We start from the raw sequence: 42,746 nt of genomic DNA, 5'->3' as shown, positions 1-42,746 counted from the left end.
GCGGACGCGGCTTGCCGGCGTGGGCGCAGGGGCAGCGGCGGCGCCGGCGTCGCGGCGCCAGTGGCCGCTCCGGCCGCCCTTCTTCTCGACGAGCTCCAGCCCCTCGATGCGCATGCCCTTCTCGTACCGCTTCAGCATGTCGTAGATGGTGAGGCACGCGGCGGCGACGGCCGCGAGCGCCTCCATCTCGACCCCGGTGCGGTCCACCGTGCGCACGGTCGCCGAGACGGCGACGCCGCGCGGCCCCGGCTCCGCCTCGACGTCCACGGCGGAGAGGGCGATCGGGTGGCAGAGCGGCACGAGCTCCGGCGTCTTCTTCGCGGCCATGACGCCGGCGAGCCGCGCCGCGGCGAGCACGTCGCCCTTCTCGACGTCGCCGCGCTCGACGCGCGCGACCGTCTCGGCGGACATCGCCACGAACCCGCGCGCGACCGCGACGCGCTCCGTCTTCGGCTTCGCGCCGACGTCGATCATCTTCATCGGTTCAGTCCCAGTTCTCCGTCGCGTGCTCGCCGAGGAACCGCTCCGCGTCGATGGCGGCCATGCAGCCCGACCCGGCCGCGCTGATCGCCTGGCGGTAGCTCGGATCGGCGACGTCGCCGGCCGCGAACACGCCCTTCACGCTCGTCGCCGTCGAGGGGCTCTTCACCTCGAGGTAGCCGACGTCGTTCATGGCGAGCTGGCCGCGGAAGATCTGGGTGTTCGGCTCGTGCCCGATCCCCATGAAGACGCCCTTCAGCGGCAGCTCGCGCGTCGAGCCGTCCTTCGTGGAGCGCAGGCGGACGCCCGTGACCGCCTTGGCGTCGCCCAGGATCTCGTCGATGACGGTGTCGAGCACGAGCTCGATCTTCGGGTTCTTCAGCGCGCGGTCCTGCATGATCTTGGAGGCGCGCAGCTCGCCGCGGCGGTGGATCACGTGGACCTTCGTCGCGTACTTCGTGAGGAAGATGGCCTCCTCCATGGCGGTGTCGCCGCCGCCGACGACCGCGACCTCCACGCCGCGGAAGAAGAAGCCGTCGCAGGTCGCGCACGCCGAGACGCCGCGGCCCTGGTACGCCTTCTCGGAGGGGATCTGCAGCCACTTCGCGGTCGCGCCGGTGGCGATCACCACCGCGTCCGCGGTGAAGAGCCGGTCGTCCTGCCAGAGCTGGAACGGGCGCCGCGAGAGATCCACGCGCGTCACCTCGCCCATCTCGAAGCGCGTGCCGAAGCGCTCCGCCTGCTTCTTCAGGAGCTCCATGAGCTCGGGCCCGAGGATGCCCTCGGGGAACCCGGGGAAGTTCTCGACCTCGCTCGTGATGGTGAGCTGCCCGCCAGGCTGCATCCCCTCGAAGAGGAGCGGGTTCAGGTTGGCGCGCGCGGCGTAGAGGGCGGCCGTGTAGCCGGCCGGTCCGCTGCCGATGATGACGAGCCTCTCGTGCTGAGCCATGGGTTCCCTCGCTTGGGCGGACGGTTGTTTATCCCCTGAGAGCCCGGGTGTCATGGGGAAGGTTCTGTGCGCGGGGCGGCCCGCGCCACGCGTCAGGGCGCGGCCGAGCGCCGCGCCCAGAGGAAGACGCGCCGGTACGTGTAGAGGAAGGGTCGCGCGTCGCCGAGCGCCTCGAGGAGGCGCGCCCGGTAGCGCTCGAGGAAGCGCGCGTACGCCTCGGGTGGGAGGCGCCGCTCGTAGTCGGTGAGCAGCGTCCCGCGCACCCAGTCGACCACCGCGCCCGGCTCGGGGAGCGGGTGGCCGTAGATCTCCACCCGCACGCGCCGGGCCTCGAGCCCGAGCCGCCAGAGGAGCTGCGCGTAGGCCTCGGGCGCGAGCACCGGGCTCTCGCGCACGAAGCCGCCGAGCGACGCGGCGAGGTCCGGCTCGCGCGCGACCGCGCGGGCGATCGCGTGCGACGGGTGCTCCTCGTTCGCGGGGATCTGCAGCGCGAGCTGCCCGCCGGGCGCGAGCAGCGCGGCGAGCCGGGGGAGGAGCGCCTCGTGGTCCGGGATCCAGTGGAGCGCCGCGTTCGAGAGGACGAGGTCGTACGGTCCGTCATCCACCGCCGCGAGATCTCCCTGCCGGAAGGCGAGGCCGCCGCCCGCGTGCGTCGCCGCGCGGGCGAGCATCGCGGCGGACGCGTCCACGCCCACCGTCTCGCGCGCGCGGAGCCGCTCGTGCGCGAGGCGCGTGAGCTCGCCCGTGCCGCAGCCGAGATCGACCACGCGCATGGCGGAGCGTGGCTCGACGAGCGCGAGCAGATCGAGGAACGGCGCGCGCCGCTCGTCGGCGAAGCGCGCGTAGCGATCGGGGTCCCAGACGTCTCGCTCGGCGGCGGGCAAATGCGTTGACCTCCTCGGCATTTTGACCGAATCTCCCCGGTTCAAGAGTACCCCCGAAAGCCTATCTCCTCCGGAGCTCCGCCCCATGAAGAGCCGTCACCTCGTCGTCGCCGCGCTCGCGCTCGCGCTCGCGGCGTGCCAGTCCCCCCGCCCGGCGCAGCAGGCGTCGAACGGTCAGGCGCAGAAGCAGGACCCGAGCGCGCCCGTCGCCAAGATCGGCAGCCAGACGATCACCGCCGGCGAGCTCGACGAGCTCGTGAAGCGTGACCTCTCCCAGCTCGAGCAGCAGTACCAGGAGCAGAAGTACCAGCTCCGCCGCCAGGCGCTCGAGGCGATGATCCGCAAGCGCATCGTCGAGGAGAAGGCGAAGGCCCAGAACGTCACGCCGGAGGAGATGGTCCAGAAGGAGATCGGCGCGAAGGTGGCCGAGCCCTCCGACGAGGAGGCCCGCGCGCTGTACGACCGCGCCAAGGCCGGCGGCCAGCAGCTCCCGCCGTTCGACCAGGTGAAGCCGGAGATCGTGCGCTTCATCAAGAACCAGAAGGCGCAGGGGCTCCTCGCCGACTACTACGAGCAGCTCAAGAAGGACGCGAAGGTGGAGGTGCTCCTGCCGGCCTACGAGCCGCCGAAGGTCCAGGTGGCGGCGACCGGCCCGGCGAAGGGGCCGCAGGCGGCGCCGGTCACGATCGTGGAGTTCTCCGACTTCGAGTGCCCGTTCTGCGTGCGCGCCGAGGGCACCGTGAAGCAGGTGCTCGACGCCTACCCGGACAAGATCCGGCTCGTGTACCGCGACTTCCCGCTCCCGATGCACGCGCGCGCGCCCAAGGCGGCCGAGGCGGCCCACTGCGCCGAGGACCAGGGGAAGTACTGGGACATGCACGAGAAGCTGTTCGGCTCGGGCAACAAGATCGACGTCCCCGACCTGAAGCGCTACGCGGGCGAGCTGAAGCTCGACCAGGCCAAGTTCGACAAGTGCCTCGACTCCGGCGAGAAGGCGAGCATCGTCGAGGGTCACAAGAAGGCGGGCGAGGAGGCGGGCGTCTCCGGCACGCCGGCGTTCTTCATCAACGGCCGCATGCTGAGCGGCGCCCAGCCGATGGACGCGTTCAAGAAGATCATCGACGAGGAGCTGGCGAGCGCGGGCAAGAAGTAGCCCCCCGTCGAGCCGACGGCTCGGTTTGCACCGCAGGCGGCCGTGCCCTAGATAGAGGGCCGGCCGCCTCGCCTTTTCGGGGCGGAGAGAGAGGACCTCCAGGCATGGGCGGATACGGGCAGGGTGCGGCGGCGACGCTCGGCGAGCGGCGGAGGACGCGGGGCATCCGGGTGGGCAACGTGGCCATCGGCGGCGGCGCCCCCATCGCCGTCCAGTCGATGACGACCACCCAGACCGCCGACGCCGCGGCGACGCTCGCCCAGATCCGCGCGCTCGCCGAGGCGGGCGCGGACGTGGTCCGCCTCGCCGTGCCGGACAAGGACGCGGCGGGGTCGCTCGCCGCGATCGTGCGCGCCTCGCCGGTGCCGCTCGTCGCCGACATCCACTTCGACTACCGCCTCGCCCTCGCCGCGATCGAGGCGGGCATGCACGGCATCCGCCTCAACCCCGGCAACATCGGCGCGCGCGAGCGCGTGCGCGAGGTCGTGAAGGCTGCGCGCGAGCGGCTCGTGCCCATCCGCATCGGCGTGAACGCGGGCTCGCTCGAGAAGGACATCGTCGAGAAGCACGGCTGGCCCACCGCGGAGGGCATGGTCGAGAGCGCCGAGCGCCACATCCGCTTCCTCGAGGACGAGGGCTACCGGGAGATCAAGGTCTCGCTGAAGGCGCACGACGTCGCCATGACGGTGCAGGCGAACCGGCTCTTCTCGCAGCGCTTCGAGTACCCGCTCCACCTCGGCGTGACCGAGGCGGGGACGCTCCTCGCCGGCACGGTGAAGAGCGCCGCCGGGCTCGGTATCCTGCTCGGCGAGGGGATCGGCGACACCATCCGCGTCTCGCTCACCGCCGATCCGGTCGAGGAGGTGCGCGTCGCGCGCCTGCTGCTCAAGTCGCTCGGCCTCAAGTTCGGCGGCGCGACGATGACCTCCTGCCCGACCTGCGGCCGCTGCTCGGTCGACATGATCCCCATCGCCGAGCGCGTCGAGAAGCGGCTCGGCACCTTGAAGGGCGAGGTGGCGGTCGCGGTGATGGGCTGCGAGGTGAACGGGCCGGGCGAGGCGGCCGCCGCCGACGTCGGCGTCGCCTACGGCCACAACGGCGTCGGGCTCCTCTTCCGCGAGGGCAAGATCGTGAAGCGGATGAAGGCGGAGGAGCTGGAGGACGCGGTGGTCGCCGAGGCGATCGCGATCGCCTCGAGCCGGACTCAGGGCTGACGGGGGCTGCGCCCCACGCCAAGCCGGCCGCGTGCGCCCCGTGATCATGGCGCCCGGTGAGGCCGCGAGGCGCTGCGAGGCCAGCGCCGGGCGGTGTATAACCCCCGGACCATGCCCGTCGTCAGACTCAGCCAGGCGTTCGTCCCCACCCTGAAGGAAGCGCCCGCCGACGCCCAGGTGGCGAGCCACAAGCTCCTCGTCCGCGCCGGCTTCATCCGCCAGCTCGGGGCCGGCATCTACGACTACCTCCCGCTCGCGAAGCGCACGCTCACCAAGATCCAGGCCATCGTCCGCGAGGAGATGGACGCGATCGGCGGCCAGGAGTTCTTCCTGCCGGCGCTCCACCCCGCCGAGATCTGGAAGGAGTCGGGCCGCTGGGAGGTCATGGGCGACAACATGTTCCGGCTCAAGGACCGGAAGGGCGGCGACTACTGCCTCGGCATGACGCACGAGGAGATCTTCACCGCCATCGCCCGCGACGAGCTGCGCTCGTACCGCCAGCTCCCGCAGGTCTGGTACCAGATCCAGACCAAGTTCCGTGACGAGCCGCGCCCGAAGTCCGGGCTGCTCCGCGTCCGCCAGTTCACCATGAAGGATGCCTACTCGTTCGACGTGGACCGCGCCGGGCTCGACAAGAGCTACGAGGACCAGCGGCGCGCGTACGAGCGGATCTTCACCCGCTGCGGCCTCGACTTCGTGGCGGTGCAGGCGCACTCCGGCGCGATGGGCGGCAGCGAGTCCTCCGAGTTCATGGTCCGCACCGAGGCCGGCGAGGACCTCGTCGCCGCCTGCCCCAAGTGCCGCTACGCGGCGAACACCGAGACCGCCACCTCGCGCCTCCCGGCCGAGCAGGACGGCGCCGGGCTCCCGAAGCCGGAGAAGTTCGCGACGCCGGGCGTGGTGACGATCGAGTCGCTCGCGGCGCCGCCGTACGGCGTGGCGGCGACCCGCCAGCTCAAGACGCTCGTGTACGTCGGCGACGAGAAGCTCGTCGTGGCGGTGGTGCGCGGCGACCAGGAGCTCAACGAGGCGAAGCTCCAGACCGCCACCGGCGCGCAGGTGCTCCGCCCGGCGCACGCCGAGGAGATCCCGCCGCTCATGGGCGCCCGCGCCGGCTCGCTCGGCGCGGTCGGCTTCTCGAAGGTCCACGTGTTCGTGGATCCCTCGCTCGCCGACCGCAGGGACATGGTCACCGGCGCGAACGAGGACGGCTTCCACCTGCGCGGCGTGGACGTGCGCCGCGACGTGCTGACCGGCCCGCACGCGAAGCTCGCGGAGCTCCGCACGGTGCGCGCGGGCGAGGGCTGTCCCCGCTGCGACGGCACGCTCGACGTGTTCAAGGCGCTCGAGATCGGCCACATCTTCAAGCTCGGCACCAAGTACTCCGAGTCGATGAAGGCGACCGTGCTCGACGCGGACGGCAAGGCGGTGCCCATCGTGATGGGCAGCTACGGCATCGGCGTGGAGCGGATCATGGCCGCGGCGATCGAGCTGCACCACGACGAGAACGGCATCCGCTGGCCGCTCTCCATCGCGCCCTTCCAGGCGACGGTGCTCACCCTCGGGCCGGAGCCGGAGCTGAAGCAGGCCGCGGACGAGATCGTGAAGGCGCTCTCGGACGCGGGCCTCGAGGTGCTCCACGACGACCGCGAGGAGCGCGCCGGCGTGAAGTTCAAGGACGCCGACCTCGTCGGCATCCCGCTCCGGATCGCGGTGGGCAAGAAGGGCCTCGCCGAGGGCAAGGTCGAGTGGAAGCTCCGCGGCGACAAGGCCGTGGAGCTCGTGCCCGTGGGCGAGGTGGCGCGCCGCGCCGTGGAGCGCGTGCGGGCCGGGGGCTAGGCCGGTCATGCGCGCGCGGCTCACGGTCGGGCGCGAAGGCGAGGTCCTCGTGCCTCCGCGCGAGGCGGAGGCGCTCGGGCTCGGCGGCGGCGGGGAGGTGGACCTCGTCTCCGCGCGCGGGGCGTTCGCGCTGCTCGTGCCGGCCCGCGCGGACGCGCCGCGCGCCTGGTTCGCGGGCTCGCTCGGCGCGCTCACCGTGCCCGAGGTGATCCAGTTCGTGTTCACCTCGCTCAAGACGGGCGTGCTCCTCCTCGCGTTCGGCGAGGACGCGTCGCGCGCCGCCCCCGACGCCCCCGACCGGCTGCGCCGCAAGAGCATCTACTTCCGCGACGGGCAGGTGGTGTTCGCGTCGTCGAGCGATCCCGCCGATCGCCTCGGCGCGGTGCTCAGGCGCGAAGGGCTCGTCCCGGACGAGGAGCTCGAGCGCTGCGCGCGGCTCGCGCGCGGCGGGCGCCCGCTCGGGCAGGTGCTCGTGGACGAGGGCGCGCTCGGCGCGGGGCAGCTCTACGAGGGCGTGACGCGCCAGGTCCGCGAGATCGTCCTCGGCGCGTTCGTGGAGACGACCGGCGAGTTCGCCTTCCTGGAGGGCCCGGTGGACGACGCCACCGCGGTGAAGCTCCCGGAGCGCACGCGCGAGCTCCTCCTCGCCGGCATGAAGCGGCTCGAGGAGGTCGAGGCGGCGCGCGCGGCCACGACGCCCGGGCCGGGCGAGCCGGAGGTCACGATCGAGATCGCGCCTCCCGAGCCCGCCGCGCCCGCGCGCGCGAGCGGTCCCTTCGAGACGTACCGGCGCATCTTCCTGCGCGTGCACGCCGCGCTCGTCGCGGCCACGCCCGACGCCACCGCCCGGCTCAACGGCTACCTCGAGCAGCTCCCCGAGAAGCGCCGCGCGCCGTTCGAGGGCGTGCGCGTCGCCGAGGACGGCGGCGTGGACGTCGGCCAGGTGCTCGGCAACGTGAGCGCCGCCGGCGCGTTCCGCGGCGCGGCGGCGCGGGCGCGCGCGCTCGAGGCGCTCGACGAGCTGCTCGCGTTCGCGCTGTTCGAGGCGAAGAGCCGGCTGCCGCGCGAGCGGGCCGAGGCGCTCTTGCGCGAGGTGGGGCGGATGCAGGTGGGGAAGGGGTAGCGCCGGTTCGGAGGGGTGGGCCCTCGCCGCTCGTCCCTCGGCGGGCGCTCGGCGAGCGGACTGCACGCCCATCGAGCCACGAGTGGGCACGGCTCGAGGAGCCGTCGAGAACGTTCGCACAGGGAGGAGCCAACAGCATGCAGCCGAAGGATCGCATCTGCGCCGCCGTCGACTTCCCGTCCTGGTCCGCCGCCGAGCCGTTCGCACGCGCGGTCGCGCCGGAGGTCGGCATGCTCAAGGTCGGCCTCGAGCTGTTCGTCGCCGAGGGCCCGCCGGTCGTGCGCGCCGCGGCGGCGCTCGGGAAGCCGGTGTTCCTCGACCTGAAGCTCCACGACATCCCGAACACCGTCGAGGGCGCCGCGCGCTCCGCGGCGGCGAGCGGCGCGTCGCTCCTCACCGTGCACGCCTCCGGCGGCGCCGAGATGGTGCGCGCCGCGGTGCGCGGCGCCGGCCCGGGCGTGCGCGTGCTCGCGGTGACCGTGCTCACGAGCCTCGACGCGGCGGCGCTCGCCGCGATCGGCCTCGCCGGCCCGCCCGAGGACGCGGTGGTGCGGCTCGCGAAGCTCGCGGTGGGCGCGGGGGCGGGCGGCCTCGTCTGCTCGCCGCACGAGGTGGCCGCGGTGCGCGCCGCCGTCGGGGCTGGCCCGCTCCTCGTCATCCCCGGCGTCCGTCCCGCGGGCGCGGCGAGGGGCGATCAGGCTCGCGTCGCGACGCCCGCGGAGGCCGTGCGCGCCGGCGCGGACGTGCTCGTCATCGGGCGCCCGCTGCGCGAGGGTGGCGATCCGGCCGCGGCGGCGCGGGCGATCGCGGGGACGCTCTAGCACGCGGTTCGAGCCGGGACCGACGCCGGCGCGGACCGATCTCCCAGGTCGACGTTCCGACGCCGCGGCGTAACTCGGGGCGGGACCGAGCTCAGCGGACTAGGTTTGACGACGTGACTCGTGCGCGGCCATGCCCGCGAGGCAGGCAACGGCTCGGCGTCCCGGCGTACGGCGATGCGCCCGCAACATCTGCGAACGCGTCCCCGCGCACGGGCGAGCGCACGAAGATGGGCAGAGGGAGGACGCCATGAGGCAGAGGATCGTCTCGGTACCGGACATGATCTTGATCGCTGGAACGCGCGTCGTGCTGGGCGCCGGGATCGGGCTTCTCCTGTCCAGGAGGCTCAGAGGAGGCGTGCGCGAGGGCGCGGGCTGGGCGCTCCTCGCGGTCGGAGCCCTGACGACCATCCCGCTGATGATGAAGCTCCGGACCGCGGCGCTCGATGGGGAGCGGGGCCGAACCGCCGGCGAGTGGGCGCCGGGCGAGACCTCCGCCGCGACCGCGGTGCACTCGCCGTCTTAGGGCTCCCTGACGCGACCGGCCGTTTCGGCTCGGGAAGCCGGCCCGTTGCTCAGGTGAGTCGGAAGCCATTGCTCGTGCGATGGCGGCGAAGGTCTCGACCCCCCGTCGGCATCGCCTGCGCCCGAGCCGCGTGTATGATTCGCGCATGCCCACCGCGCCCGAGCTGCTCACCGCCTCCAAGATCGCCGTCCAGCTGAAGGTCTCCGACGCGAAGGTCAAGAACGCCATCGTGGCGCTGAAGCTGAAGCCGGCCGCGAAGAAGGGGCCGTGCAACTACTACGCGGCGTCCGACGTCGCGAAGATCAAGAAGGCGCTCGGGTAGACGGCATCGCACGCGCCTGTCCGTGAGGACGTGCGCGCACGTGCTCGACCTCGCGCGGCGAGCCGGCAACCCAGGAGATCAGCGCGCCGACGAGGTCGTCGGCGCCGGTGCCGTGTCCGCCGATCGGCGGAACCCCACCGTCGTTGCGCGCGTCCGGTCGCCCCGTAAGGAATGCGGCATGCGCTTCGTTCGGGCCCGGCGCAGACTCCTCCTCCTCGCGCTCCTCGCGCTCGCCGCCTGTCGCTCGGCCCGGCCGTCGGCCGGGGCCGGCGCGAAGGCCACGGAGTCGGCCGCGCCGGGACGCGATCACGCGCTGGTCGTGCGCGGCCACGTCATCCTCCCCGACGGGACGGCGATCGACGACGGCGTCGTCGTGATCGAGGGGAACCGGATCGTGCGCGTCGGTTCGGCATCGGACGTGGCGGCGCCCCCGCACGCCGAGGTGGTCGGCGGGCCTGATCGGTGGGTCATCCCTGGCCTCATCGACGCGCACGTCCACTTCTTCCAGTCGGGCAGCATCTACACACGGCCCGACGGCGTCGACCTCACGGCCCGGATGCCGTACGCGCAGGAGCGGGCCGCGATCCGGGCGAAGATCGACGATGTGTTCCGCCGGTACCTGCGGAGCGGCGTGACGGCGGTCGTGGACATGGGGGGGCCGGAGTGGAACTTCGAGGTACGCGAGCGCGCCGCGAGGTCGCCGCTTGCCCCGCGCGTGGCGGTCGCCGGCCCGCTCCTGTCGAGCGTCGCACGCCCCCAGCTCGCGCTGGACGATCCGCCGATGGTCCAGGTGACGGATCCGGATGGCGCACGACGCGCGGTCCGGGCGCAGCTCCGACGTCAGCCGGACCTCGTGAAGCTGTGGTGGCTCGTGCCGAAGGGCGCCACGCCCGAAACGTGGCGCGCCGTCGCGCAGGCGGCCATCGACGAGGCCCACGCGGCGGGTGCGCGCGTCGCGGTCCACGCGACCGAGCTGGAGACGGCGCGCCTGGCGCTCCTCGCCGGCGCCGACGTCCTCGTGCACGGCGTACGCGACGCGCCGCTCGACGACGCGATCCTGGCGCTCGCGCGCGACCGACGCGTGCCGTGGGTGACGACCGCCGTCGTCGGCGAGGGATACTACGAGTTCCTCACGCGCGCGCCTCGCCTCTCACGCGCCGAGGTGGAGATCGCCGATCCGTTCATCGTCGCGACACTCCTCGACCCCGTCGAGCTTCCCCCCGACCTCGTGGCGCGCGCCCGTGAGCGCGGGCCGTTCGGGCCGTACCAGCTCGAGAACATCCGGCGCGAGCGCGACGCCGGTGTCCTGGTCGTCGCCGGCAGCGACGCCGGGAACCCCGGGACGTTCCACGGTCCGGCGATCCACCGGGAGCTCGAGCTGCTCGTCCAGGCAGGGCTCACGCCGGCGGAGGCGCTCGCGGCCTGCACGGGGAGCGCCGCGCGCGTCGTGAGCCGGTTCGCGGACCTCGGCGCCATCGAGCCCGGCAAGCTCGCCGACCTCGTCGTGCTCGAGGCGAGCCCGCTCGCCGACATCCGCAACACGAGCCGCATCGCGCTGGTCGTGAAGGACGGGCGTGCCCTCCGCCCCGACGAGATCCTCCCGCGCACGGCCGTGGAGGTCGTGCAGATGCAGCTCGACGCGTACAACGCCCAGGACCTCGAGGCGTTCCTCGCGACCTATGCGGACGACGCGGCCGTGGAGAGCGCCGCCGAAGGCAGGACGCTCTCGGCGGGCAAGGCGTCGCTGCGCGAGCGCTACCGCGACCTCTTCGCGAAGCACCCGCAGAACAGGGCTCGCGTCGTGGAGCGGAAGACCGAGGGAGACCGGATCGTCCTCGACCACGAGATCATCACGGGTCGCGCCCCCGACAAGCCCGATCCGTGGGACGTGGGGTGGGTGCGCTACGAGGTCGAGGGCGGGCTCATCCGCAAGGTCATGCTGCCCTGACCTCGCCCCGCAGGTGATCGCTGCGCCTCCGCCCGAGAGCGCCGCGCATCATTCGGCGGGAAGAACTCGAGATCGTCCCCGGAGCGGGCGACCCACGGCAGATGCGGGCGCGGAGCGGGGCGACCCCGTCATCTCGCTGCCGGATGAGCCTTCGACAAGTGGAAAGTGGAAGGTCTTGACCCCTCTCTTTATGACCTTTCGATGGCGCTGGTCGTCTTCCTTCGAGGGGTCAATGTCGGCGGCTACAGGACGTTCCGCCCGAGCCTCCTCGCGAGAGCGCTGAGCAAGTACGACGTCGTGAACGTGGGCGCGGCGGGCACGTTCGTCGTTCGCAAGCCCGGCTCCCGCGCCAGGTTCCGCGCCGACCTGCTCCGGAAGCTGCCCTTCGAGGCGGAGGTCGTCCTCTGCGACGGGCGCGAGCTCATCCGCTTCGAGACGGAGAATCCGTTCGAAGCCGAGCCGGCACGCGCCGACGTCGTACGATTCGTGAGCATCCTCTCGAAACCTCGCCGCGTCCGGGCCTCGATTCCGTTCGCTCTTCCGGCGGACGGCGAGTGGTCGTTGCGCGTGATCGCGTCGAGGAAACGCTTCGTCTTCGGGCTCTACCGCCGTCACATGAAGACGATCGGCTATCTCGGCCAGCTCGACAGGCTGCTCGGGGCGACGGTGACGACGCGGAACTGGAACACCATCACGGCCGTGGTGGGGATCCTGAAGGGCCAGGCGAGGAACTTCCGCTGACGAGCGGGCCCGTCGCCGATCACGCACAGGCGACCGCTTCGTCCTGCGCCGAACGAGCGTCGGACAAAGTGGAAGGTCTCGACCCCCCCGCCGACAGGAGGGCGGCGGCGTGCGAAGCGGCCGACATGATGACAAGCCGCGAGCGGTCTGCGATGAGTTTGAGAGCGGGGAACAGCGGCCGCCCGCCGGCGAGGTGCAAGCATGGACATTCCGACGCTCACGACGGAGCGCCTCATCCTGCGGCCGTTTCGCGAAGGCGACCTCGACGCGCACGCCGCGATGAACGCGGACGCCACGGTCATGCGGTACATCGGCGAGGTCCAGGATCGCGCCGCGGCGTTCCGCACACTGTGCGCCTTCATGGGCCACTGGTATCTCCGCGGCTACGGTCCGTGGGCCGTGGAGGAGCGCGCCACGGGCGCGTTCGTCGGTCGCGCCGGCCTCACGCGGTTCGAGCCCTGGACGGACGTCGAGGTGGGGTACGCGCTCGTCCCCTCCGCGTGGGGGAAGGGCTACGCCAGCGAAGTGGCCGCGCGGTCGCTGCGCTACGCGCACGAGGTCGTCGGCGCTCGAGGCGTCACGAGCCATATCCTCGCCGGGAACGCGGCCGCGGTGCGCGTGGCCGAGCGGCTCGGGGCGAAGTACGCGTACGACGCCGACCAGCGGGTGAAGGACACGCTCGTACGGGTGTACGTCTATCCAGACGCGCGGTGATGCATCCCACCCCTTTCGCGCGCGCCCAGCCGGCCAGCGAATTCTCGCGCATGTCCTCCCGCCGCGCGGCGGTTATGGGTACCCCCTCTGCGGAGGAGGCTCGTGATGATCGGCCCGAAGATGCAGGAAGCCTTGAACCGGCACGTCCACGCGGAAATGTACTCGGCGTACCTCTACCTCGCGATGTCCGCCTGGTGCGAAGCGAACACGTGGAAGGGGTTCGCGAGATGGCTCCGCGTCCAGCACGACGAGGAGCTGTCGCACGCGCGCAGGAGCCTCGACTTCCTCCTGCTGCGCGGGGGCGAGGCACGGCTGGCCGCCCTCGACGCCCCCCCTCCTGCGTGGACGACCGTGAACGACGTGTTCGAGAAGGTCCTCGAGCACGAGCGGAAGATCTCGGCGTTGGTGCACGAGCTCCACGCCACCGCGAGCCAGGAGCGGGACACCTCCGCGCAGGTCTTCCTGCAGTGGTTCGTCTCGGAGCAGGTCGAGGAGGAGGCGCGAGCCGAGGAGATCGTCGAGAAGCTCCGCATGGTCGGCGACCGGCCCGGCGCTGCGCTCTATCTGGACAAGGAGTACGGCAAGCGCGGCAGGACCCCATGAACGGCCGCGGGACATGAGGGCGCACTGGAGGTGAGCCCGCCTCCGTCGCAGTCGACGCGCCCGGCGGCGTTCTCGAACCAGGTCGTGGGGCCTCCGCCGTCGAGGTGCTCACGCCTGCCCGCCGCGGCAGCGGGCGCCCGATCGCTTCCCTCGCGGAGCGGCTGTAACCAGAGCGAGCCCGGTCCGTAACGCGCGTAGCGAGGACCGAATGCAAGTCTTCATGGACCAGGCCGACCCCAGGGTGGAGATCACGGACGCGAACGACGCCATCGTGGGGCGGAGCCCCGCGCTCAGGCGCGCGCTGCAGAGCGTGGCGCAGGTCGCGGCCACCGACGCGACGGTGCTCCTCCTGGGCGAGACCGGCACCGGGAAGGAGCTCTTCGCGCGGGCGATCCACGATCGGAGTCGCCGCCGGGATCGGCCGCTCGTCAAGGTGAACTGCGCGGCGATGCCGGCCACGCTCATCGAGAGTGAGCTCTTCGGGCACGAGCGCGGCGCGTTCACCGGGGCGACGCAGCGGCGCGAAGGCCGGTTTGCCCTGGCCGACGGGGGGACGATCTTCCTCGACGAGATCGGCGAGCTGCCGCTCGAGCTCCAGGGGAAGCTCCTGCGCGTCCTGCAGGAGGGTGAGTTCGAGCCCGTCGGTGGATCTCGAACGCGGAAGGTCGACGTGCGCGTGATCGCCGCGACGAACCGTGACGTGCAGCAGGGGGTGCGCCGCGGCGAGTTCCGCGAGGACCTGTTCTACCGCCTGAGCGTGTTCCCGCTCAGGCTCCCGCCGCTGCGCGAGCGCGGCGATGACGTCGTGCTGCTCGCCACGGCCATGGCGGAGAGCCTCGCCCACCGCCTCGGCAGGGAGGTTGCGCCCCCCGGTCCCGCCGACGCTGCGGCGCTGCGGGGATACTCGTGGCCCGGGAACGTCCGCGAGCTGCGGAACGCGGTCGAGCGCGCGATCATCACCTCATCGGACGGGTTGCTGCACCTCGACCGCGTGCTCCCCACGCCCGCCCTCCCGTTCGCGACGGTGTCCGTGGGACCGCTCGCGGCCCGGCGCGTCGACGGTGAGATCCTCACGGCGCGGCGTCTGCGCCAGCTCGAGCGGGAGAACATGATCGCGGCGCTGGAGCGGGCCGGATGGCGGGTGGGCGGGGTGGGTGGCGCCGCCGCGCTCCTCGACGTGAGCCCGTCGACGTTCAAGTCGCGGATGAAGGCGCTCGAGATCAGCCGCCCGGTCCTGGGTGAAGCCGCGTGAACGGAAGGCAACACGGCGACGAGGTACACGCCGGGCCATAGTCGAGCGCCCGGCGCCACGGGCGGGACCTGCTGATTTCAGCCGGTCGGCCGCCGGTTCGATTCCGCTGATGGCGCCCGTTCGCACGGCGGGGTCGCCCGCGTCCCCGGCCGTGCCGTCTACTGCTGCTACCGCAGCCCGAACGGATGGCGGGTGCCCCTCCGCCTCGCGTCACGCCTGTAACCGGGGGAGCCTGTGTGCGTATTGCGTGCGACGAGGCGTCCATGCAGGCAGTGATGGGACAGGTCGCGCTCATGATGGACGGTAGAAGCGACGTCGGCGCCGCGGGCGCGTCGCGCGCCGACCGCGCCATGGAGCGGTATGCCTGTGGTGAGGACGCGGCGTTCGGCGACGTCTACGACGAGCTGGCGCCACGCCTTCACCGCTTCGCCCTGCGATGGACCCGCAGCCGCAGCGCGGCGGAGGACGCGGTGCAGCAGACGCTCCTCCAGATCCACGCTGCCCGCCATCGCTTCGCTCGCGGCGCCGCGGTCGTTCCCTGGGCCTACGCCATCGCGCGCCGCCTGCTCATCGACCTCGGCCGCCGCGGGGTGCGTGAGGTGCTGCGGGCTGACGACGTCCGCGATCCCGAGGAGCCGTCGGCGGCCCCGTCACCGGAGGAGGCTCTCCACCACAGGCGCGTCGCGGCCGAGGCGCGGCGCAACCTCGCCTCCCTGCCGTCAGGCTGGCGCGAGGCCTTCGAGCTCGTGAAGTTCGAGGGGCTCTCGGTGGCAGAGACGGCCGAGGTGCTCGGGATCACCCGCGGAATGGTGAAGATCCGCGCGCACCGCGCCACCGCGGCGCTCCGCGAGGAGGCCCGGCGGCTCCATGGCTCCTCGGAGTCGACGACTCGCCCGGCTCTCCGGTCGCCGCGCGACATCGAGGGAGGAACGCCGACATGATGCCCCCCGAGTCCCTGAAGATGCGCGTCCTGGAGGCGGTCCGGCAGCACCCCGTGCCGCGCCGGACGGATCCGCTCCCGTTCACCATCGGGCTCGCCGCCTTCGCCGCCGTGGCCATGTCCGGCGTGTTGCTGTGGGTCCCGCCCCTCTTCGGCGAGGTCGCGGGGCTGGCGCACGCCGCTGGACGGCCGGCTTCGAGCGGAGCCTGGATCCTGGCCGGCACCGTCGCCCTGGCCCTCGCCTCCACGTGGCTCGTCCTCCCTTCGCGGCGCTCGATGCTCTCGCCGCCGCGCGGACTGCTGCTGGCCGTCGCCATCGGCGTGCCGCTGCTGGTCGGGGCGTGGCTGGTGCTCTGGCACGGCACCTATGCCGATCCGTTCACCCGCGTCGGTTGGCGCTGCTTCGCGCTCACCGCCCTGACCGCTCCCTGGCCCTTCGCGACCCTGGCCTACGCCAGCCGGCGCGTGGAGCCGCGGCACCCCGGGACGGCCGGCGCCGCCCTCGGGTCCGTGGCCGGCGCCTGGGCGGCGGTGATGGTCGAGCTCTGGTGCCCGCTGGCGACGGGGTCGCACGTCCTCCTGGGACACGTCCTGCCCCTCCTGGTTCTCGCGCTGGCGGGCTCGGCCTTCGGAGTGCGGCTGTTCCGCCTGCCCAGGGTGTAGGCAACGAGACCGACGGGCGCGCCGAGCAGGATCCCCGCGGGGACGTGGCGAGCTCCTGCTAGGCGCCCAGCGCCGACCCGAGGCGCTCGAGGACCGCGGGCCAGCCGCCCTTCATTCCTTCCCACGCTGCGCGGCCCATGGGCGAGTCGAGATCGAACCCCTCGTGCGTGAGGGAGAGGCGCGTGCCCCCCGCCTCGGCGGAGAGCCGCCACGTGATGGTCGTGTCGAGTGAGCCCGTCGCGAACCGGTAGCTGAAGAGCCGCTCGGGCTCGACCGCGATCACCTCGCACGGCTGCTTCCCGAACTGCCCCATGTCGAGCGTGAAGCGGTGTCCGACCACCGGGCGGACGTCGCCGGCGGCCCACCACCGCGCGTGGAGCTCGGGGTCGGTGAGCGCGCGCCAGACCGCAGACGGCGGATGCGGGTAGCGCTGCTCGAGGTGGATGATTCCAGGGGTGCTCATCTCGTCTTCTCCTTGTCGAGGACTTCGCCGAGGGCCGCCAGCCGCCGATCCCAGTAGCGCGTGAACGCCTCGAGCCAGGCGTCGACCTCGGAGAGGGGACGCGGATCGAGGTGGTAGTACCGCTCGCGGCCGCGCGGCTCCTCGCGGACGAGCCGGGCCTTGCGGAGCACCTGGAGGTGCTCCGAGATGGCCGGCCGGCCCACGTCGAAGCCGCGCGCGAGCTCCTTCACGGCGCGGGGGCCCTTCCGGAGCTGCATCAGGATGTTCCGGCGGACGGGGTTCGCGAGCGCCGAGAAGACGTCGGTCTGCGGCATGGACGCAACATAGGTCGGAATATCCCGACGCGTCAACGACTCCCGACGCATCACGTCGCGGCGGCCGGAAGCGTCTCCCCGCTCACGCGTGCGCCTGCACGGGGTGACCCACGGCGTGGGTCTCCCGCGCCGTGCCGTAGACGCCGCCGAGGACCGCGCCGTAGACGAGGTGGCCCATGAGGCTGCCGAATCCGGCACCGAACGAGCCGCCGAACAGCCCCGCGCCCATCATCGGCATCACCACGAGCTGCGCCACGATCCAGGGGACGAGCCCGTACACGCGCCGCGGATCCACGCGGGGCCCGGCAGGCGGTGCACGAAGCCGGCGGCGTAGATCACGGCGAGCACCGTCCCGATCACGAAGTGCGCGAGCCAGCCCAGGACGAGGCTCCCGCCCAGGAACGATCCGAGCATCGCGCCGATGTTCATCGGCGGCAGCCCCATGGCCGGGGCCATCAGAATGAGGGCGGTCATCGCGGCGGTGGCGCCGAGGCCGCCGACGATGGCGCGCGTCCAGTTCAGTCGAGTCATGGAAACCTCCCCGAGGCGACCGTGCGGGAGAATCCCGCGATCGGCGTCCCTGACGATCCGTCCTCGAGCGCGGCTCGAGATTACGGCGCTGCGTCGCCGAGCGGGGCCCGCCAGGTTTCGCGGTGGTGCCGTAATGTTCGAGCGTCTCGCGGGACCCTCCTGCATGAGCGGCGCGGAGCGGGGGACTCACGATGGTTCGGGGTCGTTTCCCGTGGCGGTCCCTCGCGAAAGCCGACAACATCGAGCGCCTCCGATGCGGAGCGCGACCACCACGGGCGATGATGCTGCCGAAGGGCGTGCAGCGGAGCTCGACGATTCCGAGCTGGTACGGCGCATCCGAGCCGGAGACCGGGGCGCGTTCGCCGCGCTCGTGCGGCGGCACGGTGGAGGGCTGCTCCGCCTCGCCCGCCTCTTCACCCGCGAGAGCTCGATGGCGGAGGAGGTCGTCCAGGAGACCTGGATGGCCGTCCTCGAGGGCCTCGACGGGTTCGAGGAGCGCGCGTCGTTCAAGACCTGGCTCTACCGGATCCTCGCGAACCGCGCCCGGAGCCGGGCGGTCCGGGAAGGCCGGAGCGTCCCGTTCTCGGCGCTCGCCGACGCGGGTCCCGAGGAGCGCGTGGACCCCGAGCGCTTCGACGCCGCCGGGCGCTGGCGCGACCCCCCGGTCGGCTGGACCGACCAGACCCCGGAGCGGCTGGCGCTCGAGGCCGAGACCCGCCGCGTGATGGAGGTCGCAGTGGCGGCGCTGCCGGCCACGCAGCGCGCCGTGCTCGTCCTCCGCGACGAGGAGGGTCTCGAGACGGAGGAGATCTGTAATCTCCTCGGGCTCACCGTGACGAACCAGCGAGTGCTCCTCCACCGCGCGCGGACGCGCGTGAGGCAAGCGCTCGAGGCGTACATGCGAGGCGGACGCCCATGCTGACCTGCAAGGAGCTCACGGAGCTCGTCACCGACTACGCGGAGGGGAACCTCTCGTTCGTGGATCGCCTCCGGTTCCGCGTGCACATCGGCATGTGCCGCGACTGCCGCCGGTACGTCCGGCAGGTGAAGGCGACCGCGGCCGCGCTCGGCGCGCTGCCCGTGCCCGAGCTGTCGCCCGACCTGGAGCAGGAGCTGCTCCGGCGCTTCGACGACTGGAAGCAGACGAGGAGGTCGTGATGGCAATCACCATCCAGGTCCAGATGAGCCCCGGCTGCGGTCACGGCGAGCAGACGATCGCGCTGCTGCAGGACGTGGTCGCCGCCCTCGCGCTGGAGGCGTCGATCGAGATCGTCCACGTGCGGACCCTCGAGGACGCGGAGCGCCTCGGGTTCCGCGGCTCACCCACGGTGCTCGTGGACGGCGTGGACGTCGATCTCCAAACACCCCCGGGCGCCGGCGTCGGTTGACGCCTCTACGGCCTCGCGGGCGTGCCCCCGCGATCTCTCCTCGAGGTTGCCCTGCGGTCCGCGGCGTCGCGCGACCGTGCGGGCTAGCTTCCAACCTTCTTCCGCATGTGATCGATCACGTGCGTGTGCTCGCGCTGCGGGCTGAACATGATGAGCTCGGCGTCGGCCGTGACCTTCACGTTGTGTCCTGCGGGCCAGTAGAACAGGTCGTTCTCGCGCACCGTCTCCTGCTTTCCAGCCGCGTCGGTGGTGGTCAGCTCGCCGCGCAGCACGTACCCCCAGTGCGGGCACTGGCAGAGGTTGCCCTCGAGCCCCTGGAAGAGGGCCGTCGTGTCCACCCCCGCCGCGAGCGAGAAGTACTCCCCGCTGATCCTGCCCAGCCCCGTCGCGTCGCCCATGTCCGTCCTCTGGCGGAGAACGGCACCGGGGACCTGCAGCTTCACCTCCACGTCATCCTTGGCCACGCGCATGGTTTCGAGACCTCCGAGAAAGAAGTGCGGCTCGGCAGGTAGGGAACGTGCGCGCGAGGAGTCCACGCGGCCATTCAATCGCGTCGGAAAGCGTTCGCTCACCGGCTGCCGCGCACCGGCATGACTCTGGACTGGCCCTGACCGGGGTCGCCCTCACGGACGGGCTCCCCCGCGAGCCGAGCGCCTTCAGTGCGGCGGCGCTGCCGCGCGATCGTTCTGGGGGCCGCGCGACCTGCCATAGACGAGGCGGTACGCCCCGTAGCTCCCGAGGACACGCTTCACGTAGTCGCGCGTCTCCGAGATGGGAATCCGCTCGACCCACGCGTCGAGCTCCTCGTCGGGGCTCGCCCGCACCCACCGCCACACCGCGACCGGGCCGGCGTTGTACGCCGCCACCGCCCGCGCGGTCGAGCCCTCGAACTCCGCGAGCAGCTCCGCGAGGTACGCGGCCCCGAGCCGGATGTTGAGTCCAGGACGGTGGAGCATGCGCGGGTTCACGCGGCCGAGCTTCAGCCCCCGCGCGACGTCCCGGGCGGTTCGCGGCATGAGCTGCGTGAGGCCGAGCGCCCCCGTCGTCGAGCGAGCCGAGGGATTGAAGCGGCTCTCCTCGCGCATCAAGGCCTGCAGCAGGTCCGGATCGAGGCTCGAGGCCTTCGCCCACTGCTCGACCATGTCCCGGAACGGCAGCGGATACGTCGCGCGCCAGACGTCCGCGGTGCGGTCGTCCACCCCGCCTTTCAGCGCGGGCCCGAGCGTGGTGCGAGCCACGAGGGCTGCGGCGTTCGCGCTCCCGCTTCGCTGCAAGGCCTCCACGAGGAGGCGCGCCGCGTCCTCGGGCAGGTTGCGTCGATCGAGGGCGAGCAGCTCGGCCGTGGCCTCCGGCAGCTGCATCCGCAGGAGCTCGACGCCGGCGAGGAACCTCGGGTCGTCGCCGAGAGGACCGGCCTCCAGCGGCCAGAGGGGAGCCGCCCCGCCGGACGAGGCGGCGGAGAAGGAGGCCGTCTGCACCACGTCCTGGGGGAGTCGCCCGCGGGCGAGCAGCCCGTACCACTCCGTCGGATGATCCGAGGCGAGCGCGGCGAAGGCTCGCGCGGCCGAGGCGTCGCCCTTCTCCGCGAGCGTCCGGGCCCGCCAGTAGCGAGAGCGGAGCCGCTGGTCGCGTCCGAGGCCGGGCAGGCGATCCAGCCGGTCGAGCGCGGCCAGCGCCTCGGCGTGGGCGCCGGCGGTGCGGTGTTGCCACGCGAGCTGGAAGAGCGCCTCGGCGGCGAAGTTGCCGGTGGGGTACCGAACGGCGACCTGCTCGAGCCGCGCCAGGGCGGCAGCGCGCCTCCCGCCGCGCAGCTCGAGCTCGGCGGCGAAGAACAGCGCGTCGTCGGCGAACGGGTGATCGGGGTACTCGCGCGCCAGCGCCTCGTAGGTGCGCACCGCGTCCTGCCCGCACACCGACTGCGAGTAGCCCAGCACGTACATCGCCTGGGGGCGGAGCTCGGAGCCCTTGCACGCCTCGACCATCGGTGCGAGCGCGGCGGCGGCCTTGCGGTGCTGCCGCTCCTTCCGGAGCGCGTTGCCGATCACGAACGACGCGCTGCAGGCGTCCTCGTCCGGCAGCGGGGCCTTCACCTGCCGCGCCAGCCGCAGGGCCTCGACGTTGTCGTGGAACGCGAGGAACGACTCGGCGCGCCGCAGCCGCCACCGGTTCGGGACGGGGAGCTCCTTCAGGCGCTCCCAGACGACCTTCGCCTCGGGCGAGAGGGGGCTCGTCGCCCAGAGCTCGAGCATGGCGCGGTGCTCGCAGCGGTAGTCGCCCTTCTTCTGGCACAACCGCGCCGAGGCGAGCAGCGCCTTCCGCCGGACGCCGTCGTGGCGAGGGATGGCCGGCAGCTCGCGCAGCGGGAGCAGCGCCTCGAGCGCTCCGTCGAGCTCCAGCCCACGCTCGAGCACGCGCGACCGGCCCAGCCGCGCCTCGGCGAAGAGCGTCGAGCCGGGGCTCACCTGCGCGTAGACGTCGGCCGCGGCGCGGCGCTTCCGCAGCCGCTCCAGGGCGCGCGCCGCGTGGAAGAGGCAGTGGTCCCGCATCCGCGGGTAGTCGTCGGCGAGCGCGCGAAGCTCCGCCGCCGCCGCGGCGGGATCGTCGGCCAGCGCGGCCAGCGCGCGCAGGTAGCGCACCGGCGGCTGCTCTCCGCGCAGCATCGCCCGCGCTCGCGCGTAGCGGCCCCGGTCGAAGAGCGCCTTGGCCTCGGCGAGCTCGCCTGAGCCGAAGTAGGGCGCCAGATCCGCGTCCGTGTAACGGTGCGTCGGCGACGGCTGCGACCGCGAGGTGCTCTCCAGCAAATCCTCGAGCTGGCTCTCCGCGACGGGAGCATCCCCTTCGGCCTCCTGCGCGGACGCCGCCGCCGCCCACATCGCGGCGCCGAGCAAGGCCAGCCAGCGACGCCCGGATCGCAGGGTGAGCCGATGCGAGCCGGTATGCCTCGTCACTCCTTGCACGGATGAGGATCAGTGTACCGATCGATCCGCGCGCGTCACTCCCACAGCCCGCGCGCAGGGCCGCGAGGTGCTTACATCGGCGACCGTTCGGCGCGGGCGGTGCGGCGTCGAGCCGCCACCGCCCGCGAGTCACGAACGGTCACGGAGATGGATACGCGGCGCCGAGCGTCCGGGCCGCCGGGGTCGCTCCGTCCGCCGCGCGCTCGCGCCCGCCCTGGGCGCGAAGCGCGGCCGCGGCATCGACGACCGTGCGGCCGATGGCGCCGAGCAGCACGCCTGGAATCATCAGGATGCCCGCGATGGGCACGATGATCGCGAGGGCGACGAGGATGCCGATCGTCGCGAAGACCTGACCCGAAGAGTACGACCCCTGCCCGACCGTGTTCGGCTGATGCACCGTGTCCTCCCTGCGTTGGGGAGGAATCGTGCGCCCGAACGGCCGGCGAGCGGGACACGCAAGAACGGATGCTTCATCAGCGGAGGTTATGACTCGGGACCACGGAAGCAACCGAACGTGATCACCTCCGGGGGGACCGCGTCGCAGCAGTTCACCCGGAGCGAGGCTCTCCTGGCCCGGCCGCCGAGCGCTACGGAGGCGTCGGCAGCGTCTGGAAGCGCACCTCGCCCGGCGTGAAGTAGCCTCCGAGGCCGACGAGCGTCACGAGCCGTGTCCCGTCGGCGGAGGCCGCGAGCCCCCGGCCGAGCAGTGCGCGATAGCTCGTCTTCGACGACGAGCTCCGCCTCGCCAGCTCCCTGCCGGTCGGCCCGTCGTAGATCCAGACGTCCGTCGCGTCGTAGTAGGAGTCCGTGCCTCCGATGACCATGCCGTTCCAGAGGCAGATGACCGAGTTCGGGTAGGCAGTGCCCGGGAGCACCTGGGTCTGCGTGTGCGTCACCACGCTCACGCCGGGGAACTGGTAGATGCCGCCGCTCGCGAAGTAGGCCATCTGGCCGTCTCCGCTGATGCAGGCCTGGCCGTCGGCGCCGGAGACCGGGCCGTTGAACGCGTCGCTCACGACGAGGCCGCCCCCGGCGAGCGCGGTGCGCTTCACCTTGTCGACGCTCCCGAAGTCGGCCGCGACGTAGGCGCTGTCGGGGGAGGTCGCGAGGCTCTGGGCCCAGATCGCCGCGCTGAACCGGGCCGTGTGCTCGACGCCCGTCGCGAGGTCGTACATGCGGGAGGACGGCGTGACGAGCGTGGGCGAGCCGCCCGGCTGGAACCACGCAACTCCACCGCCGTACGGCGTGGTCCCGGACAGGGGCGTGGACACGTACTGCTTCAGGATGGAGCCGGTGACGGAGTCCACCGCGGTGACCCTGAAGTTCGTCTTGTCGTACACGAAGAGCGTCTTGCCGTCACCGCTCACCGTCATCGCGCCGGCCGCTGCGACGACGCCGGTGAACGTCCGCACCGCCGTCGCAGCGTAGACGTCATAGCCCGTGACGTCCGCGCCGCCGTTGTTGAGGAACACGATCGGCTCGACGGGGCTCGCCGCGGCGTGAACCGCCGCGATGGAGAGGCTCGTGTCCACCGGTGACGCGCTCAGGACGGTCAGGCCGACCCGGATCGTCTGCGTGTTCTCGACGGACGGATCCGACGAGACGACCGTGACCGTGGCGAAGTGCGTCCCGGCGGCGAGGCCCGTCGGATCGGCCGAGAGCGTGACGGCCTGCCCCGTGACGCCCGACGAGGTCACGGTGAGCCACGCCTGGTCGGAGGTCGCGTCCCACGGGACGTCGGTACGGCCGGTCGGGCTCACCACCGGGACGGCGCGCGAGAGCACCGAGCGCGAGGGCGAGGAGGACAGCCCCACGCCGGCCGCGCCGACGACGAGGAGGTTCGCCTCCCGGTTGAACGTGACCGGCAGCGTCTTCGTGAGCACGAGCTCGCCCACGGTGACGGTGACCTTGACCTGGCCGGTGTAGGTCCCGCCGATCATCCCCGCGTCGTTCGCGGTGAGCTGGAGCGTGACCCCGGCCGCGTCGACCGTGCCGCTCGTGGAGCTCGACACGAGCCAGGACCCGCCGGAGGCCGTCGTCGGCTCCACCGTGAACGGGTGGCCGGCCGAGCCGGCGCCGAGCGTGAACGTGAGGGGCTGCGGCGCGCTCGACAGGCCATCGGCGCCGCCGAGGACGATCGCGGTCTGCGTGACGGAGAGGACGGGAGCGGTCACCTCGACCGAGAACGCGAGGCTCGCCGTGTCCTGGGCGTTCGCCGTGCTCGTGACGGAGACGCGGCCCTGGTACTTGCCCGGCGCGAGGCCGGACACGTCCACGCTCACGGCGAGCGTCGCGTCCGCGCTCTGCACGCCGGTCGGCACGCGGAGCCAGCTCGCGTCGGTGGACACCGTCCAGTCGCGCCCGGGAGCGCGCACGGCGAGCGAGACGGAGTCCTGCGTCCGGGTCCCGCCGTAGGTGAACGTGGACGCGTAGGCGGTCCCGGTGATGGCGATCCGGGGCGCCACCGTCAAGGTGACGGTCACGTCCTGCGACGCGAGCACGTTTCCGTTCGCGTCGGCGGTGCCGACCGCGAACGTGCTCGAGTACTGCCCGGGCGCGATGGACGTGGTCAGGATCGAGACGACGACGCTGCACGACCGGCCCTGGCACGGGATGGTGATGCCGAGCCAGCTCGGCTGGGTCTGGCCGTTGCGGTAGCCAGCGCCGACGTAGGTCACCCCGTCACCGGTGACCTGCAGGCTCAAGCTGACGCTCGAGGGCGGGGTCGTTCCCTGGAGCACGGAGAAGGACGCCGAGTTCGCGCTCAGCGTGAAGGCGCCCGGCGCTCCGGGACGCGGACCCGAGCCGGACGACGAGCCGCTGCTGCATCCCGCCGCCACGACCGCCAGCACGACGCACGACCACTTTGCCGCAATGCGCATGGATCCCCCTCGACGATGGGGTACGCCGCGGAGGCGCGACCCGCAGGGTCGGAGGACTGGTAGCAGATGGCGCGCTGCTTCGCCAACACCGTGCGTGCAGCGACCGGGGGTGAAGCGGAGCCATCGTGTCCGCGCGTGCGATGCGCTGCGGAGATGTGGGAGATCCGGCGAAGACGCCGGCCGCCCCCCTGCCCGCAATTGAAGGCCTGCGCCCAAGGGCAGACGTGCCAGGACGGCGCCTGCAGGACCTGATCGCGGCGCACCGCCCGAAGCGGCGAAGGCGAGCTACTACGTGGGCGCCCCCGCCCTCCGCACGATCGGCGGCTTCGCCTTCACGACGCGCTCCGCCTTCGCCGGCTCGGCGGTCGCCTGCGCGAGCTTCACGTGGGGGAGCGGCTTGCCCTTCGCGAAGGCGGCGTTCTCGCCGTAGCGCGCGACGATCTTCTTCTTCGTGTCGAGCCCGGTCGCCTCGATGACGAAGGTCGGGACGCGCCGGGCGCGGTGATCCGCGACCCAGCGCGTGATCGCGCCGGCTCGCGGGACCGCGACCGCGACGTTCCGGCGAGCGGCGCGCCTCGGGGCGGCGGGAGCCTGGGTGTGCGCGCGCGCCGCCACGGCGGCGTCGATGGCCCGCCGGAGGGATGGGAGCGCGCGGGTGATCGCTGCCTCCACCGCCGCCTCGATCGCCTCGTCGATGGTCCGCCTCGTCGTTCTCGCCGCCATGTCGCTCCTTCGCGCAGCCGAAGAGGCGTGCGGTCATCGAGCAATATGCCGATCGATGCGGGATGACAACGGACTTGCGGCGAAGGCGGCGCAGCGCGGTCAGCGCCCGGCGCGGCGGAGGAGCACGTAGATGGCCCCCGCCCCGCCGTCCACGGGGCGGGCGCTCGCGAACGCGAGCACGTGGCGCGCGAAGCGGCCGGTGGCGAGCCAGGTCTTGAGCGCGTCCTTGAGGACGGGGAGCTGGTCCTTCGAGTGGAGGCCGCGGCCGTGCACGATGAGCACGCAGCGCTTCCCCGCCTGGCGCGAGCGGCGGAGGAAGTCCTCGACCGTGCCCTTCGCCTCGTCCCGCGTCATGCCGTGGAGGTCGACGTGCCCCTGGACGGCGAACTCGCCGCGGCGGAGCTTGCGCGCGAGGTTCGCGTCCAGGCCGGACATCCGGCCCTCGATGAACTCGTCGGTGTCGGCGAGATCGAACGGCGCGTCGCCCGAGACGAGCGCGCGCAGCTCGTCGATGGCCTCGAGGTCGGGGTGCCAGAACGTGCCGGCCGCGGGCGGCGGGGGCGGGGGGGCCGCGACGCCGTGCCCGGGGTCGAGCGGGCGCACGCCCGAGAGCGCGACCTCCCACAGCTCCTCCTCGGTCGGCTCGGGCGCGAGGCGCGGCGGCGGAGGTGGGGGCGGCGGCGCACGCGGCGCGGGGGGCGCCGCCTTCGCGAGGTCCTTCAGCTTGCCGAAAGGATTGTTGAACGGCTTCTTCCCCACCGTCCGACTATAACTGCGCGTAGCGTGGACATCGAGGTTCAGTGCCCCTATTGCGGCGAGTGGGTCGTCGTGTTCGTCGATCCCGGCGGCGGCGAGGAGCAGACGTACGTGGAGGATTGCCCGGTCTGCTGCCGGCCGTGGACCGTGCACGCGCGCGAGGAGGAGCCCGGCGGGTTCGCGGTCGGCCTCGCGCGGGTGGACGACTGACCCCCGACGTGGCATGGAAGCGCGGGAAGTTCACACTCGCGCAACACGCACCTGCCACAATGGCGGGCCGCGCGGCTCCCGCCCCGCCGAATCGGAAGGCGCCATCATGTCCATCGTCTCCGTCGAGCACGTCTCCAAGGACTACATGCTGGGGAAGACCGTCGTGCCGGCGCTGCGCGACGTGTCGCTCGCGGTCGGCAAGGGCGAGTTCCTCTCCATCGCCGGCCCGTCCGGCAGCGGCAAGACGACGCTCCTCAACCTCGTCGGCTGCGTGGACACGCCGAGCGCGGGGCGCGTCATCGTCGCCGGGCAGGACACGGCCCGGCTCTCCGAGCGCGCCCTCACCGAGCTCCGGCTCCGCACCATCGGCTTCATCTTCCAGAGCTTCAACCTCGTCTCGGTCCTCTCGGTCTTCCAGAACGTCGAGTTCCCGCTGCTCCTGCAGGGCGGCCAGACGCGCAAGGAGCGGGCGGAGCGGGTGCTGGCCCTGCTCGACGCGGTCGGGATCGCGGAGCACGCGCGCCACCGCCCGAGCGAGCTCTCCGGCGGCCAGCGGCAGCGCGTCGCCATCGCGCGCGCGCTCGTGACGCGCCCCGCGCTCGTGCTCGCCGACGAGCCGACCGCGAACCTCGACTCCGAGACCGGCGGCAACATCATCGACCTCATGAAGGAGATGAACCGCCGCGACGGCACCACGTTCATCTTCTCGACGCACGATCCCAAGGTGATGGCGCACGCGAGCGCGCTCGTCAGGATCGAGGACGGGCGCATCTCGAGCCGCGAGGACCTCGACGCCGCCCGGCGCGCGGGAGGGCGCTGATGGCCCCCCGGCGCGACGCGGCGCGGGTGCTCCTGCGCATCGCCTTCCGGAACCTCCTCGCGAGCCCGGTGCGCACCGGGATCCTGGGCGCGATCGTGCTCGTCGGCGCGCTCATCGTGGTGGTGGGCTCGTCGGTGCTCGACTCGATCGACCGCGGGATGCGCACCTCCATCCAGGGGAGCCTGGGCGGCCACCTGCAGGTGTACGACGCGCGCTCGGAGGGCGCGCTCGAGCTGTACGGCGGGCTGCGCGGCGAGTCGCTGCTCGAGCCCATCGAGGACTTCTCGCGGGTGAAGGCGGTGCTCGGCCAGGTGCCGAACGTGAAGCAGGTCGTGCCCATGGGCATCGACCAGGCGTTGGTCGCGACCGGCAACGCGTTCGACCTCGCCCTCGAGCGGCTGCGGGGCGACGTGCGGCGGCTGGAGGGGGGCGAGGACGGGCCGGAGCTCCGTCGCGACTACGCCGCCCACGCGGCGCACGTGCGCCGCATGGTCCAGCTCCTGCGCGACGAGATCGCGCAGGCGCGCGAGATCTCGGATCCGGAGGGGCGCGAGGCGGCCGAGCGGAAGAGCGAGTGGGAGGCGCTGCAGCGCGCCGCCACCGACGCGTTCTGGCGCGACCTCGACCGCGATCGCTACGGCAGCCTGGAGTTCCTCGAGAACCGCGTGGCGCCGCTCGCGATGGACACCGCGTTCACGTTCCTGCGCTACGTGGGGACCGACGTGGACGCGTTCTTCCGCGCCTTCCCGCTCGCGGAGGTGGTGAAGGGGGAGCGGATCCCCACCGGCCAGCGCGGCGTGCTCGTCGGCAAGCAGTACGCCGAGGAGTGGCTGAAGCTCAAGAACGCGCGGCGGCTCGACCAGATCAAGGACGCGCGCGACCTGCGCGGGCGGCGGATCGCCGGCGACGAGGAGCTGCAGCGCTGGGTGCGCGAGAACCGGAGCGGCATCCGGGAGATCCTGCTGCAGCTCGATCCCCTCCGCGCGGACGCGCTCGCGCAGGAGCTCCGCCCGGCGCTCGGCGCGCCCGCGGCCGAGCCGCTCGACGCGCTCCTCGGGCGGCTGTTCGCGGCCACCGACGAGAGCTTCGACCGGCAGTACCGGATCTTCTACGACGTCGTGGCGCCGAAGCTGCGCCTCTACCAGATCGACGTCGGCGACACGATCACCATCAAGGCGCCCTCGAAGAGCGGCTACTTCAGCTCGGTGAACGTGAAGGTCTACGGGTTCCTGCAGTTCAAGGGGATCGAGCGCTCGGGCATCGCCGGCATGATGAGCGTCCTCGACCTCATGAGCTTCCGCGACCTGTACGGCTACCTCACCGCCGAGAAGGCGGCGGAGATCCGGGCGCTGCAGAAGTCGATGGGGACGCGCGAGATCGACCGCGAGCGGGCGGAGGCGGAGCTGTTCGGCGCCGCCGACGGCGGGCTCGTCGGCGAGGCGCACGTCGCCGAGATCGACGAGGGCGCGCTCGTGAAGCGGCGCGAGGAGGAGCGGGCGAGCGCGGCGAACCTCGCGGCGCACGTGTACTCGCAGGAGGAGCTCGAGCACGGGGTGGCGCTCAACGCGGCGCTGATCCTCGACGACCCGCGCCTGCTCCGCCGCACCGAGAAGGACGTGCGCAAGGCGATCGCGGACGCCGGGCTGGGGCTCAAGGTCGTGGACTGGCAGGAGGCGGCCGGCCTCGTGGGGCAGTTCGTGACGCTCCTGCGGGTCGTGCTCTTCACCGCGGTCGTCATCTTCTTCGCCATCGCGCTCGTCATCATCAACAACGCGATGGTCATGGCGACGCTGCAGCGGGTGAAGGAGATCGGGACGATGCGGGCGATCGGGACGCAGCGCCGCTTCGTCGTGACGATGCTCCTCGTGGAGATCGCGACGGTCGGGCTCGTCTTCGGGCTCGCCGGCGCGGCGCTGGGCGGCGCGGTGGTGTGGGGCATCCGCGCGGCGGGCGGGATCCCCGCGGTGACCGACCTCCTCTACTTCGTCTTCTCGGGGCCCGCGCTGTTCCCGCGCCTCGGGGCGCTCGCGGTCGGGGGCTCGCTCGCGGTGGTGCTCCTCGTGGCGATCCTCTCCGCGCTCTACCCGGCGCTCATCGCGATGCGCGTCACGCCCGTCGAGGCGATGGCCACGGAGGACTAGCGTGCTCGGCGTCGACCTCATGATCGCGGGCCGGAACCTCGCCCGCCACACCCGGCGGAACCTGTTCCTCGGCGGCGCGCTCGCGGCCGTCACGGCGCTGCTCGTCCTCCTCGGCGCGCTCACCGCCGGCATGGAGTCGGCGATGATGCAGTCCGCCACGACCCTCATGACCGGCCACGTGAACGTGGGCGGGTTCTTCAAGATCACGAGCGGCAGCGCGGCGCCGCTCGTGTCGCAGTACCCGCGCGTCCTCGAGGCGGTGCGCGCGAAGGTGCCGGAGCTGGACTACGCCACCGTGCGCGGCCGCGGCTGGGCGAAGGCGGTCTCGGAGCACGTCTCCATGGACCTCGTGCTCGCCGGCGTGGACGTCGCGCACGAGCCGACGTTCCGCAAGGTGCTGCACGTCGTGGACGGGGACCTCGAGGCGCTCGCGCAGCCGGGGACGGTGCTCCTCTTCGAGGGCCAGGCCGAGCGGCTCAAGTTGAAGGTGAACGACGTCCTGACGCTCTCGGCGCCCACGGCGCGCGGGGTGAACAACACCGCCGACGTGCGCGTCGCCGCGATCGCGCGGAACGTGGGGCTCCTCTCCGCGTTCTCGGCGTTCATCCAGGCCGACACCCTCCGCGAGCTGTACGGGCTCTCGCCCGCGACGACCGGCGCGATCCACCTGTACCTGCGCGATCCCAGGGACGCGGCGCGCGTCGCCGCGCGGCTCAGGACGGCGCTCGCCGAGGCGGGCTACCGCGTGATGGAGCCGGAGGCGCAGCCCTACTGGATGAAGCTCATGCAGACGGTGCCGAGCGAGGACTGGACCGGCCAGAAGCTCGACGTCACCACCGCGGACGACGAGATGGGCCAGTTCAAGCAGTTCATCCTGGCGCTGCGCGTCGTCACCGGGCTCCTCGTCGTGATCCTCATGGTGGTGGTCGTGATCGGCATCCTCAACACGCTCGCCATCGCCATCCGCGAGCGGACCCGCGAGATCGGGGCGCTCCGCGCCATCGGCATGCAGCGGCGGAAGGTGCTCTGGCTCTTCGTCCTCGAGACCGCGCTCCTCGGCCTGCTCGGCACGGCCGCCGGCGTCGCGGTCGCCCTCGCCGTCGCGGGCGCCGTGAACGCCGCCGGCATCGCGCTCCCCGAGGCGGTGCAGGTGTTCCTCGCGCAGGAGCGGCTCCGCTTCCTGCTCGATCCGGGCGCCATCGCGGCGGACGCCCTCGTCCTCGCCGCGATCGCCGTCGCCGCCTCCGTGTTCCCTGCGCGCCGCGCCGCGCGCCTGAAGCCCGTCACCGCCATGCACCACGTCGGGTGAGCCCTCCCATGCACCGTGCCCTCGCGTTCCTGGCGCTCGCCGCCGCCCTCGCCGCCGGCCCCGCCGCGGCGCTCACCCCGCAGGAGCTCGCCAAGGTCGTCGCGACCATCGACGAGCGGCAGCGCAACTCCGGCGACTGGAAGGCCCTCTGCTACATGGAGGCCAAGGAGAAGGGGAAGACCGACGTCGTCTACGAGCTCGTCGTCTACCGGCGCGACGAGGACGACAAGCAGATGTTCCTCTTCACGAAGCCGCGGGCGGAGGCGGGGAAGGGCTACCTCCGCATCGACAAGAACCTCTGGCTCTACGACCCCGCGGTGGGGCGCTGGGAGCGGCGCACCGAGCGCGAGCGGATCGGCGGCACCGACACGCGCCGCGGCGACCTCGACGAGTCGCGGCTCGTCGAGGAGTACGACGCGAAGTTCGAGGCGGACGAGAAGCTCGGCGTGTACGGCGTCCACCGGATCCTGCTCGTCGCGAAGCCCGGGGTGGACGTGGCCTTCCCCCAGGTGCGGCTGTGGGTGGACCAGGCGACCCTCAGCGTGCTGAAACGCCAGGAGCTCGCGCTCTCCGGCCGGCTGATGCGCACGGCCTACTACCCGCGCTGGAAGAAGGTGTTCTCGCCGTCGAAGGGCGCGGACGTCTGGTACCCCGAGGAGATGCGGCTCTTCGACGAGATCGAGAAGGGCAACTCGACGCTCATCCTCATCAAGGAGATCGACCTCCGCCCGCTCGCCGCGAACCTGTTCACGAAGGCGTGGCTGGAGTCGAAGAGCCGGTGAGGGCCGCCACCCGACCGCCGGCCGCCGGCGGCGGGGGCGGGGGCGGGGGCGGGCTGGCGCGGTCGAGACGAACCCGCGTCGCCGGCGTCGCGATGGAATGGAGAGGCCGATGAGGATCGCAGCTGCGCTCGTCGCGCTCGCCGCCGCCACCGCGGCGCTCGGGCAGGATCGACCCACGGAGGACGAGCTCTTCGGGAAGCCGCCCGCGGAGTCGCCGCCGGCGGCCGCGCAGCAGGAGCCGAAGGAGCCCGCGCCGCGCCCCGGGGAGCCCGCCGCGCCCGCGCGGCCCGAGGAGGCCGAGCTGTTCGGCGGGACCGGCTCCCCGAACGCGGCGCCGCCGCCGGCGGGCCGGCTCGTGGACCGCGCCGAGGCGGAGACGCTGCGCATCGGCGGCCAGCTCTACCTGCGCGCGCAGGCGCTCTGGCAGGAGGACGTTCCGCCCGCGGACTGGGCGCTCTCCTCGCCGAACCTGCTCGACCTGTGGCTCGACGCGCGGCCGAACGACCGGGTCCGGGCGTTCGTGCTCGGGCGCATGCGCTACGATCCGACGGCGCCCGTGACCTCCGGGGCGCCCTCCCTCTCCGCGGCGGAGCAGGGGATCCTCGGCTACGGCACCTCCACGGGCGGGATCGCCGCGGGCGTGCGCGGCCCGCGCGCGGTCCTCGATCAGCTGTGGGTGAACTTCGACGTCGCCCGGCGCGTCTTCGTGACGGCCGGCCGGCAGCACGTGAAGTGGGGCGTCGGGAAGTTCTGGAACCCGACCGACTACCTCCACCCGGTCCGCCGCGATCCCCTCGCCGTGTTCGACGAGCGGACCGGCACGACGATGGTGAAGGTCCACGTCCCCTGGGAGCGGCGCGGCTGGAACGCCTACGGCGTGGCGCTGCTCGACGACGCCGCGGGGGTGGACACGCCCACGAACAGGCTCGGCCGGGTGGGGGTGGGCGGCCGCACGGAGGTGGTGCTCGGCACCGTCGAGCTCGGCGCGGACGCGCTCACGCAGGACGGGCACCGGCCGCGCTTCGGGATCGACGCCTCCGCCGGCGTGTGGGACCTCGACGTCTACGCCGAGGCGGCGCTCCGCACGAGCCGCGACGCGCCCCGCTGGCGCGAGGTGAGCCCCGGCGCGCCGCTCGTCACCCGCTTCGGGCGCGTCGATCCGCAGGGCTTCACGCCCGCCGCGGTCGTCGGCGGGAGCTGGTCCGCGAAGTACAGCGACGAGGACACGGTCACGCTCGGCGCGGAGTACTCCTTCGACGACGCCGGCTACGACTCGAAGGACGTCTACCCGTTCCTGCTCGCCGGGGCGCCCGAGCTCACCGGCGATCCCTCCGCCCCGCTCCGCCAGCGCGACCCCACCGCGTTCCGCCCCTTCTACCTGGGCCGCCACTACGCGGGCGCGTTCGTGCTGCTGCCCTCGCCCGGCACCTGGAACGACACGACCTTCACGGTCTCCGTCCTGGGGAACCTGTCCGACCGGAGCTTCGTCGCCCGGCTCGACCACGCGCTGCTCGCGCTCACCTACCTGCGCGTCGAGTCCTTCGTCGCCGCGTCCTTCGGGGCGCGCGGGGGTGAGTTCCGGCTCGGCGTGGACGTGCCGCTCTCCGACGTGGCGCCGGGCCTTCCGCCGGACGTCACCATCTCGGTCCCGCCGCCCGTCGTCCAGCTCGGCGTCGCGCTGCGCGTGAGCCTCTGACGCCGTGACGGGGCCGCAGCCCCGCGCGGCGCGCCGGGCTCACACGAGGCGCGGCACGCGCCCGCGCTTCTGCGCCTTGAAGTACGCGGCCCAGCGCTTCTTCGCCCAGTGGCCCACGACCGGCAGCGGCACGAGCCGCTCCTTCGCGTCGTCGCGGTAGACGAACGCGCCGCCGTCGCCCGTGTCCATGAGGCACACGATCGCCATGTGCGCGAGGTACGAGGCGCGCGCCGGCCGTCCGCCGTCCACCGCCGCAGCGTTCGCGGCGGCGGTGCGCGCCATGACCTCGGCGAGGTGGCCCTGCTTGGCCCGCCACGCGGGCCCTTCGAGCGCCGCGACGTCTCCCACGGCCCAGACGCCGGGCAGCCCGGGCACGGCGCAGCCCGCGTCGACGGTGACGAAGCCCGCCTCGTTGCGCGGCAGGGCGGAGGCCTTCGCGACGGGGTGCCCGTCTCCGGCGGGGATGAAGGCGACGAGGTCGGCGTCGATGCGCGCCCCGTCCTCGAGCGACACGCCCTCGGCCGTGAACGCCGCGATCTTCTTCCCGTAGCGGCTCTCGATGCCGCGCCTCGCGAACATGCGCGCCACGGCCTCGACCGCCCGCGCGCCCATCCGCTCCCCGGGCCGCGGCATCGGCGCGAAGAACGTGAGCGCGAAGCGGTCGCGGAGGCCGCGCCGGCGGAGCAGCGTGTCCACGTTGAAGATCATCTCGAAGGCCGGGCCGCCGCGGACCGCCGAGCCGTCCTTGGGGTTCCCGCCGAAGCCGATGGCGATGCGGCCGGCGCCGCGCGCGACGAGCGCCTGCAGCGCGTCCTTGAACCGGCGCGTGCCCTCCGGATCCCCGCCGAGCGTCTGCGTGTGCTCGATGCCGGGAGGACGCAGCCGGGAGGCCCCGAGCGCGAGCACGAGGTGGTCGGCGGTGTACGTCTGCGTCCCGACCGTCGCGCGCTTCGCCGCGCCGTCGACGGCGTCCACGCGTCCGACGACGAGCCGGAACCCGCGCTCGCGGGCGACGGTCTCGAGGTCGAGACACGCGTCCTCGAACCGTGATTCGCCGGTGGGGATCCAGATCGACGTGGGGTAGATGAAGAGGTACGGACGCTCCGTCACGAGCGTGACGTCGTAGCCGCGGCGCCGGAACTGGATGGCGCTCTCCAGGCCGGCGAAGCCGCCGCCCAGCACGAGGACGCTCCTGGACATCGCGAGGACTCCTTCCGGGGGCGGCGACGCGCCGCTGACGCGTGGGAGCCACGGGGCGCAAGTTCGTTTCGGCGAGGAACCGTTCCGAGCGCGGGTGGCTCGGACCACGCCTGAACGGGAGGGGCCATGGCGAGCATCGGAATGGAGAAGGTGAGCAGCTGGGGGTTCGATCAGGCGCTCGAGCGCGTCCCCGAGCTGCTGAAGGGCGAGGGATTCGGGGTGCTGACGCAGATCGACGTCCAGGCGACGCTGAAGGAGAAGCTGGGCGTCGACTGGCGCAGGTACCGCATCCTGGGCGCCTGCAACCCGTCGCTGGCGCACCGGGCGCTCTCGGCGGTCCCCGAGGTCGGGGTCCTGCTGCCGTGCAACGTGGCGGTCTACGAGCGCGACGACGGCAAGGTCGTGGTGCGCGCGGTCGATCCCATGCAGACCATCGCCGCGGCGGAGCCCGCGCTGGGCGAGATCGCGGGCGAGGTCCGGGCGCGTCTCGAGCGGGTGCTCGAGAAGATCGGATAGGCGTGAAGTGAACGATCTCCTGCTGTTCGTCCTGTTCTTCGCCGGCTGGATCCTCCTGCAGCGGGTGCTGTTCCCGCGGCTCGGCGTACCCACTTGAGGAATGCCCCCTCGCCCCCGTGACGGGGCGAACGAGAACGGCAACGACGCCGACGGCTGCTAGAAGCCTGCGGCTTCACCGTGGGTGAGCGAGAGCGGTTCGTTCGGCCCCAAGGGCCCATCCGCCGCGGGAGGGCCCCGCGCGAAGCGCGGGAGGGGCGAAGCCCCTCCGGCGGGGAACCTGCGCGCACCCGCGAACGCGGGCGCGCAGGTTCACGGGCCCCGCCGAGCGGGGGTGGGGCCCCGCCGACGGCGGTCAGCCGTCGGCGGGGCGGGGACGCAGTCCCCGTTAGATCAGCTCAAAACAGGAACTTCTCGCCCTGCGCCCGGAGCGCCGTGATCGCCGCGAGGTTCACGATCGACTGCACCGAGCAGCCCATCTGCAGCACGTTCACCGGCTTCTGCATGCCGATGAGCACCGGGCCGATCACCTCGGCGCCCGCGACGTTCGCGAGCATCTGGTAGCAGATGTTCGCGGCGTCGAGGTTCGGGAACACGAACACGTTCGCGTTGTCCTTGAGCGTCGAGAAGGGGAACTCCGGGACGCGGACCTCGGTGTTCGTCGCGATGTCGACCTGGATCTCGCCGTCGACCTCGAGGTCGGGGCTGTGCTGCCGCACGAGGTCCGTGGCGATCGCCATCTTGCGCGGGCTGTCGCCCGCGGCGGAGCCGAAGCTCGAGTACGAGAGCATCGCCACGCGCGGCACGACGTCGAAGTAGCGGGCGAGGTCGCTCGTGGTGAGCGCGATCTCCGCGAGCTCGGCGGCGGACGGGTCCACGTTCACGGTGCAGTCGGCGAAGAACTTGAAGTCGTTCTTCGTGACCACGATGTAGACGCCGGCGGCGCGCTGCCCCGGCCGCGTGCGGACCACCTCGAGCGCCGGCCGCACCGCGGCCGCGTAGCCGGAGGTGAGGCCGGTGACGAGCCCGTCCGCCGCGCCCTGCTCGACCATCACGGCCGCGTAGTAATTCCGCATGCGGACCCGCCGCTGCGCCTCCTCGAAGGTCACGCCCCGGCGGCGGCGGATCTCCCAGTAGCGGGCGACGTAGCGGCTGAACTGGTCGCTCGTCATCGGGTCGATGACGGTGACGCCGTCGAGGTCGTCGAGCCGCTGGTCGGCGATGGAGCGCTGGATGGCGTCCACCGGGCCGAGGAGCACGGGCTCGCAGATCGCCTCCTCGCGCAGGATCTCCGCCGCCTGCTGGATCTTCGGGTGGTGGCCCTCCGGGAAGACGATGCGCGTGAGCTTCTTCTTCGCCTTGGAGGTGATGGAGCCCATCACCTGGTTCGCGCGGCTCTGCATCTTGCGCAGGCGGTCGCGGTACTCGCCGAGGTCGATCTTCTGCCTGGCGACGCCGGTGTCCATCGCGGCCTTCGCCACCGCCGGGGCGACCCAGAGCAGCACGCGCGGGTCGAGCGGCTTCGGGATGATGTAGTCGCGGCCGAAGCGGAACTTCTCACCGCCGTAGGCGCGCGAGACGGAGTCGGGCACGTCCTCCTTGGCGAGGGCGGCGAGCGCGCGGGCCGCCGCCATCTTCATGTCCTCCGTGATCCCCTTCGCGCGGACGTCGAGCGCGCCGCGGAAGATGTAGGGGAAGCCGAGGACGTTGTTCACCTGGTTCGGGTAGTCGGAGCGCCCGGTGGCCATGATGACGTCGAGGCGCGCCTCCTTCGCCTCGGGGTAGCTGATCTCCGGGTCGGGGTTCGCGAGGGCGAACACGATGGCGTCCTTCGCCATCGAGCGGACCATGTCCTGGTCCACCATGCCCTTGGCGGAGCAGCCGAGCAGGACGTCCGCGCCCTTCATCGCGTCGGCGAGGGTGCGCGCCTTGGTCTCGGCGGCGAACTCCGCCTTCCACTCGTTCATCCCCTCGGTGCGGCCGCGGTAGATGACGCCCTTCGTGTCCACCATCACCACGTTCTCGCGGCGCACGCCCAGCGAGAGATAGAACTTGGTGCAGGCGATGGCGGACGCGCCGGCGCCGGACACGACCACCTTCACCTTGGCGATGTCCTTGCCGGCGAGCTCGAGCGCGTTGAGGAGCGCGGCGCCCGAGATGATGGCGGTCCCGTGCTGGTCGTCGTGGAAGACCGGGATCTGCATCTCCCGCTTGAGCCGCTCCTCGATGATGAAGCACTCCGGCGCCTTGATGTCCTCGAGGTTCACGCCGCCGAAGGTGGGCTCGAGCGCCTTCACCACCTTGCAGAAGGCGTCGACGTCCTTCTGGTCGACCTCGATGTCGAAGACGTCGATGTCGGCGAAGCGCTTGAAGAGGACGCCCTTGCCCTCCATGACGGGCTTGCCCGCCGCGGCGCCGATGTCGCCGAGGCCGAGGACGGCGGTGCCGTTGGAGATGACGCCGACGAGGTTGCCGCGCGCCGTGTACAGGTAGGAGAGATCCTGGTCCTTCTCGATCTCGAGGCACGGCTCGGCGACGCCGGGGCTGTAGGCGAGCGCGAGATCGCGCGCGGTCGCCATGGGCTTCGTGGCGACGACCTCGATCTTCCCCTTGCGGCCGGACGAGTGGTACGCGAGCGCGTCCTCCCGCCGGATCTTCTTCTTCGGGATGGGTGCGGACGGCGGGTTTTTCGGCGGGGTGAAGTCCGTGGCCATGGTCCTTCCTTCGCGCTTTGCGTAAGGGTGGTGCGCGAACACAACGCACATGGCCCGGTAGTGTCAAGGCGACGACCCCGGCACCGGACCGCAACCGCACCTGAGCGCTCCACATTTGACGCGACGTGGCGCAGCGACGCGCTGCGGCTTTCGGGGGGCACGAGAGGACGAGCGGGCGTGCCGGAGACGCCCGGCACGCCCGCGTTCACTCACCGTGAGTGTGCCTCCTCGCGCGCGCTCAGCGCGCCCGCCGGCGGCGGAAGCGCAGCGTGCCGACCAGCCCGACGAGGGCGAGGAGCCCGGAGCTGCCGCCGGCGGCGCAGCCGCCGCGGACGAGGGTGCCCGCGGCACCGGCCTGGAGCGGCGGCGAGGAGGGCGGCGAGGGGGGCAGCGGCGCCGGATCGCCCGGCGGCGTGGGGGCCGTCGCGCCGAGCGAGATGATCCGCCTGGCGAGCTGCTCGCGCGCGGTCATGAGCGCCGCGGGCGAGACCTCCGTGGAGTACGCGTTCGGGAAGAGCGAGTCTGCGATCTGCCGCGCGAACGCGTCGTCGCCGGCGTCGGAGAGGAGCTTCAGGTACTCGTAGTCCTCCATCCCCTCGCGGATCATCTTGAGCCGGATCGAGGCGATCGGGATGTGCGTCGCGCCGCCGATCTTCGCCGGCGTGCCCGGGTAGAAGAGCGTCCCGTCGCCGTTCCCGTTGAAGTCCCACTGGTTCGTCCAGGCGTCGTGGGTGAACGCGTACGCCGTCTCCCAGTAGAGCTCGCCGGAGAGCCGGTAGCGGAACGAGAGCCACTCCATCGCCCGGTTCCGGACCGCGGAGGCGTCGATCATGTAGCTCGGCCAGCCAGTGAAGTAGCGGTCGGACGAGGACGGCGAGCCGAAGTTCACCGTGCCGCCGCAGCCGTGGCTCATGCAGCTCTGGTAGCCCCAGATCTCGCGCCGCGGCGAGGCGGCGAGGAAGGCGTCGTACTTCGAGCGCTGGTTGCCCGCGAACGTCCCCTCCCGATCGTCGAGGTAGTTGATCACCGGCACGATCACGTCGATGGCGCTCGTGACGCCGTTCGCGTCGGCCTCCTGGATCGACGTCGTCACGAGCGTGCGGACGTTCGCCGCGTGCGCGGCGGCGGCGCGTCGGGGGATGTCCGACCAGGCGCAGGTGAGGGGCGGCTCGTCACAGGTGTACTGGAAGAGCCGGTCGAGCCAGCCCTTCCCGTCGAAGAAGGAGGACCAGCTCTTCGGGTCGTAGAGGAGCTCGTAGGCGGTCATGCGCGCGCCGCGCAGCGACGTCGGCGCCGTCCCGTCGAGCGTGGGGCCGTAGAGCGCGTCGGCGTGGTCGAGGGCGGAGCTGCCGTCGTCGACGTGGGACAGGGTGATGCGGTGATCGAGCGCGAGCTGCCCGTAGCGCGCTCGGATCGCCGCGAACGCGTCGGCGGCGGAGACGCCGTGGCCGCTCGGGATGGCGCCGTAGGTGAAGCCGAAGGCGGTCTTGAGCGACGCGGTGGAGGGCAGGGTGAACGGCCAGACCGTGAGCGTCACCGGCACCGTCGCGGAGCCGCCGTCCCAGGACACGGTCACGCTGCCGGTGTAGTCGCCGGCGGGCGCCTCGGGCGGGACGAAGACCTCCACCCAGATCGCCCGGCTCTCGCTCGCCGGCACGCTGAACGGGAAGGCGTTCCGCCGCTCGTTGGCGACCTCGTCGACGTCGGGCACGAGCGCGTCCGGCCAGGGTCCGGTCGCGCCGTCGAGCGCCGAGGCGGTCTGCACCTGGATGATCGCCTCCCGGTACAGACGGACGCCGCCGATCGTGCCGGGGCCCGTCAGCTCGCTCGCCGTGGCGCGCACGTTCGTGGCCGCGCCGGTGACGACCACCTGGAAGGCCTCGAACTCGTTCCGCGCGGCGGAGATCCGCGCGCTCGAGTCGGACCTCGCGGTCGAGCCGGGGCGGATCTTCTCCGCGGCGAGCGCGGTCCAGACCTGCGCGGCGGCTGCAGGGAGCGGTGCGGCGACGGCTGCGGCGAGGAGGAGAAGGGCGGTTCGGCGGATGGGGCGCTGCGTCGGCTCGGGCACGTGCTCGCCTCGTCGTTGCGGCAGGCCCTTGGGGGCACCCGCCTCGGTGTGCGTGCCTGGAGGCACCTTGGAGCCGCTTGCACACCAGGCGAGGCAGCGAGCGGCCCAACGCGAACCGAACGTGAGGGGGGCCGATCGTTATTCCCAGGAGGGGGCACGATCGACGAGGCGGGCGAAAAAGAGGCTGCAGAGGAGCCGTGAGCGCGCCGTCCAGCACGCAGATCCTACCAGCGAGCTAGCACTCCGGAGGCAGCAGGACGGGCGGGCGCTCGGTAGAACGTTGGAGCACCGATGAGTCGGGGACTGTTGCGCGGTAGGGGGGCCCGTCGTGGCCGGGCGGCCCGACAGATCGAGATCGCGGTGATGGCCGCCCGAGTCGGCGAGTGCTGTGGAGCGGCGCGCTGCGGGCGGGGGCCGCGGCCGGGCGGTCAGGTCGGGGTCGGGGTCGCGGTCGAGTTCAGACGCGCTCTCGCCGCCGCACTCCGCCCCTCCCTCTCCTCAGCGCTTCTTCCCTCTCCGCGCCGCCACGGGCGGCGGGCGCGTGGCGCCGAGCGCGGGGTTCCGCTCGAGCTCCTCGATCGTGCGAGGCCAGTCCTCCTTGAGGAGCCGCGCGAGCGATCGGTCCGACAGGATCTGCCCGCCGGTCTGGCACCGCGGACAGTAGTTCACCTCGTTCTCCGCCCGCACGATGCGCTGCACCGCGGTCCCGCACACCGGGCACGGCTGGCGGTGCCGGCCGTGGACGGCCATCTCCGGACGGAACGCGGTCACGCCCTCCGGGAAGCCGCCGGCCGCCTCGCGGCGCAGGCGCTCGGTCCACTCGGAGAGCACCGCCTGCGTCGACGCGTGCAGCCGCGCGATCTCCTCGTCGCCGAGCCGAGAGGTGAGGGTCACCGGCGAGAGCCGGGCGCGGTGCAGGATCTCGTCCGAGTAGGCGTTGCCGATCCCCGAGAAGAGCCGGGGGTCGGTGAGGGCGCGCTTCAGGGTGTGGTTCTCGCGCGTGAGCGCCGCGCGGAACGCGCCGGGATCCACGCCCAGGGGCTCGAGGCCCCCGCGGTCGAGCGCCGCGAGCGCCTCCGCCCCGCGCACGAGGTGGATCGAGGCGCGGCGCTTCGTGCCCGCCTCGGTGAGCACGAGCGAGCCGCCGGGGAAGTCGAGCGCCGCGAGCCCCACGCGGCCGGGGAGCTTCGCCCCCTCGTCGCGCCAGTGGAGCCGGCCCGCGATCATGAGGTGGATCGCGAGGAACAGCTCGCCCTCGAGCGCGAGCACGACGCGCTTGCCCACGCGCCGCACCGCCTCGACGCGCTTGCCGCGGGCCTCCTCCAGCGGCGGGTCCACGGAGCGCAGCACGAACGGGCTCCCGAGCCGGACGCCGAGGAGCGGCTTCCCCTGCACGCGCGCAGCGACGGCCTCGACGTACACCTCGATGTCCGGGAGCTCGGGCACGGGAGAATCCTGCCCGAGCGGCGCGCCGCCGTCAGCGCTCGCCCGGGTCGGCGATGCCGAGCCGGCGCATCCGCTTCCAGAGCGTGACCCGCGAGACGCCGAGCAGCTCCGCCGCCTGCGTGCGGTTCCAGCCCGTCCGCTCGAGCGCCTCGACGAGCGCGCGCCGCGCCTCGGCCTCCGGGTCGGGCGCGGCGCCCGGCGCGGACCGGCGCTCCGCGCGGAACCCCAGCACGTCCCGCGGGAGGTGCTCCGGCCGGAGCTCGCCCGGCCCGGCGCGCAGCGCGGCGTACTCGAGCGCGTTCCGGAGCTCGCGGACGTTGCCGGGCCAGGGGTACGCGCGCAGGAGGCGCAGCGCGTCCTTCGAGAGGCCGCGCCCCGAGCCGAGCTCCGAGAGGAAGCGCTCCGCGAGCAGCGGCACGTCCTCGGCGTGCTCCCGCAAGGGCGGGACGCGGAGCGGGAACGCGGCCAGCCGGAAGTAGAGGTCGGCGCGGAGGCGCCCGTCCTTCACGAAGGGGCGCAGGTCCCGGTGCGTCGTGCAGAGGAGGCGCACGTCCACCGCGAGGGGGCGCTCCTCGCCAGCACGGCCGAACGCGCGCTCCTCGACGACGCGCAGGAGCTTCGCCTGCACCGCGGGGGGCGCGTCGCCGACCTCGTCGAGGACGAGCGTTCCGCCGTCCGCCTCCGCGATCTTGCCGCGGCGCCGGCCGTCGGCGTCGCCGAACAGCTCGACGTCGAGCGCGGCCGGGCCGAGCGCAGCGCACGACACGCGCACGAGCGGCCGCTGGGCGCGATCTCCCAGGCGGTGGATCGCCTCGGCGACGCGATCCTTTCCGGTGCCGCTCTCGCCCGTGATCATCACGGTCGTGCGGGTGCGGGCGACGAGCGCGATCATCCTGAAGAGCTCGCGCATCACCTCGTGACCACCGACGAGCCCGCACAGCTCCCCGGCGGGTGCTCCGTCGTCCCGGAGCGCAGCGGGCTCGGCGGGTCCGGCGGGCGGCGCGGTGGCGATCGGTGCGCTCGCCACGTCCGTGAACGTCTCGAGCGTCCCCGCCGGCAGGCCGTCCGCCGCGAAGAGCGGGACCGCGTTCTTCACGATGAGCTGCGGTGCTCCGTCTCGCTTGCGGATCGTGCAGCAGAGCGAGGAGCGGGATCGCTCGGCGACCCCGCACTTCAGGAGCCCGGCGCCGCAGGGGCAGCCGTTCACCGAGTCTCCGGCCAGGATCGAGCAGCGCTGGCCGATCGCCTCGCTCCGGGGCCAGCCGGTGATCCGCTCCGCGGCGCGGTTCCAGAACGTGACCGTCCCCTCGCGATCCGTGAGGAACAGCCCGTCCGGGAGCGCGTCCGCCATCCGGCGGAGGGTCTCCACCGAGTCGAGGCCGAGGAAGGGCAGGGGGATCGGCGCGAGCTCGGGCACGCAGGCGAGATGTTAGCACCTGTCCCGGCGGAGGCGGCGGCGGGCGGCGCCCCGCTGTGCTAGGAACGCGGCATGGACGACAGCCAACCGGCCGTGACCGCGACACCTCGCCGCGACTTCCTGCGGATCATGGCGCTCGCCCCCGCGCTCGCCGCGGGCTGCGCGGGCGTGCACGCCGCCGCGCCCGGCGCCCCGAGCCAGGGAGCGGACCCCTCCGGCGCGCCGCCCGCCCCGGCGCCCGCCCGCG

41 protein-coding genes and 2 pseudogenes are annotated in these 42,746 nt (G+C 72.7%); 24 read left to right on the top strand and 19 right to left on the bottom strand.

Annotated features, from left to right (window positions below; translation table 11 throughout):
* From moaC to MNZ29_RS13065, 3 genes are all read right to left on the bottom strand, one after another.
* Positions 1–480 (bottom strand): cyclic pyranopterin monophosphate synthase MoaC (moaC, locus tag MNZ29_RS13075; protein ID WP_242355499.1); only part of this gene is annotated, 480 nt, incomplete at its 3' end.
* Between the two features lie 4 nt (positions 481–484).
* A complete protein-coding gene (gene trxB, locus MNZ29_RS13070) occupies positions 485–1,429 on the bottom strand; it encodes a thioredoxin-disulfide reductase (RefSeq protein ID WP_242338799.1) in 945 nt (314 codons plus the stop codon).
* A 92-nt stretch (positions 1,430–1,521) separates the two neighbouring features.
* A complete protein-coding gene (locus MNZ29_RS13065) occupies positions 1,522–2,334 on the bottom strand; it encodes a methyltransferase domain-containing protein (protein WP_242355497.1) in 813 nt (270 codons plus the stop codon).
* Between the two features lie 64 nt (positions 2,335–2,398).
* Between MNZ29_RS13065 and MNZ29_RS13060 the strand changes: the two genes are divergently transcribed.
* The 14 genes from MNZ29_RS13060 to MNZ29_RS12995 all read left to right on the top strand — a co-directional run bounded on the left by MNZ29_RS13060 (position 2,399) and on the right by MNZ29_RS12995 (position 16,169).
* On the top strand, positions 2,399–3,466 hold the full coding sequence (locus MNZ29_RS13060; protein ID WP_242338802.1) for a thioredoxin domain-containing protein: 1,068 nt from the start codon (positions 2,399–2,401) through the stop codon (positions 3,464–3,466).
* Positions 3,467–3,570: 104 nt separating this feature from the next.
* Positions 3,571–4,680 carry a flavodoxin-dependent (E)-4-hydroxy-3-methylbut-2-enyl-diphosphate synthase gene (ispG, locus tag MNZ29_RS13055; RefSeq protein ID WP_242355495.1) on the top strand — a complete coding sequence of 370 codons (1,110 nt, stop codon included), beginning with the start codon at positions 3,571–3,573 and terminating at the stop codon, positions 4,678–4,680.
* A gap of 111 nt (positions 4,681–4,791) precedes the next feature.
* A complete protein-coding gene (locus MNZ29_RS13050) occupies positions 4,792–6,519 on the top strand; it encodes a proline--tRNA ligase (protein WP_242355493.1) in 1,728 nt (575 codons plus the stop codon).
* A gap of 7 nt (positions 6,520–6,526) precedes the next feature.
* Positions 6,527–7,642 carry a DUF4388 domain-containing protein gene (locus MNZ29_RS13045; protein ID WP_242338808.1) on the top strand — a complete coding sequence of 372 codons (1,116 nt, stop codon included), beginning with the start codon at positions 6,527–6,529 and terminating at the stop codon, positions 7,640–7,642.
* Positions 7,643–7,779: 137 nt separating this feature from the next.
* On the top strand, positions 7,780–8,463 hold the full coding sequence (pyrF, locus tag MNZ29_RS13040; protein WP_242355491.1) for an orotidine-5'-phosphate decarboxylase: 684 nt from the start codon (positions 7,780–7,782) through the stop codon (positions 8,461–8,463).
* 247 nt (positions 8,464–8,710) lie between these two features.
* Positions 8,711–8,986 (top strand): hypothetical protein, encoded by a 276-nt coding sequence (locus tag MNZ29_RS13035; protein ID WP_242338812.1) that lies wholly within the window; start codon positions 8,711–8,713, stop codon positions 8,984–8,986.
* Positions 8,987–9,131: 145 nt separating this feature from the next.
* Positions 9,132–9,308: a hypothetical protein gene (locus tag MNZ29_RS13030; RefSeq protein ID WP_242338814.1), complete on the top strand. Its 177-nt coding sequence runs from the start codon at positions 9,132–9,134 to the stop codon at positions 9,306–9,308.
* 178 nt (positions 9,309–9,486) lie between these two features.
* The gene (locus MNZ29_RS13025; protein WP_242338816.1) at positions 9,487–11,256 is read left to right on the top strand and encodes an amidohydrolase family protein; all 1,770 of its coding nucleotides are present in this window, start codon (positions 9,487–9,489) and stop codon (positions 11,254–11,256) included.
* A 201-nt stretch (positions 11,257–11,457) separates the two neighbouring features.
* Positions 11,458–11,997: a DUF1697 domain-containing protein gene (locus MNZ29_RS13020; protein WP_242338818.1), complete on the top strand. Its 540-nt coding sequence runs from the start codon at positions 11,458–11,460 to the stop codon at positions 11,995–11,997.
* A gap of 201 nt (positions 11,998–12,198) precedes the next feature.
* On the top strand, positions 12,199–12,711 hold the full coding sequence (locus MNZ29_RS13015) for a GNAT family N-acetyltransferase (protein WP_242338820.1): 513 nt from the start codon (positions 12,199–12,201) through the stop codon (positions 12,709–12,711).
* 105 nt (positions 12,712–12,816) lie between these two features.
* A complete protein-coding gene (locus MNZ29_RS13010) occupies positions 12,817–13,314 on the top strand; it encodes a ferritin (RefSeq protein WP_242338822.1) in 498 nt (165 codons plus the stop codon).
* A gap of 208 nt (positions 13,315–13,522) precedes the next feature.
* Complete coding sequence (locus MNZ29_RS13005) at positions 13,523–14,566, top strand: sigma-54-dependent Fis family transcriptional regulator (protein ID WP_277957283.1); 1,044 nt, start codon at positions 13,523–13,525, stop codon at positions 14,564–14,566.
* A 263-nt stretch (positions 14,567–14,829) separates the two neighbouring features.
* Complete coding sequence (locus MNZ29_RS13000) at positions 14,830–15,507, top strand: RNA polymerase sigma factor (RefSeq protein WP_242338824.1); 678 nt, start codon at positions 14,830–14,832, stop codon at positions 15,505–15,507.
* Positions 15,504–16,169, top strand: a complete 666-nt coding sequence (locus MNZ29_RS12995; RefSeq protein WP_242338826.1) for an NrsF family protein — start codon at positions 15,504–15,506, stop codon at positions 16,167–16,169. Before MNZ29_RS13000 ends, MNZ29_RS12995 begins: the two co-directional genes overlap by 4 nt.
* Positions 16,170–16,227: 58 nt before the next feature.
* Here the strand turns inward: MNZ29_RS12995 and MNZ29_RS12990 are convergent, their stop codons facing one another.
* The 4 genes from MNZ29_RS12990 to MNZ29_RS12975 form a co-directional block, all read right to left on the bottom strand.
* On the bottom strand, positions 16,228–16,632 hold the full coding sequence (locus MNZ29_RS12990) for an SRPBCC domain-containing protein (RefSeq protein ID WP_242338828.1): 405 nt from the start codon (positions 16,630–16,632) through the stop codon (positions 16,228–16,230).
* Positions 16,629–16,946 (bottom strand): helix-turn-helix transcriptional regulator, encoded by a 318-nt coding sequence (locus MNZ29_RS12985; RefSeq protein ID WP_242338830.1) that lies wholly within the window; start codon positions 16,944–16,946, stop codon positions 16,629–16,631. Before MNZ29_RS12985 ends, MNZ29_RS12990 begins: the two co-directional genes overlap by 4 nt.
* Before the next feature lie 82 nt (positions 16,947–17,028).
* Positions 17,029–17,226 (bottom strand): hypothetical protein, encoded by a 198-nt coding sequence (locus MNZ29_RS12980; RefSeq protein WP_242338832.1) that lies wholly within the window; start codon positions 17,224–17,226, stop codon positions 17,029–17,031.
* Positions 17,184–17,477, bottom strand: coding sequence for a DUF6789 family protein (locus MNZ29_RS12975; protein ID WP_242338834.1), 294 nt, complete (start codon positions 17,475–17,477; stop codon positions 17,184–17,186). Before MNZ29_RS12975 ends, MNZ29_RS12980 begins: the two co-directional genes overlap by 43 nt.
* Here MNZ29_RS12975 and MNZ29_RS24970 point away from each other — a divergent pair.
* Genes MNZ29_RS24970 through MNZ29_RS12960 form a run of 3 tightly spaced genes read left to right on the top strand, consistent with a single transcriptional unit; the run spans position 17,368 to position 18,865 of the window.
* A complete protein-coding gene (locus MNZ29_RS24970) occupies positions 17,368–18,399 on the top strand; it encodes a sigma-70 family RNA polymerase sigma factor (RefSeq protein WP_308197063.1) in 1,032 nt (343 codons plus the stop codon). The genes MNZ29_RS12975 and MNZ29_RS24970 overlap by 110 nt on opposite strands.
* Positions 18,393–18,635, top strand: coding sequence for an anti-sigma factor (locus MNZ29_RS12965; protein ID WP_242338838.1), 243 nt, complete (start codon positions 18,393–18,395; stop codon positions 18,633–18,635). The genes MNZ29_RS24970 and MNZ29_RS12965 overlap by 7 nt, the downstream gene beginning before the upstream one ends.
* A complete protein-coding gene (locus MNZ29_RS12960; protein WP_242338840.1) occupies positions 18,635–18,865 on the top strand; it encodes a thioredoxin family protein in 231 nt (76 codons plus the stop codon). Before MNZ29_RS12965 ends, MNZ29_RS12960 begins: the two co-directional genes overlap by 1 nt.
* Before the next feature lie 83 nt (positions 18,866–18,948).
* Here MNZ29_RS12960 and MNZ29_RS12955 read toward each other — a convergent pair whose 3' ends face one another.
* The 6 genes from MNZ29_RS12955 to MNZ29_RS12930 form a co-directional block, all read right to left on the bottom strand.
* Entirely contained in the window at positions 18,949–19,335 is a 387-nt protein-coding gene (locus tag MNZ29_RS12955) for a hypothetical protein (RefSeq protein ID WP_242338842.1), read from the bottom strand.
* 186 nt (positions 19,336–19,521) lie between these two features.
* Positions 19,522–21,753 carry a transglycosylase SLT domain-containing protein gene (locus tag MNZ29_RS12950; protein WP_242338844.1) on the bottom strand — a complete coding sequence of 744 codons (2,232 nt, stop codon included), beginning with the start codon at positions 21,751–21,753 and terminating at the stop codon, positions 19,522–19,524.
* 208 nt (positions 21,754–21,961) lie between these two features.
* Positions 21,962–22,219: a hypothetical protein gene (locus MNZ29_RS12945; RefSeq protein ID WP_242338846.1), complete on the bottom strand. Its 258-nt coding sequence runs from the start codon at positions 22,217–22,219 to the stop codon at positions 21,962–21,964.
* A gap of 190 nt (positions 22,220–22,409) precedes the next feature.
* Positions 22,410–24,704 carry a hypothetical protein gene (locus MNZ29_RS12940; RefSeq protein WP_242338848.1) on the bottom strand — a complete coding sequence of 765 codons (2,295 nt, stop codon included), beginning with the start codon at positions 24,702–24,704 and terminating at the stop codon, positions 22,410–22,412.
* 288 nt (positions 24,705–24,992) lie between these two features.
* Positions 24,993–25,427, bottom strand: coding sequence for a hypothetical protein (locus MNZ29_RS12935; RefSeq protein ID WP_242338850.1), 435 nt, complete (start codon positions 25,425–25,427; stop codon positions 24,993–24,995).
* A gap of 99 nt (positions 25,428–25,526) precedes the next feature.
* Positions 25,527–26,186 carry a Smr/MutS family protein gene (locus MNZ29_RS12930; protein ID WP_242338852.1) on the bottom strand — a complete coding sequence of 220 codons (660 nt, stop codon included), beginning with the start codon at positions 26,184–26,186 and terminating at the stop codon, positions 25,527–25,529.
* A 24-nt stretch (positions 26,187–26,210) separates the two neighbouring features.
* On the opposite strand from MNZ29_RS12930, the gene MNZ29_RS12925 reads away from it, so the two are divergent.
* The 6 genes from MNZ29_RS12925 (at position 26,211) to MNZ29_RS12900 (ending at position 33,141) form a co-directional block, all read left to right on the top strand.
* On the top strand, positions 26,211–26,393 hold the full coding sequence (locus tag MNZ29_RS12925; RefSeq protein WP_242338854.1) for a CPXCG motif-containing cysteine-rich protein: 183 nt from the start codon (positions 26,211–26,213) through the stop codon (positions 26,391–26,393).
* A 106-nt stretch (positions 26,394–26,499) separates the two neighbouring features.
* On the top strand, positions 26,500–27,213 hold the full coding sequence (locus MNZ29_RS12920; RefSeq protein ID WP_242338856.1) for an ABC transporter ATP-binding protein: 714 nt from the start codon (positions 26,500–26,502) through the stop codon (positions 27,211–27,213).
* Positions 27,213–29,354 (top strand): ABC transporter permease, encoded by a 2,142-nt coding sequence (locus MNZ29_RS12915; RefSeq protein ID WP_242338857.1) that lies wholly within the window; start codon positions 27,213–27,215, stop codon positions 29,352–29,354. Before MNZ29_RS12920 ends, MNZ29_RS12915 begins: the two co-directional genes overlap by 1 nt.
* A gap of 1 nt (position 29,355) precedes the next feature.
* Entirely contained in the window at positions 29,356–30,663 is a 1,308-nt protein-coding gene (locus MNZ29_RS12910; protein WP_242338859.1) for an ABC transporter permease, read from the top strand.
* Between the two features lie 8 nt (positions 30,664–30,671).
* Positions 30,672–31,445 carry an outer membrane lipoprotein-sorting protein gene (locus tag MNZ29_RS12905; RefSeq protein WP_242355489.1) on the top strand — a complete coding sequence of 258 codons (774 nt, stop codon included), beginning with the start codon at positions 30,672–30,674 and terminating at the stop codon, positions 31,443–31,445.
* Between the two features lie 109 nt (positions 31,446–31,554).
* Positions 31,555–33,141 carry a hypothetical protein gene (locus tag MNZ29_RS12900; RefSeq protein ID WP_242338862.1) on the top strand — a complete coding sequence of 529 codons (1,587 nt, stop codon included), beginning with the start codon at positions 31,555–31,557 and terminating at the stop codon, positions 33,139–33,141.
* A 39-nt stretch (positions 33,142–33,180) separates the two neighbouring features.
* Here MNZ29_RS12900 and MNZ29_RS12895 read toward each other — a convergent pair whose 3' ends face one another.
* Positions 33,181–34,341: an NAD(P)/FAD-dependent oxidoreductase gene (locus MNZ29_RS12895; RefSeq protein ID WP_242338865.1), complete on the bottom strand. Its 1,161-nt coding sequence runs from the start codon at positions 34,339–34,341 to the stop codon at positions 33,181–33,183.
* A gap of 126 nt (positions 34,342–34,467) precedes the next feature.
* Between MNZ29_RS12895 and MNZ29_RS12890 the strand changes: the two genes are divergently transcribed.
* On the top strand, positions 34,468–34,857 hold the full coding sequence (locus tag MNZ29_RS12890; RefSeq protein WP_242338867.1) for a DUF302 domain-containing protein: 390 nt from the start codon (positions 34,468–34,470) through the stop codon (positions 34,855–34,857).
* 395 nt (positions 34,858–35,252) lie between these two features.
* On the opposite strand, the pseudogene MNZ29_RS25150 reads toward MNZ29_RS12890, so the two are convergent.
* The 5 genes and pseudogenes from MNZ29_RS25150 to MNZ29_RS12870 all read right to left on the bottom strand — a co-directional run.
* Positions 35,253–36,221, bottom strand: a pseudogene (locus tag MNZ29_RS25150) (phosphate acyltransferase); the annotation flags it as partial.
* Between the two features lie 33 nt (positions 36,222–36,254).
* Positions 36,255–37,508: pseudogene (locus MNZ29_RS25145) on the bottom strand (malic enzyme-like NAD(P)-binding protein); the annotation flags it as partial.
* A gap of 298 nt (positions 37,509–37,806) precedes the next feature.
* A complete protein-coding gene (locus MNZ29_RS12880) occupies positions 37,807–39,636 on the bottom strand; it encodes a DUF4091 domain-containing protein (RefSeq protein ID WP_242355487.1) in 1,830 nt (609 codons plus the stop codon).
* A 498-nt stretch (positions 39,637–40,134) separates the two neighbouring features.
* The gene (locus MNZ29_RS24965) at positions 40,135–41,082 is read right to left on the bottom strand and encodes an Fpg/Nei family DNA glycosylase (RefSeq protein WP_242355485.1); all 948 of its coding nucleotides are present in this window, start codon (positions 41,080–41,082) and stop codon (positions 40,135–40,137) included.
* A gap of 31 nt (positions 41,083–41,113) precedes the next feature.
* Positions 41,114–42,499 (bottom strand): sigma-54-dependent Fis family transcriptional regulator, encoded by a 1,386-nt coding sequence (locus MNZ29_RS12870; RefSeq protein WP_242355483.1) that lies wholly within the window; start codon positions 42,497–42,499, stop codon positions 41,114–41,116.
* Positions 42,500–42,746: the final 247 nt, after the last annotated feature.

The sequence above is a fragment of the Anaeromyxobacter sp. SG64 genome, assembly GCF_022690745.1.
Classification (GTDB): domain Bacteria; phylum Myxococcota; class Myxococcia; order Myxococcales; family Anaeromyxobacteraceae; genus Anaeromyxobacter; species Anaeromyxobacter soli.
The sequence above is the reverse complement of the archived record's forward strand: the minus strand, read 5'-3'. Positions and strand labels throughout refer to the sequence as shown.

Bases quoted from the DNA above. Each gene is read 5' to 3' on its own strand.
- MNZ29_RS12895 (WP_242338865.1), bottom strand. From the start codon at position 34,341: ATGTCCAGGAGCGTCCTCGTGCTGGGCGGCGGCTTCGCCGGCCTGGAG.
- MNZ29_RS12955 (WP_242338842.1), bottom strand. From the start codon at position 19,335: ATGCGCGTGGCCAAGGATGACGTGGAGGTGAAGCTGCAGGTCCCCGGT.
- MNZ29_RS24970 (WP_308197063.1), top strand. From the start codon at position 17,368: ATGTTCATCGGCGGCAGCCCCATGGCCGGGGCCATCAGAATGAGGGCG.
- MNZ29_RS13065 (WP_242355497.1), bottom strand. From the start codon at position 2,334: ATGCCGAGGAGGTCAACGCATTTGCCCGCCGCCGAGCGAGACGTCTGG.
- MNZ29_RS13000 (WP_242338824.1), top strand. From the start codon at position 14,830: ATGCAGGCAGTGATGGGACAGGTCGCGCTCATGATGGACGGTAGAAGC.
- MNZ29_RS13010 (WP_242338822.1), top strand. From the start codon at position 12,817: ATGATCGGCCCGAAGATGCAGGAAGCCTTGAACCGGCACGTCCACGCG.
- MNZ29_RS12890 (WP_242338867.1), top strand. From the start codon at position 34,468: ATGGCGAGCATCGGAATGGAGAAGGTGAGCAGCTGGGGGTTCGATCAG.
- MNZ29_RS12900 (WP_242338862.1), top strand. From the start codon at position 31,555: ATGAGGATCGCAGCTGCGCTCGTCGCGCTCGCCGCCGCCACCGCGGCG.
- MNZ29_RS13050 (WP_242355493.1), top strand. From the start codon at position 4,792: ATGCCCGTCGTCAGACTCAGCCAGGCGTTCGTCCCCACCCTGAAGGAA.
- MNZ29_RS12920 (WP_242338856.1), top strand. From the start codon at position 26,500: ATGTCCATCGTCTCCGTCGAGCACGTCTCCAAGGACTACATGCTGGGG.
- MNZ29_RS12990 (WP_242338828.1), bottom strand. From the start codon at position 16,632: ATGAGCACCCCTGGAATCATCCACCTCGAGCAGCGCTACCCGCATCCG.
- MNZ29_RS12935 (WP_242338850.1), bottom strand. From the start codon at position 25,427: ATGGCGGCGAGAACGACGAGGCGGACCATCGACGAGGCGATCGAGGCG.
- MNZ29_RS12915 (WP_242338857.1), top strand. From the start codon at position 27,213: ATGGCCCCCCGGCGCGACGCGGCGCGGGTGCTCCTGCGCATCGCCTTC.
- MNZ29_RS12940 (WP_242338848.1), bottom strand. From the start codon at position 24,704: ATGCGCATTGCGGCAAAGTGGTCGTGCGTCGTGCTGGCGGTCGTGGCG.
- MNZ29_RS13045 (WP_242338808.1), top strand. From the start codon at position 6,527: ATGCGCGCGCGGCTCACGGTCGGGCGCGAAGGCGAGGTCCTCGTGCCT.
- MNZ29_RS13030 (WP_242338814.1), top strand. From the start codon at position 9,132: ATGCCCACCGCGCCCGAGCTGCTCACCGCCTCCAAGATCGCCGTCCAG.
- MNZ29_RS12965 (WP_242338838.1), top strand. From the start codon at position 18,393: ATGCTGACCTGCAAGGAGCTCACGGAGCTCGTCACCGACTACGCGGAG.
- MNZ29_RS12960 (WP_242338840.1), top strand. From the start codon at position 18,635: ATGGCAATCACCATCCAGGTCCAGATGAGCCCCGGCTGCGGTCACGGC.
- MNZ29_RS13025 (WP_242338816.1), top strand. From the start codon at position 9,487: ATGCGCTTCGTTCGGGCCCGGCGCAGACTCCTCCTCCTCGCGCTCCTC.
- MNZ29_RS12985 (WP_242338830.1), bottom strand. From the start codon at position 16,946: ATGCCGCAGACCGACGTCTTCTCGGCGCTCGCGAACCCCGTCCGCCGG.
- MNZ29_RS12975 (WP_242338834.1), bottom strand. From the start codon at position 17,477: ATGACTCGACTGAACTGGACGCGCGCCATCGTCGGCGGCCTCGGCGCC.
- MNZ29_RS13035 (WP_242338812.1), top strand. From the start codon at position 8,711: ATGAGGCAGAGGATCGTCTCGGTACCGGACATGATCTTGATCGCTGGA.
- MNZ29_RS13060 (WP_242338802.1), top strand. From the start codon at position 2,399: ATGAAGAGCCGTCACCTCGTCGTCGCCGCGCTCGCGCTCGCGCTCGCG.
- trxB (WP_242338799.1), bottom strand. From the start codon at position 1,429: ATGGCTCAGCACGAGAGGCTCGTCATCATCGGCAGCGGACCGGCCGGC.
- ispG (WP_242355495.1), top strand. From the start codon at position 3,571: ATGGGCGGATACGGGCAGGGTGCGGCGGCGACGCTCGGCGAGCGGCGG.
- MNZ29_RS12905 (WP_242355489.1), top strand. From the start codon at position 30,672: ATGCACCGTGCCCTCGCGTTCCTGGCGCTCGCCGCCGCCCTCGCCGCC.
- MNZ29_RS12995 (WP_242338826.1), top strand. From the start codon at position 15,504: ATGATGCCCCCCGAGTCCCTGAAGATGCGCGTCCTGGAGGCGGTCCGG.
- MNZ29_RS13005 (WP_277957283.1), top strand. From the start codon at position 13,523: ATGCAAGTCTTCATGGACCAGGCCGACCCCAGGGTGGAGATCACGGAC.
- pyrF (WP_242355491.1), top strand. From the start codon at position 7,780: ATGCAGCCGAAGGATCGCATCTGCGCCGCCGTCGACTTCCCGTCCTGG.
- MNZ29_RS13020 (WP_242338818.1), top strand. From the start codon at position 11,458: ATGGCGCTGGTCGTCTTCCTTCGAGGGGTCAATGTCGGCGGCTACAGG.
- MNZ29_RS13015 (WP_242338820.1), top strand. From the start codon at position 12,199: ATGGACATTCCGACGCTCACGACGGAGCGCCTCATCCTGCGGCCGTTT.